Raw genomic sequence first — 56078 nt, 5'->3', positions numbered from 1 at the left:
CCAATCACCTGCCCGAAACGGCCAAAGCCCACCACAATCACCTGCGGCTTGTCGTCTTCCACCCACGGGGCTTCATCTTCATCGTCCGTCGGGTTCAGGCGCCGTGAAAGCAGCTTGTCCACCAGCTTCATCAATAGCGGCGTAGTCATCATCGACAGCGTGACCGTCACCAGCAAAAGCGCCATCTGGTCGTCTTTAAACAGCTTCTGGGAGGAGGCGGCGGAGAACAGCACAAACGCGAACTCGCCCCCCTGGCTTAACACGCTGGCAAACTGCATGCGTTCCGAACTGCGCAAGCCGTAAATGCGCGCCATGACGTACAGCACCAGCGTTTTCACCGCCACCAGGACGGCGACGCTCACCACCACCCACAGCAGATGGGTATAGAGCACGCCAAGGTTGAGCGCCATCCCCACCGAAATAAAGAACAGGCCTAACAGCAGCCCCTTGAAGGGATCGATGGCAATTTCCAGCTCGTGCCGATACTCGCTCTCCGCCAGCAGCACCCCGGCGATAAAGGTCCCGAGCGCCATCGACAGCCCCAGCGCATCCATAAACAGCGCCGATCCCAGCACCAGCAGCAGCGTCGCGGCGGTAAACACCTCGCGCACGCCCGACGCGGCAATAAAGCGAAATACCGGACGTAACAGGAAACGTCCGCCAATCAGCATGCCCGCGAAGGCCAACACCTTTATGGCGATTTTCGCCCAGTCGAAGCGATCGTCGCCGGAGCCCGCCAGCAGCGGCACCAGTGCCAGCGCCGGGATCACCGCTAAATCCTGGAACAGCAGCACCGAAAAGCCCAGCTGACCGGCCTCGTTGCGGTTCATCCCTTTATCGCGCATCAGCTGCAGGGCCATTGCCGTCGACGACATCGCCAGGCCTATCCCGCCAATCACCGCCGCCTGCCATGAAAAGTGGGTCAGCATTAACAGGCCGCCCAGGATCGCGGCGCTGAACAACACCTGGGCGGCGCCCACGCCAAAGATAGAGCGTCGGAGCTGCCACAATTTAGAGGGGTTCAGCTCCAGGCCGATGATGAACATCAGGAACACCACGCCCAGCTCGGAGAAATGGAGGATCTCATCCACGTCGCTGATGAATCCCAGTCCCCACGGGCCAATGGCGATGCCCGCCAGCAGATACCCCAGCACCGCCCCGATGCCAATGCGGGCAGCGAGCGGTACCGCGACGACGGCCGCAAATAAAAACAGCACCCCGGCGAGGAGCAAATTCGATCCTTCCATTAACGACCTCCTGCCGGAATCGGTGACGCCAGCCATTCACCATAGGCTCTGGCGTGGCTTGCCAGCTCTTTTGGATCCTGACGTCGGGCCCAGTAGACGATAATCGGGCTCATCCAGTGCATGCGGCACATCGCCGCCGTCAGCTCGAAAGGCCGCAGAATGTCGCTCATCGGATAACGGTTCAGCCCGTCGTGGCGGTAAGCGCTTTCGGGTTCACCGGTCGTAATCACGCTACGCCAGTACTTTCCCGCCAGCTGGTTGCCCCCCACCCCGCTGGAGAAGCCCCGGCTCAGCACGCGGTCCAGCCACTCCTTAAGCAGCGCCGGACAGCTGTAGGTATAAAGCGGATGCTGGAACACAATCACGTCATGCTGACGCAGCAGCTCCTGCTCGTGAGGAATATCAATAAAGAAATCAGGATAGTGCGCGTAGAGATCGTGCACCGTGACGTTACTGAGCTGTGTGGCCGGCTTAAGCAGCACCCGGTTTGCCACCGAGTCCTGAGATTCCGGATGGGCATACAGCAGCAGCACTTTTGCTGTCTGAGACATCATTCCCCTCCCGGTGTTGTTTCTGTTTTTGTGTATCGTCGCTGTTTTGGGCTACCATGGCGGCCCGGTGCGGAAAATGGCCCACACCTTACATTATCATAATGACAAATTAACATAGTCGGAACATACGGCGCTTCTATGATTGTTTTCTCCTCGTTACAAATTCGTCGCGGCGTGCGCGTCCTGCTGGATAACGCCACTGCTACCATCAACCCGGGCCAAAAAGTGGGTCTGGTCGGCAAAAACGGCTGCGGTAAGTCCACGCTGCTGGCGCTGCTGAAAAACGAGATTAGCGCGGATGGCGGTAACTTCACCTTCCCCGGGAACTGGCAGCTCGCCTGGGTGAACCAGGAGACGCCAGCCCTGAGCGAACCGGCACTCGACTATGTTATCGACGGCGACCGTGAGTACCGTAAGCTTGAGGCGGAACTCAACGCCGCTAACGAGCGCAACGACGGTCACGCCATCGCCACCGTTCACGGCAAGCTGGACGCCATCGACGCGTGGACCATTCGCTCCCGCGCCTCCAGCCTGCTGCACGGCCTGGGCTTCAGCAATGAACAGCTGGAACGCCCGGTCAGCGACTTCTCCGGCGGCTGGCGTATGCGCCTCAACCTGGCGCAGGCGCTGATCTGCCGCTCTGACCTGTTGCTGCTCGATGAACCGACTAACCACCTCGATCTCGATGCGGTTATTTGGCTGGAGAAGTGGCTCAAGAGCTATCAGGGCACTCTGATTCTGATCTCCCACGACCGGGACTTCCTTGACCCGGTGGTGGATAAAATCATTCATATCGAACAGCAAACGATGTTCGAGTACACCGGCAACTACAGCTCCTTTGAGCGCCAGCGCGCGACGCGCCTTGCCCAGCAGCAGTCGATGTACGAAAGCCAGCAGCAGCGCGTGGCGCACCTGCAGAGCTTTGTGGATCGCTTCAAGGCTAAGGCGTCAAAAGCCAAGCAGGCCCAGAGCCGCATCAAGATGCTGGAGCGCATGGAGATGATCGCCCCGGCGCACGTCGACAACCCGTTCCACTTCAGCTTCCGCGCGCCGGAAAGCCTGCCGAACCCGCTGCTGAAAATGGAGAAAGTCAGCGCGGGTTATAACGACCGCATCATTCTCGACTCCATCAAGCTCAACCTGGTGCCGGGTTCACGTATTGGCCTGCTGGGGCGCAACGGTGCCGGTAAATCGACGCTGATCAAGCTGCTCGCGGGCGAACTTAACCCGGTCAAGGGTGAAATCGGCCTGGCGAAGGGCATCAAGCTGGGCTACTTCGCCCAGCATCAGCTGGAATTTTTACGCGCGGATGAATCCCCGATTCAGCACCTCGCGCGCCTGGCGCCGCAGGAGATGGAGCAGAAGCTGCGCGACTATCTCGGCGGCTTCGGCTTCCAGGGCGATAAGGTCACTGAGAATACCGAGCGCTTCTCCGGCGGCGAAAAAGCCCGTCTGGTGCTGGCGCTGATCGTCTGGCAGCGCCCGAACCTGCTGCTGCTCGATGAACCGACCAACCACCTGGATCTCGATATGCGTCAGGCGCTGACCGAAGCGCTGATCGAGTTCGAAGGCGCGCTGGTGGTGGTGTCGCACGATCGTCACCTGATCCGCTCCACCACGGACGATCTCTACTTAGTGCACGACGGCAAAGTCGAACCGTTCGACGGCGATCTGGAAGACTACCAGCAGTGGCTGACGGACGTGCAGAAGCAGGAGAACCAGCCGGAGGAGTCTGCGAAAGAGAACGCCAACAGCGCGCAGGCGCGTAAGGACCAGAAGCGTCGCGAAGCGGAGCTGCGCACCCAGACGCAGCCGCTGCGTAAAGAGATTGCCCGTCTCGAAAAAGAGATGGAAAAGCTCAACGCCACGCTTGCCGCCGTTGAAGAGAAGCTCGGCGACAGCGGTCTGTATGACCAGAGCCGTAAAGCGGAACTTACGGACTGCCTGCAAACCCAGGCGAAGACCAAATCCAGTCTCGAAGAGTGCGAAATGGCGTGGCTGGATACGCAGGAACAGCTGGAAGCGATGCTGCAGGCCGACTAACACGCCGGGAGGGTTATGCGTTTCGATACCACGAGCGAGATTACGTTCCGCAAGCTCAGCATCTTCATGACGTTTATGGAGAAGGGGAATATCGCGCGCACCGCCGAAACGCTGGGCCTGAGCGGCGTCAGCGTGCACCGCGCGCTGCACACCCTGGAAGAGAACGTGCGCTGCCCGCTCTTTACCCACAAGGGGCGCAACCTGATTGCGCTTCCCTCTGCCTGGACGCTGCTGGAGTATTGCCAGGAGGTGATGCAGGTAATGGAGCGCGGGCTTGATGAAGCGCGCAAAATTGCCGGCATCGGCCAGGGCCGGCTGCGGGTGGGGACGCTCTACTCGCTCACCCTGGAAACCGTCCCGCGCCTGATTATGGGCATGAAGCTGCGCCGTCCGGATCTGGAAATGGACCTGACGATGGGATCTAACGAAACGTTACTCCACATGCTGGATGACGGGTCGCTGGATGCCATATTGATCTCCATCTCCGAAAGCGATATCGACCGCAACACCCTTGAGGTTCTTCCCCTTTTCCACGACGACATTTTCCTTGCCGCCCCGGCTTCCGCCACGCTGAACACCAGCGGGCCTGCGGATCTGCGGGACTACAAGGATCAGAAGTTTGTCTCGCTGGCGGAAGGGTTTGCCACCTACGCGGGCTTTCAGGAAGCGTTTCATATCGCCGGGTTCGAGCCGGAGATCGTTACGCGCGTGAACGACATTTTCTCTATGCTGAGCCTGGTGCAGGCGGGAGTCGGCTTTACGCTGATGCCGGGCAGGATGAAGAAGGTGTATGAGAATTCGGTGCAGCTATTGAAGCTGGCGGAGCCGTACCAGATGCAGCAGCTGATTGCGATTGTCTTCGCCCGCAACCGCGAGCAGGATCCGAGCCTGCGCGCGCTCGCCGCCGAAGGGCGGATGTATGCGCGCAGCTTGCAGGATAGTGCGTGATGCCTTGCCGGGTGGCGCTGCGCTTACCCGGCCTACAAAACTACAATTCGGGAGTAGGCCGGGTAAGGCGAAGCCGCCACCTGGCAAAAAACTCACGCACGAAGCCGACCCGCCAGATGCACCGCCACGTCAACGCCGCTGCGCTCCAGTGCAATCGTCTCGCCTTCCCACACCGCCTGTCGCGTTAAGCAGGTCAGCACGCCGCCGGGCGGCATCTCGATTGCCAGCCGGGCTTCACGTTCGTTGGCGGAAATCATCGCCTCCTGCCAGCGCACCGTGCGCGCCATATTCATCGCCAGATCGTCGGCTATTTTTTCCGGCTGCCACAGCACCCGTCCGGTGCTGCCGCTCAGATACGCGCAGTGCGGGCGTGAAAGCGCAACCGATTCAAACGCCGCCGCCAGCGTCTGCGCCGGTTCGGCCAGCAGCGCGCAGTGCGACGGTACGCTGACCGCCAGCCGTTTAGCCTTGCTCCCCCCTTTTGCCAGCGCGCGTGCCGCCGCCTGCGCCATCCCGTCGTCGCTTCCGGCAATCACGATCTGCGTTTCGGCATTCAGGTTGGCAATATACGTTCCCGTGCCGTCGATAAGCGTTTCCACCTGCGACAACGTCAGGCCCATAATCGCCGTCAAACCATAGCCGTGCGGGTACGCCTGCTCCATCAGATCGCCGCGCAGGGCCACCAGCTTCAGCGCGTCGGTAAAGTCCAGCGCGCCCGCGATGACCGCCGCAGGATAACCGCCGATTGAAAGCCCGCTCACAATGTCCGGCGTCACGCCGCGCCGTTCGAGCTCGCGCGCCCAGGCTACGCCAGAAATCAGCAGACACAGCTGAACCGCGCGGGTATGAGCGAGTGAGGCCGCACTATCGAGCGTATCGACTTCGCTGCCCAGCACCTCGCGTGCCTCCGCCAGCGTCGTTCCCGGCAGGTTTTGCAGCATGCCTTCATGCTGCGTGCCCTGCCCCGGAAAGGTAAACAGTATTTTCATCACTCCTCCCTGCGCCACGGATCGGCCACCAGGCGCGGTCCGCGGCTCGTTTTCAGCAGCGTTTTACCGTCGCGCAGCCACTCTGCCAGCGCGAAGCCGCCGTCGGGCGTATCCACCTGCGTATCCGCCCGGCACAAGGCGCGGTCGAGCTGCGTCTGCCATGCGGTAAATGCGTCAGGGGAAATCGGCCGCGGGGCGCGGATCAGCAGGTCGAGATCGCTGTCGGCGCGAATGACCGGAATGCCGGTCGCCAGCGCGTAGCCGGTGCTGCCGGTAATGCCCCACGTCCACGGCCAGGCCTGCTGAGAAAGCTGAAGCGCCACCTGAACCGGAGGCTGCGTGACAAACGGCGAACGCAGCAGGTCCGCCGTTACGCTCAGTGATTCGGGTGACACCACGCGCAGCACGTTTTCCGGCTTCACCCATCCGGCCGCACGCTGGTCGCGGCGCAGTCCGCGCACGCCAACGGGAATACGGCCTTCACTGTCAACATCACGCCGCACCACGACCGGCAGGCCGGTATGCCAGGCCGCCTCAACCCAGGAGTCGGTAATGCCTTCCAGCGCGTCGCGTGCGGTGAGCCAGATGAGGTCGTGCGGGCGTAATGCTGTGGTCATAATTACATTCCTGAAGTCAGCGAGATAAACAGCGGCAGCGACAGGATACACAGTACGGAGCTTAACAGCAGCACGGCCTCTGCATCCGGCGACTGCACGCCAAAGCGGTTACCGAACACCACGCCGAAGAAGCCCGCAGAGAGCGCAATCATCAGGATAGCGGTGATCGCCACGGAGCCGTGCAGACCGAAGATCAGCACGATACCCCAGGCAATCGCGGGCTGAATCAGCAGCTTGGCAATAGTTGACGTAATCACCATGGTGTTAATCTGCAGCTTGCGGGCAGAGAGGATCACCCCGGTCAGGAACAGCGCCGCCGCGGTCGCGGAGAGCCCCAGCGGTTTAATCGCCGCCAGCACCAGTTCCGGCATTTTGATACCGATGGCGGACAAAATCACACCCAGCAGCGGGCCCATCACGATCGGTTTTTTAATCGAACGCCACATCAGCACCGGCAGCATGGAGAGCGTTGAGCCGGAGCTATTCCCCTCAGCGCGCGCTTTTTCTCGTTCAAGAATCAGCAGGCAGAACGGGGTCATCAGCACCGAACCGCAGGCGATGGAAACGGCCACGGAGAGCGAGGTAGACGAGCTTTCCCCGAGCACGCTGCCCAGAATCGGCAGGCCGAGCGCCGCATAGTTTGGCAGGGCGACGGTCAGCGTCAGCACGGCCGCATCCTGCGGGGATTTCTTAAAGACGCTGGTCGCGAGGAAGTAGATGACCGCATAGGTGATCCACATCGCCAGGGTCAGCACCAGAATCAGCGGCGACTGGGCCACGATGCCGGTCCACGGCGTTTGCACGGTGGCGCTAAACAGCGCGGCGGGAAGGGCGAAATCCATCACGAAGATATTCAGCAGGGAAACGTTTTTGTTATCGACCATCTTTGCCTTGCCGGCCCAGAAACCCAGCAGCATGATGACGAAAATCGGTGCAAGAGCATGAACAATTACGTAAGTCATAAATCACCTGTAGTAAAAAAAGTTTTAGCACTGGTGCGATGTTTATTATTTTTCAGGATGCAGGCCCCCGCGCGGGCGCGGCGAACGCGCCCACGGGGTTATGCATCTGGCAGGTCTCTTTTTTACTTACCAGCTGGCTCGCATACGTTCGCGGACGAGCGCAGAGCTGCGGCGGTTGTCAGCACCCAGACGATTCTTCAGCGTGGTGTCCTGACGAGCGTCACTGATGGCCTGTTGCAGGGTCGCTTTCACCTGCGCCAGATCGTTATCGGATGGGGCATCCGGGTTGCTGATGTCCAGCAGGTTTGAAAGCAGCCCCAGGGTGGCGTAGTTGCTGATGTCGTAGGCCATGGGCGGAATGGTGGCCGCCAGTTTTTCCAGCGCGTCGACGGTACGCAGCGTAATGCGCGCCGCAGACTCTTTGCCCATCGCGTGGATCAGCACGCCCTTATCGTTGAAGGCAATCAGGCGGTTAGCCTGGTAGCCGTGCGCCAGAAACGCGCCGGACATCGCCTTGCCGACGATAAGCCCAATCACCGGGTGACCGGCCAGGCGTGCATTCGCATAGGCTGCTGCCGCCCCGGCCAGCGCCTGATGAATACCAAACGCCTCTTCGCGACGACCATAGGCCTGGCTAGGGACGTCGATCACCGCCACAATCGGGCGCTTCACGGACTTATTGGCATCCTCGGCCACGGTTTCGCTCACCACTTTCGCCAGGGTCCAGCCTTCCAGCAGACCGACTTCCCCTTTCGCCGCGCGCGGGAAGTGGTTGTTGGCATCCGGCACCACGGCAATAAAGCGCACCGCTTCGCCGTTCAGCTCACCGTCTGCCGCCTGCACGGACGGGCACAGTCCTTCCACGCGTTTGGCATTTGGGGCGAGGGTTTCCAGCCAGAGTTCGCCACGGCTTTTTGAATTACTCATCATTTCACCTCCCGGGCAAAAAGCGCGTTAATCTGTTCGGCATCGGCCTGCTTGCGGGTGTCGAAATTCGTCAGACGGGTCAGGTAATCGTCGTAGTTGTCGGTGCGGTGTTTCGCGGGGACGCCTTTGGCAATCGCGTCGTTCATCGCCGCTTTCACCGCGTTCACGCCGTCACCCACCAGGGCATCCACCAGCCCGCTTTGGTAGCGCACTTCGCCCCCGGTCATGCTCCAGATAAACGGACGGTCGCGAGAGTCGTACTCCTCAATGCCCGCCTCCTGCTCGATAACCTGCGGGCCGTTGAGGCCGAGACGCGCTTCGCGGGTGACAATCAGGTAGCTGCACAGCGCTGCCGCAATGGACATCCCGCCGAAGCAGCCCACGGTTCCCGCCACAATCCCGATGACCGGCGTATAGCGACGCAGGTCAACAATCGCCGCGTGGATGTCGGCAATCGCCGCCAGGCCGAGGTTCGCTTCCTGCAGGCGCACGCCGCCGGTTTCAAGACAAAGCACCGCCTGAGTCGGAATGCCGTTGCGGTTATCTTCCGCCGCCAGCTCCAGCGCCGCCGCCATTTTGGCACCGGACACCTCGCCCATGCTGCCGCCCTGGAACGCCCCTTCAATCGCCACGACGACGGCTGGCTTGCCGTTGAGGGTGCCTTTCGCCACCACCATGCCGTCGTCCGCCTGCGGCACAATGCCCTGCGGCCCAAGCCACGGCGAGATAATGCCTTCAAACGGATCCAGCAGTTCGCGGTAGCTGCCCTCGTCGAGCAGGGCCTGCGCGCGCTGGCGCGCTTTCAGTTCGATAAAGCTGCTGTCATCACGCATGGCTCACCCCCTCAAAAACCTGTTCGATACGAATGCGCGCCACGCCCGGCGTCGCGCCGAAGTCGTGGATGGTCAGTTTGCCTGCGGGCAGGCTGCTGACGGTTTGCAGGCGGTTGAACAGCGCCTCCCAGCGCCCCCGGCTGTTGTCAACGGAGGTGGTGATATCAATGGTTAACGTCTGGCCCGGTTCGGCGGTGAAGAGCACCTCCATATCCCCGGAGCCGACGACGCCTGCCAGCGCTCTGCCGCTTAACGCGCGGCTGGCTGGCACGGTCAATGTGATTTTTTCCATAACATCCTCTTAAAGCTTTGAATAAGGCGTTTCGATGCGATCGAGAAACAGCGTGGCGGCAAGCAGGTCGGCTGCGCCGCCCGGCGAAGCGTTAAGCGTGAGCATGTGGCGATCTAAGTTCGCCAGCGCCTGCTGGCCCGCAGCCGTTGCACAGCCTCCGGCATTCAGCACCGCACGGGCGCCGTCCTGCATGGCGTCAAGCCCCTCCATTCCTGCGCGCGACAGCACGCAGGTGTCGGTGAGCGAGGTCATGATCGCCATCAGCGCGTCGAGCCTGGCGTGCGCTTCGTTACTGCCGTTGAGACGGCTCAGGCGAAGCTGCGGCAGCGCGCGCTGCATAACGTGCGGAAACGCCTGCTGAGCCTCTTCGCGCGCGCCCGGCACGCGGTAACGGTGCGTGGCGCGCAGGCCTTTACTGAACACCTTCGGCGCCGCGTCGTCCGGCAGTCTCGCCAGCTGTGCGGCAGTGCGGGCGACGTCTTGCGCCCTGGCATTCCCGCCCAGCATCGCCACCGCGCTGACCAGCAGCCCCAGCGCCCAAATCGCACCGCGATGGGTGTTTACGCCGCCGGTTGCAGCCATCATCTGCTGCTCGCCTTCACGGCCAAGACGGCCAACGGTTTGCCGAAGCGCAATATCTGCCGGACGCTGCCAGCTTTGCTGCGCCAGCGCCTGAAACGTCGGGGTCAGGCTGTGCGCGGAGCGCTCCATTAGCGCAAGGGATAAATCGCTGTGCGCGCCGTTCCCCCGACTGTCCACCAGACCGGGTTTCGGGCTTAAACGTGCTTCGTCAATCAGACACTGCGTGGCGGTTCGCGCCAGCCATTCGGCACCGCCTTCAACCTGAATCTGGGGCAGAAGTTTCATTACCAGCTCCGGAATTTCGCAGGCGGGTTATACAGGCCGCCGGACCATTCAACGAGATCCGACACGCTGCCTGCCGCCAGCAGAGAGCGGGTGGCGTCGGTGCGGCGAATGCCCATATCTTCCGGATACATAACCTTGCCGCTCTGGCGCAGTTCCGCCACGCGTTTAGCGTCCACGCCCAGGCCGATATCGGTGATCCCCGCCACGGCGGCGACCATGGCGCGACGCTCTTCCAGGTCTTTCGCCCGGTAGAGATAGGCAATCCCCTCTTCCGTCAGCACGTGCGTCACGTCATCGCCGTAAATCATCACCGGCGCCAGCGGCATGCCGGAGGCTTTTGCCACGTCAACGGCATCAAGTTTTTCCACGAAGGTCGGCTTCACGCCCGCCTGGAAGGTTTCCACCATCTGCACGACGAGTTTTTTACCGCGCTGCATCGGATCGGGTTCGGTGATCATGTTCAGCCAGGCCGGTGTCGCGTGGCGACGACCGTGCGGGTCGTGACCCATGTTTGGCGCCCCGCCGAAGCCGGAGAGACGGCCGCGGGTCACCGTGGAAGAGTTGGCGTAACCATCAACCTGCAGAGTTGAGCCGATAAACATATCCACCGCGTACTGGCCGGCCAGCTGGCAGAACGCGCGGTTGGAGCGCATCGAGCCGTCGGCACCGGTAAAGAACACGTCAGGACGGGCGCGGATGTACTCCTCCATTCCCAGCTCGCCGCCGAAGCAGTGCACGCTTTCGACCCAGCCGCTTTCGATGGCGGGGATCAGGGTCGGATGCGGGTTGAGCGTCCAGTGCTTACAGATTTTGCCCTTAAGGCCAAGCTGCTCGCCGTAGGTAGGCAGCAGCAGCTCGATCGCCGCGGTGTTAAAGCCGATCCCGTGGTTCAGGGACTGCACCTGATGTTCCGCGTAGATGCCTTTAATGGCCATCATCGCCATCAGGATGTGCTCCTGCTTGATCAGGCGCGGGTCGCGGGTAAACAGCGGTTCGATAAAGAATGGCTTGTCGGCAACGACAACATAGTCAATCCAGGAGCCCGGGATATCGACGCGCGGCAGATCGCACTCGTCGTCCACCAGCTCGTTCACCTGCGCGATGACGATCCCGTCGTGGAAGGCAGCGGCTTCCACCAGCGCCGGGGTATCTTCAGTGCTCGCCCCGGTGTAGAGGTTGCCCTTGCGGTCTGCCTTAAAGCCGGCAATCAGCGCCACGTTGGGCGAGAGGTCGACGTAGAGTCGTGAGTAAAGTTCGATGTAGGTGTGAATGGCGCCGATTTCGAGCTGACCATCTTCCAGCAGCTGGGAGATTCGCAGGCTTTGGGTACCGGAGAAGGAGAAGTCCAGCTTGCGGGCGATGCCTTTCTCAAAGATATCCAGATGCTCGCTGCGCCCGACGCTCGGCATTATCATATGCAGGTCGTGGACAACTTGCGGGTTCACTTCTGCCAGCGAACGGGAAAGGAAATCCGCCTGCTTCTGGTTGTTACCTTCCAGAACGACCTTGTCGCCAGGCGCGATCAGTTTTTCCAGCATGGCGACCAGATCGCCGGTTGGCAGTACCTTGCCCTGCACCGGTACGGACGCCAGACGACGCGCTTTTTCGCTGCGTCGCGTGTTCCATTGCCGGGTGGGTGTTTGCCCAGATAACATTATTAACCTCCTGATTCAGCTAATCATTTTGATTTGCTTAACGTTGAGTAAAGTGTGCGCTCTGGTGAGAAAGGCATCAATTAAGCGTAGAGCGGAATCATTAGCTTGAGAGTAATAATCAAGGTAAAGATTTGTGATCGGGATCAGTTCATGTTTCGGAAAACCAGGCTAAACGGGGTACAATTCGGAAAGTATCGTTAATATCTGACAAGAATCAGCATCGCCCTTATGACCCAAATCATTCCATCAGGCTTCGACATTGCAGCCGAAGACAGCACCGAGTTCGTGCCCCTGCGCGGCGTGGCCAACTGCCATTTGCAGACCATGCTGCCGCGGCTGATCCGCCGCAAGGTTCAGTTCACGCCGCACTGGCAGCGGCTTGACCTGCCGGACGGTGATTTTCTGGATCTCGCCTGGAGCGAAGCACCGGAGCAGGCGCGCCACAAGCCGCGGCTGGTGGTCTTTCACGGTCTGGAAGGCAGCCTGCACAGCCCGTATGCGCACGGCTTAGTTGAAGCGGCAAAAGCGCGCGGCTGGCTCGGCGTGGTGATGCATTTTCGCGGCTGCAGCGGCGAGCCAAATCGTCAAAAACGTATCTATCACTCGGGTGAAACCGAAGACGGAACCTGGTTTTTGCACTGGCTGCGGGAAAATTACGGCACGGTGCCAACGGCGGCTGTGGGCTATTCGCTGGGCGGCAATATGCTGGCCTGTCTGCTGGCCAAAGAGGGCGAAAGCGTCCCGCTGGATGCCGCCGTCATTGTCTCCGCGCCGTTTATGCTGGAGCAGTGCAGCTACCACATGGATAAAGGCTTTTCCCGCGTCTATCAACGCTACCTGCTCAACCTGCTGAAGGCCAACGCGGCGCGTAAGCTGAAGGCCTACCCGGATACCCTGCCGGTCAGCCTGCGCCAGCTGAAAAAGGTGCGCCGTATTCGCGAGTTCGACGATCTGATCACCGCGAAAATCCACGGCTTCGCCGATGCGATTGACTATTATCGCCAGTGCAGCGCCATGCCGCTGCTCAGCAAAATCACCCAGCCGACGCTGATTATTCACGCTAAAGATGACCCGTTTATGGATCATCACTCAATTCCCGCTCAGGAATTCCTGCCCGACAACGTTCACTATCAGCTGACCGAGCACGGCGGCCACGTCGGGTTTATCGGCGGGACGTTGCGCCGCCCGAAAATGTGGCTTGAGACGCGTATTCCTGACTGGCTAACTCCTTATCTGGACGGTGCAAAATGATCATTCCCTGGCAGGATCTGGCTCCCGAAACGCTCGATAATCTGATTGAAAGCTTTGTATTACGCGAAGGCACCGATTATGGTGAACAGGAACGCTCGCTTGAGCAAAAGGTCAACGATGTTAAGCGCCAGCTGAAAAGCGGCGACGTGGTGCTGGTGTGGTCAGAACTGCATGAGACGGTGAATATCATGCCCCGCAACGCGTTTCACGGCTGATCTTCCACCTTTTCAGTCAGGGAGTTGCTATGTCTGCCAGACATCCGGTTATTGCCGTTACGGGGTCGAGCGGTGCGGGAACCACCACCACCAGCCTCGCCTTTCGCAAGATTTTCGCCCAGCTGAATCTCCGTGCGGCGGAGGTCGAAGGCGACAGCTTTCACCGCTACACGCGTCCGGAGATGGACATGGCCATCCGTAAGGCGCGCGATCTGGGTAAACACATCAGCTACTTCGGCCCGGAAGCCAATGACTTTGGCCTGCTGGAACAAACCTTCATCGAGTACGGGCAGAGCGGCAAAGGGCAGTCCCGCAAGTATCTGCATACCTATGATGAAGCCGTTCCCTGGAATCAGGTGCCGGGCACCTTTACCCCCTGGCAGCCGCTGCCGGAACCCACCGACGTGCTGTTTTATGAAGGGTTGCACGGCGGCGTGGTCACGCCTCAGCACGACGTGGCGCGCCACGTGGACCTGCTGGTTGGCGTGGTGCCTATCGTGAACCTGGAGTGGATCCAGAAGCTGACGCGCGACATGAGCGAGCGCGGCCATTCGCGTGAGGCGGTGATGGACTCGGTGGTGCGCTCCATGGAAGACTACATCAACTACCTCACGCCGCAGTTCTCCCGCACCCACATCAACTTCCAGCGCGTGCCGACGGTGGACACCTCCAACCCGTTCGCGGCCAAAAGCATCCCGTCGCTGGACGAGAGCTTTGTGGTGATCCATTTCCGCAATCTCGAAGGCATTGATTACCCCTGGCTGCTGGCGATGCTGCAGGGCTCATTTATTTCGCACATGAATACATTGGTGGTGCCGGGTGGAAAAATGGGGCTGGCGATGGAGCTCATCATGACGCCGCTGGTGGAGCGGTTGATGGAAGGGAAGCAGATCGCGTAAGCTGTTTTGCCCGGTGGCGCTGCGCTTACCGGGCCTACGATTAGGCTTTTGTAGGGCGGGTCAGCGAAGCGCCACCCGCCAAAAGATTAGGCCTCGATCACCTCATACGAATGGGTGATTTTTACCGCTTTCTCCAGCATTAACGCCACAGAGCAGTACTTCTCCGCAGACAGGTCAACCGCACGTGAAACCGCAGCGTCCTTCAGTTCTTTACCGGTAACCACAAAGTGCAGGTTAATGTGGGTAAACAGGCGCGGCGCCTCTTCGCGACGTTCTGACGTGAGTTTAACCTCACAATCCGTTACGTCATGACGGCCTTTTTGCAGAATCGACACCACGTCAATCGCGCTGCATCCCCCTGCCGCCATCAGCACCATTTCCATCGGGCTTGGCGCTTTGTCGCCTGAGTTACCGTCCATCAAAATCTGGTGTCCTGATGCGGACTCGCCCAGGAACGTTAAACCTTCAACCCATTTCACGCGCGCTTGCATATTCTTAAACTCCAACGTTGCATTTTTGGTGACAGATTACGCGTGCGTTACATTTCTCGCAATGGAAGGCGACCTGCATCATGCTGAAGCGAGACACCAGGAGACACGCGGCGAAAGCTATGCTAAAACACTCTGGATGCTACAGTAATACATTGACGTTACACATGTATGCGGAGGACATCAAACTTTACTGGCTGCGAAACGTTACGGTAGCCGACTTCCCAGGGTATGGGTAAGAATTCGATTGCAACCCCAGAGTCCGGATGCATCTGATGACTCTGGTGACAGCTTATAACAGAGGATAACAGCGCATGGTGCTTGGCAAACCGCAAACAGACCCGACTCTCGAATGGTTCTTGTCTCATTGCCACATTCATAAGTACCCATCAAAGAGCACGCTGATTCACCAGGGTGAAAAAGCGGAAACGTTGTATTACATCGTTAAAGGCTCGGTGGCAGTGCTGATCAAAGATGAAGAAGGGAAAGAGATGATCCTTTCTTATCTGAACCAGGGCGATTTCATCGGTGAACTGGGCCTGTTTGAAGAGGGCCAGGAACGTAGCGCCTGGGTTCGCGCAAAGACAGCATGTGAAGTGGCTGAAATTTCTTACAAGAAGTTCCGTCAGCTGATCCAGGTAAACCCGGACATCCTGATGCGTCTTTCTTCCCAGATGGCGCGCCGCCTGCAGGTCACCTCAGAGAAAGTGGGTAACCTCGCCTTCCTGGACGTGACGGGTCGTATCGCACAAACCCTGTTGAACCTGGCGAAACAGCCAGACGCCATGACCCACCCGGACGGCATGCAAATTAAAATTACCCGTCAGGAAATTGGTCAGATCGTCGGTTGCTCCCGTGAGACAGTGGGCCGTATCCTGAAAATGCTGGAAGATCAAAACCTGATCTCCGCCCACGGTAAAACCATCGTCGTCTACGGAACGCGTTAATTCCGCTTAAGCGGCGTGCCATCGCAAGGTGTCACGCCGTTTTTGTCTCTACTCCCCATGTGGCGCAGGCTGATCTATCACCCGGAAGTTAACTACGCACTGCGGCAAACGCTGGTGTTGTGTCTTCCCGTGGCCATAGGCCTGCTGCTCGGACATCTTCAGCAAGGCCTGCTGTTTTCCCTCGTGCCCGCCTGCTGCAACGTTGCCGGCCTGGATACGCCGCATAAGCGCTTTTTCAAACGCCTGATTATCGGCGGCGGCCTGTTTGCGGGCTGTAGCCTTGCGGTGCAGCTTCTGCTTGCCCGGGATATCCCGCTGCCGCTGATCCTGACCGTGCTGGCGATGACGCTGGGCGTCACGGCGGAAATCAGTTCGCTGCACGCCCGCCTGCTTCCCGCGTCGCTGATTGCGGCCATCTTCACGTTAAGCCTCGCCGGAAATATGCCGGTGTGGGAGCCGCTGCTGATCTACGCGCTCGGTACGCTGTGGTACGGGGTGTTTAACTGGTTCTGGTTCTGGCTTTGGCGGGAGCAGCCGCTGCGCGAATCCCTGAGCCTGCTCTATGTGCAGCTGGCGGAGTACTGCGAAGCCAAATATACCCTGCTCACCCAGCATACCGACCCGGAAAAATCCTTACCGCCGCTGCTGACGCGCCAGCAGAAGGTGGTGGACCTGATAAGCCAGTGCTACCAGCAGCTGCATATGCTCGCCGCCAACAGAAACCACGAGTACAAACGGCTGCTGCGCACCTTCCAGGTGGGGCTGGATCTGCAGGAGCATATTTCGGTGAGCCTGCACCACCCGCAGGAGGTGCAAAAGCTGGTCGAGCGCAGCCACGCCGAAGCGGTGATCCGCTGGAACGCGCAGACCGTCTCGGCACGCCTGCGGGTGCTGGCGGACGATATTCTCTACCACCGCTACCCCACGCGCTTTAACATGGAAAAACAGCTCGGCGCGCTGGAAAAAATTGCCCGTCAGCACCCGGATAACCCGGTCGGACAGTTTGCCGCCTGGCACTTCAGCCGTATCGCCCGCGTGCTGCGCACCCAGCGCCCGCTATATCCCCGCGACCTGATGGCGGATAAGCAGAAACGGCTGCCGCTATTGCCCGCGCTCAAAAGCTACTTGTCCCTGAAGTCGTCCGCCCTGCGTAACGCCGCGCGGATTAGCGTCATGCTGAGCATCGCCAGCCTGATGGGCATGGCGCTGCATCTGCCGAAACCCTACTGGATCTTAATGACCGTCCTGTTTGTCACCCAGAACGGCTACGGCGCCACGCGGGTGCGTATTCTGCACCGGGCAGGCGGCACGATGGCGGGGCTGATCGTTGCGGGCGTGACGCTGCACTTCCACGTTCCCGAGGGCTATACGCTGGCGGGGATGCTGGCGGTCACCCTGGTAAGCTACCTGATAATCCGCAAAAACTACGGCTGGGCAATGGTGGGCTTTACGGTGACGGCGGTATACACCCTGCAGCTGCTCACGCTCAACGGCGAACAGTTTATCGTTGCCAGGCTGATCGACACCCTGATCGGCTGCCTGATCGCCTTCGGCGGTATGGTCTGGCTCTGGCCGCAGTGGCAAAGCGGGCTGCTACGCCAGAACGCCCACGACGCGCTGGAGGCCGACCAGGAGGCTATCAGGCTGATCCTCAGCGACAATCCTCAACCGACGCCGCTGGCCTGGCAGCGGATGAAGGTCAATCAGGCGCACAACGCGCTGTTTAACTCCCTCAACCAGGCGATGCAGGAGCCGGGCTTTAACGCGCACTATCTGGCGGACATGAAGCTTTGGGTCACGCACAGCCAGTTTATCGTCGAGCACATTAACGCCATGACCACGCTGGCGCGCGAGCACACGATGCTGACGCCGGATCTGGCGCAGCGCTATTTGCAGTCGTGCGAAATTGCGTTGCAGCGGTGTCAGCAGCGTCTGGAGTATGACGCGCCGGGCGAGTCGGGGGATTCGAACATTCTGGAAGCGCCGGAAACGCTGACCCACGGGCCGATGAGTACCCTGGAGCAGCATTTGCAGCGCGTGCTGGGGCATCTGAACACCATGCACACCATTTCGTCGGTGGCATGGCGTCAGCGCCCGCATCATGGGGTTTGGTTAACGCGCGTGTTAAAGCGAACGCCGTACTAGTTTTGCTGGACGATCTTCCCGACTGCCGCCGCAAAACGGGCTAACCCGTCTTCGATGTCATTGTCTTCCACCACCAGCGACGGCGCAAAGCGCATCACGTCCGGCCCGGCGTTGAGCACCATCACCCCTTCGCGCGCGGCGGCGTGCAGGAAGTCGCGCGCGCGGCCCTTGAACTGCGGCTTCAGCTCGGCGCCAATCAGCAGCCCCATCCCACGGATCTCGCTGAACACGTCGAACTGCTCATCAATCTTTTGCAGGTGTTTCACAAACAGCTCGCGCTTCGCGCTAACGCCGTTCAACACCTCTGGCGTGTTGATAATGTCGAATGCGGCACCCGCCACGGCGCTCGCCAGCGGGTTACCGCCGTAGGTTGAGCCGTGAGAACCGACGTGGAACGCGGAGGCGATCTCCTGAGTCGTCAGGACCGCGCTCACCGGGAAACCGCCGCCGAGGGCTTTGGCGCTGGTCAGAATATCCGGCGTCACGCCGTAGTGCATATAGGCAAACAGGTCCCCGGTACGCCCCATTCCGCACTGCACCTCATCAAACACCAGCAGCGCCTGATGCTCGTCGCACAGCGCGCGCAGCCCCTGCAGAAATTCCGGAGTGGCCGCGGTCACGCCGCCTTCCCCCTGAATAGGTTCCACCACCACCGCGCAGGTGTGATCGTCCATCACCGCTTTCACCGCGTGCAGATCGTTAAACGGCACGTGGACGATGTCGGCCGGTTTCGGGCCAAAGCCGTCGGAATACTTCGGCTGACCGCCGACGGAGACGGTAAAGAAGGAACGTCCGTGGAAGGCGTTATGGAAGGCGATGATTTTGGTTTTATAGGGGCTGTGGCGCGTGGTCGCGTAGTAGCGCGCCAGCTTAAAGGCGGTTTCGTTGGCTTCGGTGCCGGAGTTCATAAACAGCACGCGCTCGGCGAAGGTCGCGTCAATGATCTTGCGGCCGAGACGCAGCGCCGGCTCGTTGGTGAACACGTTGCTGGTGTGCCACAGGGTTTCGCCCTGGGTTTTCAGCGCCTCAACCAGCGCGGGATGGCAATGCCCCAGCGCCGTGACCGCAATACCGCCCGCGAAATCCACATACTCTTTACCCTGCTGATCCCAGACGCGGCTGCCTTTTCCCTTCACCGGGATAAACTCAGCCGGTGCATAAATCGGCAGGATCACTTCATCGAATGTCGCGCGGGTAATTGCTGGTTGTTCAGTTGCCATGTCATGCCCATCCATTTTATGTCACAGTGCTTGTGAAAATATAATCACAAAATATGCATAAAAAATCACAACAAGGCAACAGATATTCAGCGGTGGAGGAAATTAGCCAGCAGCGCGTGCCCCTGCTCGCTGAGGATGCTTTCCGGGTGGAACTGCACGCCTTCGAGGTCCCACTCGCGGTGGCGAATCCCCATGATCTCCTGCGTATCGCTCCAGGCCGTCACCTCAAAGCAGTCCGGCAGCGTCGGCGGGTCAATCACCAGGGAGTGGTAGCGCGTCACGGTTAACGGATTTTTTAGCCCCGTGAACACCCCGGTACCGGTATGCGTGACCGGCGAAGTTTTTCCGTGCATCACTTTCGCGGCACGCACGATGGTGGCGCCAAACGCCTGGGCGATGGCCTGGTGGCCCAGGCAAACGCCCAGAATGGGCAGCTCGCCGGCATAGTGGCGGATAACCTCCAGAGACACGCCCGATTCTGACGGCGTGCAGGGGCCGGGTGAAATGACGATTTTCTGCGGCGCCAGCGTCGCAATCTCGGCGAGATCGATTTCGTCGTTGCGACGAACAACCACCTCCGCACCCAGTTCGCAAAAATACTGGTAAAGGTTCCAGGTGAAGGAATCGTAGTTATCAATCAGCAGAATCATGGCGGCCCCCGAAAAAAATGCCGCCCTATTCTACTCAGATTCCCGGGCTTCGCTCACTACTTTGGCAAAGATCGCGTTTAGCGCGGTTAAATCCCCCGTTGCGCCGCTGCGGTTAGCGGACACCCACTGCTCGGGATCGATATCGCGCCAGTCCAGCGCGTAGCCCGCATGAATGGCCAACTGCTCAAAGAAGACGCGCTGGGCAATGCCGTTGCCGCGCACAAACGGGTGCAGCATATTGATTTCGCAGTAATAGTGGCTAACTCTGTCTACGAATGCCCCTTTCTCCAGCCCCGCAAGATATTTCTCGCTCTCAAGCGCCGCCATCAGCTCGTTACCCATCTTTTCGATGTACTCAAAATGGCAGAAGGGAATGTCATCCTTAAAAATATCGTCGGTACGGAGCTCGCCTGCCTGCTTCATCTCGCTGTGATACAGATGGCGGTGAATGAGGCACAGATGGGGTAGCCCGGGCGCGGAAGGCCCCAGCGCCAGCGTTTCAATATGGGGCTCTGCGGGACCATGACCTTTTTCAAGGAGACTACTGGCCTGTAAATTGACGTTACGCTGCTGCTCCCAGAGACGGGATTTTTGCTTGTCGGTGAGTTTTTTCACTTAACGCCTCCCTGAATAGTCCGTTTGCCACAAGTATAAGCAGCAAAACGCGCTTTCGCAGGGAGGGCGATATAACGCGGGCGGGAGAGCCCGCGTTCAGAAGAATTACGGCAGAACTTTTGCGGAGAGGATAACCACCGGTTTTGACGGCACATTCTGATACGGACCGACGTCGTGAGTAGGCACCTGGGAAATCTTGTCGGCCACGTCCATCCCTTTCACGATTTTACCGAAGACCGCATAGCCGAAGTCGCGCTGGCCGTGGTCGAGGAAGGCGTTATCCGCCACGTTGAGGAAGAACTGGCTAGTGGCGCTGTCTTTGTCTGCGGTACGGGCCATGGAGATGGTGCCGCGCTTGTTCAGCAGGCCGTTGTCCGCTTCGTTTTTAATCGGCGGGTTAGGCTGCTTTTGCTGCATCTGCTCGTTAAAACCGCCGCCCTGCACCATAAAGCCCGGGATCACGCGGTGGAAGGTGGTGCCGTTGTAGAAGCCGCTGTTAACATAGTCGAGGAAGTTTTTCACAGAGACGGGAGCTTTCTGGCTATTCAGTTCCAGCTCAATATTCCCGGCAGAGGTAGTCAGCAGAACGTGAGGGTCCCCTTTGGCTGCCAGCGCAGCAGGGGAAACGGCAGAAAGAGCAAACACAGCTGCGACAGCCGCCAGCGTTGATTTGAGCATGAGAATTCCTTAACAAAGCGCAGTGTAAAAAGCGAATGGCTTGATTCTAAAGAGCAGTATGAACGGAGACCAGCCTTTTACCTAATTTTACGAAATTGAAACAGTTGTAACCACGCAAACGATTGGTTAGAGCGCCTTTTTATGTGATCACCGTCACATAAAAAACTGCAATCGTTCGTAAATTTTCCTGAAAAGGTGGGAATGGATCACTTTCAAGACTAGAATTTGCACGCTCTCAGCGCCCTCCGGCGCTTTTCTTTTTTCAACAGGCCAGACATGACTAACAGCAATCGCATCAAGCTCACATGGATCAGCTTCTTCTCCTACGCCCTGACCGGCGCGTTGGTGATCGTCACCGGGATGGTGATGGGAAATATCGCAGACTACTTCCAGCTGCCCGTTTCCAGCATGAGTAACACCTTTACCTTCCTCAACGCGGGGATCCTGATCTCTATCTTCCTGAACGCCTGGCTGATGGAAATCGTGCCGTTGAAAACCCAGCTGCGTTTTGGCTTTGTGCTGATGGTCGCCGCCGTAGCGGGCCTGATGCTGAGCCACAGCATCGCCCTGTTCTCCGCCGCGATGTTCGTGCTCGGCCTGGTCAGCGGGATCACCATGTCGATCGGTACGTTCCTGATTACCCACATGTATGAAGGCCGCCAGCGCGGCGCGCGCCTACTGTTTACCGACTCCTTCTTCAGCATGGCCGGGATGATTTTCCCGATGGTTGCCGCCGTTCTGCTGGCGCGCAGCATCGAGTGGTACTGGGTCTATGCCTGCATTGGTCTGGTCTACGTGGCGATCTTTATCCTGACCTTCGGCTGTGAATTCCCGGTGCTGGGCAAAAAAGCGCAAACCACCGCAGAGCCGGTTGCGAAAGAGAAATGGGGCATCGGCGTGCTGTTCCTCTCCATCGCCGCCCTGTGCTACATCCTGGGCCAGCTGGGCTTTATCTCCTGGGTACCGGAATACGCCAAAGGTCTGGGCATGAGCCTGAACGACGCGGGCAAGCTGGTAAGCGATTTCTGGATGTCTTACATGTTCGGCATGTGGGCGTTTAGCTTCATCCTGCGCTTCTTCGACCTGCAGCGCATACTGACCGTGCTGGCGGGTCTGGCAACCGTGCTGATGTATCTGTTCATCAACGGTTCCCCGGACAATATGCCGTGGTTCATTATGACCCTGGGCTTCTTCTCCAGCGCGATTTACACCTCGATCATTACCCTCGGTTCCCTGCAGACCAAAGTGGCCTCGCCGAAGCTGGTGAACTTCGTTCTGACCTGCGGCACCATCGGCACCATGCTCACCTTCGTGGTGACGGGCCCGATCGTGGCCCACAGCGGCCCGCTGGCGGCGCTGCACACCGCTAACGGCCTGTATGCCGTGGTGTTCATCATGTGCTTCGTTCTGGGCTTCGTGACCCGCCACCGCCAGCACAACGCGGCAGCAGCGTCTCACTAACCCCTACGCCCCTTTGCGCTCGGCAGAGGGGCTGTTTCTGGCAAAGCTGACCTCTTCCCCCCCGACGTCCGTCTGGATCCACGTCTGCGCCAGCTGCGTCGTGGCAATCACCCTGCCCTGACGAATCGACCAGCGCACCGGCACCTGACAGCGCACCGCTTCAAACCCGCTTTCCGCAGGCAGAATAATCAGGTTCGCCGGATTACCCGTTTCAATACCGTAATCGCTCAGGCCGAAGGTGCGCGCGCTGTTGTGGGTGATGAGATTCAGGCCGCTGTCGATTTGCGGATAGCCCATCATCTGACACACGTGTAGCCCCATGTGCAGCACCTGCAGCATGTTGCCGGTGCCGAGCGGGTACCACGGGTCGAAGACGTCGTCATGGCCAAAACAGACGTTAATGCCCGCGTCCTGCAGCTCTTTCACCCGGGTGACGCCGCGGCGCTTCGGATAGTCGTCAAAGCGCCCCTGCAGGTGGATATTGACCAGCGGGTTAGCGACGAAGTTTATCCCCGACATCTTCAGCAGACGGAAGAGTCGCGAGGTATACGCGCCGTTGTAGGAGTGCATGGCGGTAGTATGGCTGGCCGTCACGCGCGGGCCGATGCCTGCCTCGTACGCCAGCGTGGCCACCGTCTCGACAAACCGCGACTGCTCGTCGTCGATTTCATCGCAATGAATATCCAGCGGACGGTCATACTTCTTCGCCAGCTCGAAGGCGATGTGCAGCGACTGCACGCCGTACTCGCGGGTGAACTCGAAGTGTGGGATCGCCCCCACCACGTCGGCCCCCAGCTTTAATGCCTCTTCCAGCAGCGCTGCGCCGTTCGGGTAAGAGAGGATCCCCTCCTGCGGGAACGCGACGATTTGCAGCGTCACCCACGGAGCCACCTCCTGCTTCACCTCCAGCATCGCCTTCAGGGCAGTGAGCGTCGGGTCGGAGACATCCACGTGGGTGCGAACAAACTGGATGCCGTTGGCAATTTGCCACTTCAGCGTTTTCCAGGCGCGCGCTTTCACATCCTCATGACTGAGCAGCGCCTTGCGTTCCGCCCAGCGCTCAATGCCTTCAAACAGCGTGCCGGACTGGTTCCAGTTCGGCTCGCCCGCCGTCTGGGTGGTATCAAGATGGATATGCGGCTCGATGAACGGCGGGAGAGCAAGCCCACCGCGCGCGTTCAGTACTTCATAACTTTCGGCGTGGGTGTCGTCCATCGGGGTGATGTCACCAAACCGCCCGTTTTCAATGGCGAGCTGCCACAGTCCTTCCCGACCCGGTAAACGCACATTCTGAACAAGCCATAACGGTGATGTAGACATACCCTTCTCCTGAAAAACGCCGCTGATAATCCGGCGTATCGATTTTGCAAAACCGCCCATGATTTGTACACAAATTCAACAGAATCGAAAAGCCTGCGATTTCCACCACTTATAAAAATCCTGACAAATCAGTCCCATACCACCTAAGGAGTAGGCGAAGACGTATTTGATTTGCATCAATAAGCGCCCCGGCTGAATCGTTAAGGTAGGCAATAATAGAAAAGAAATCGAGGCAATAATGAGCAAAGTCAGACTCGCTATCATCGGTAACGGCATGGTCGGCCACCGCTTTATTGAGGATCTCCTCGATAAGGCCGGTGCCGGGCAGTTCGATATCACCGTGTTCTGTGAAGAACCCCGCAAGGCGTACGATCGCGTGCACCTCTCTTCCTACTTCTCCCATCATACCGCCGAAGAGCTCTCTCTGGTGCGCGAAGGTTTCTACGAGAAGCACGGCGTAAACGTGCTGGTGGGCGAACGCGCTATCACCATCAACCGCCAGGAAAAAGTGATCCACTCCAGCGCCGGGCGTACGGTTTTTTACGACAAGCTGATCATAGCGACGGGCTCGTATCCGTGGATCCCACCGATCAAAGGCTCTGATACGCAGGATTGCTTCGTCTACCGTACCATTGAGGACCTTAACGCCATCGAATCCTGCGCCCGCCGCAGCAAGCGCGGCGCGGTGGTCGGCGGCGGTCTGTTGGGTCTGGAAGCGGCAGGCGCGCTGAAAAACCTTGGCGTTGAAACCCACGTCATCGAATTTGCCCCGATGCTGATGGCCGAACAGCTGGACCACATGGGTGGCGACCAGCTGCGTCGTAAAATCGAAAGCATGGGCGTGAAGGTTCACACCAGCAAGAACACCAAAGAGATCGTGCAGGAAGGCACCGAGGCGCGCAAAACCATGCGCTTTGCCGACGGCAGCGAGCTGGAAGTGGACTTCATCGTCTTCTCCACCGGGATTCGTCCGCGCGACAAGCTGGCGACCCAGTGCGGTTTAGCCGTGGCGCAGCGCGGCGGGATCATGATTAACGACACCTGCCAGACCTCCGACCCGGATATCTACGCCATCGGCGAATGCGCCAGCTGGAACAACCGCGTGTACGGTCTGGTGGCGCCGGGCTATAAAATGGCGCAGGTCGCCGTGGACCATATCCTCGGCAGCGAAAACGCCTTCACCGGCGCAGACATGAGCGCCAAGCTGAAGCTGCTGGGCGTGGACGTGGGCGGCATTGGCGATGCGCATGGCCGCACCCCGAATTCCCGCAGCTACGTTTATCTCGACGAAAGCAAAGAGGTCTATAAACGCCTTATCGTCAGCGAGGACAATAAAACCCTGCTCGGCGCGGTGCTGGTGGGGGACACCAGCGACTTCGGCAACCTGCTCCAGCTGGTGCTGAACGCCATCGAGCTGCCGGAAAACCCGGACGCGCTGATCCTCCCGGCGCACGCCTCCAGCGGCAAACCGTCCATCGGCGTGGATAAACTGCCGGACAGCGCCCAGATTTGCTCCTGCTTCGACGTCACCAAAGGCATGCTCATCTCCGCCATCAATAAAGGCTGCCACACCGTGGCGGCGCTGAAGGCGGAAACCAAAGCCGGTACCGGCTGCGGCGGCTGTATTCCGCTAGTGACCCAGGTGCTGAACGCCGAGCTGGCGAAACAGGGCATCGAAGTGAACAACAACCTGTGCGAGCACTTTGCTTACTCTCGTCAGGAGCTGTACCACCTGATCCGCGTGGAAGGCATCAAGTCCTTTGACGAGCTGCTGGCGAAGCACGGCCAGGGCTACGGCTGTGAAGTGTGCAAACCGACCGTCGGCTCCCTGCTGGCCTCCTGCTGGAATGAGTACGTGCTCAAGCCCGAGCATACGCCGCTGCAGGACACCAACGACAATTTCCTCGCGAACATTCAGAAAGACGGCACTTACTCCGTGATTCCACGCTCGGCCGGGGGCGAAATCACGCCGGAAGGGCTGGTAGCCGTGGGCCGCATCGCGCGCGAATTCAACCTGTACACCAAAATCACCGGTTCCCAGCGCATCGGCCTGTTTGGCGCGCAAAAAAACGACCTGCCGGAAATCTGGCGCCAGCTGATTGAAGCAGGATTCGAAACCGGCCACGCGTACGCCAAGGCGCTGCGGATGGCAAAAACCTGCGTGGGCAGCACCTGGTGCCGCTACGGCGTCGGCGACAGCGTGGGCTTCGGCGTGGAGCTGGAAAACCGCTACAAAGGCATCCGTACCCCGCACAAAATGAAGTTCGGCGTCTCGGGCTGTACCCGTGAATGTGCCGAAGCGCAGGGTAAAGACGTGGGGATTATCGCCACCGAGAAAGGCTGGAACCTGTACGTCTGCGGTAACGGCGGGATGAAGCCGCGCCATGCGGACCTGCTGGCGGCCGACCTCGATCGCGACACGCTGATTCAGTATCTCGACCGCTTCATGATGTTCTACATCCGCACCGCCGATAAGCTGACCCGTACCGCCTCCTGGCTCGATAACCTGGAAGGCGGCATCGACTACCTCAAAGCGGTGATCGTCGACGACAAGCTGGGCCTGAACGAGCATCTGGAAGCAGAAATGGCCCGCCTGCGCGAAGCGGTGATCTGCGAGTGGACGGAAACCGTCAACACCCCGGCGGCGCAGACGCGCTTCAAACACTTTATCAACAGCACCCAGCGCGACCCGAACGTGCAGGTTGTGCCGGAGCGTGAACAGCATCGTCCGGCGACGCCGTATGAACGTATTCCGGTGACGCTGGTGGAGGAAAACGCATGAGCCAGTGGATAAACATCTGCGAGATTAACGACATTCTGCCCGCCACCGGCGTGTGTGCGCTGCTGGGTAACGAGCAGGTCGCGATTTTCCGCCCTCGTCACGATGAACAGGTTTTTGCCATCAGCAATATCGACCCGTTCTTCGAGGCCAGCGTGCTTTCCCGCGGCCTGATTGCCGAGCATCAGGGTGAACTGTGGGTCGCCAGCCCGTTGAAAAAGCAGCGTTTCCGCTTGAGCGACGGGTATTGCATGGAAGATGAGAGCCGCTCGGTGAAGCACTACGACGCTCGCGTGAAGGACGGCATGGTGCAGCTGAAAGGCTAACCTCCGCCCTTTTAGGGATAGCGGCAGGAAATTCGTATGTTCTGTACGATCCCTGCTGTTATCCTGACGTCAATTTTCCCCGCCATGAATGCTGTGAGGTAACGTCGTGGACCACCTGCCGATTTTCTGTCAATTACGCAACCGCGATTGCCTGCTCGTGGGCGGCGGCGATGTCGCTGAACGCAAAGCGCGCCTGCTGCTGGACGCGGGGGCCCGACTGACCGTCAACGCCCTCGACTTTGCCCCACAGTTTGAGGTCTGGGCTCAGCAAGGGATGCTCACGCTGGTTCAGAGAGAGTTTGACGAATCCCTGCTGGATGCCTGCTGGCTGACCATTGCCGCGACGGATGACGATGCGGTGAACCAGCGCGTGAGCGATGCCTGCGAAGCGCGCCGCATCTTCTGCAACGTGGTGGATGCGCCGAAAGAGGCCAGCTTTATCATGCCGTCGATTATCGACCGTTCGCCGCTGATGATTGCAGTATCGTCCGGCGGTCGCTCGCCGGTTCTCGCCCGGCTGCTGCGGGAAAAACTGGAAGCCCTGTTGCCCCAGCATCTCGGTCAGATCGCCCATTACGCCGGGCAGCTCCGTTCACGCGTGAAGCAAACCTTCGCGACCGTGGGAGAACGCCGCCGCTTCTGGGAAAAATTCTTCGTGAACGACAGGCTGGCGCAGTCGCTGGCGAACCAGGACACCAAAGCCGTTGAAGAGACCACTGAGCAGCTGCTGAGCGAACCGCTGGACCATCGCGGTGAAGTGGTGCTGGTCGGCGCAGGTCCCGGCGATGCGGGTTTGCTGACGCTGAAAGGGCTACAGCAGATCCAGCAGGCGGATATCGTGGTTTACGATCGTCTGGTCTCCGATGACATTATGAACCTGGTACGTCGCGACGCCGACCGCGTGTTCGTTGGAAAACGAGCGGGCTACCACTGCGTGCCGCAGGAGGAGATTAACCAGATCCTGCTGCGCGAGGCGCAGAAAGGCAAGCGCGTGGTGCGCCTCAAGGGTGGCGATCCGTTTATCTTTGGTCGCGGCGGCGAGGAGCTGGAAACCCTGTGCAGCGCAGGTATTCCGTTCTCCGTGGTGCCGGGCATTACGGCGGCGTCCGGTTGCTCAGCCTACTCTGGCATTCCGCTGACCCACCGGGATTACGCCCAGAGCGTTCGTCTGGTAACGGGTCACCTCAAAACCGGCTGCGAGCTGGACTGGCATAACCTGGCCGCCGAAAAGCAGACGCTGGTGTTCTATATGGGGCTGAATCAGGCCGCTACCATTCAGGCGAAGCTGCTGGAGCACGGCATGGAGGCAGATATGCCCGTCGCGCTGATTGAAAACGGTACCGCCATTACGCAGCGCGTGGTGGATGGCGTGCTGACGCAGTTAGGCGAACTGGCGCAGCAGGTAGAAAGCCCGGCGCTGATCGTGGTAGGTCGCGTGGTTGAACTGCGCGAGAAGCTGAACTGGTTCTCCAGCCACTAACACATATTCCCCCTTCTTTGAGTAGTCCTTAAGCGGACTACTCCCCTATAACAGCTACCGATAACATACCGCCCCGAAGTGGAACTTTTCCCTTTATTCCCTTGAGTTACATCCAATTTTCGTTTTTAAGACAAGGAATGCGTATGTTCAAACTGGCAAAAGCCGCCGTTCTGGTTGGCCTGTTATCCACTCTGACGGCCTGCACCGGTCACGTACAGAACACCAAAAATAACTGCAGCTACGATTACCTGCTGCACCCGGCGATCTCCATTTCGAAGATCATCGGCGGTTGCGGCCCGGCGGCGCAGCAGTAAGCGTTTTTCAGGCGTAAAAAAACCGGGGTTTCCCGGTTTTTTTGTTTGTGCGGTGCGGTTTATTGTCGGGTGGCGCTGACGCTTACCCGACCTACACGGTCCCGTAGGCCGGGTAAGGCGGAGCCGCCACCCGGCAAGCTGACTCAAGGTTTCGCGACAAACCCAATCGCTTCGTATACCGCTTTCAGGGTTTCGGACGCGCGCGCGCTGGCTTTTTCCGCGCCGTCTCTCATCACCTTCTGCAGGAAAGCTTCGTCGTTACGGTAGCGGTGATAACGCTCCTGCAGCTCGGTCAGCATGCCGGAAACGGCGTCTGCCACTTCACCTTTCAGGTGGCCGTACATCTTGCCTTCGAAGTGCTGTTCCAGCTCAGGAATGCTCTGGCCGGTCACGCCGGAGAGGATATCCAGCAGGTTGGAGACGCCCGCTTTGTTCTGCACGTCGTAGCGCACAACCGGTGGCTCGTCGGAGTCGGTGACCGCGCGCTTGAGCTTTTTAACCACCGATTTCGGATCTTCCAGCAGGCCGATAACGTTGTTGCGGTTATCGTCAGACTTGGACATCTTCTTGGTCGGCTCCAGCAGCGACATCACGCGTGCGCCCGATTTCGGAATAAACGGCTCAGGCACTTTAAACACCTCGCCGTAAAGCGCGTTAAAGCGCTGGGCGATATCGCGGCTCAGCTCCAGATGCTGTTTCTGGTCTTCGCCGACAGGAACCTGGTTGGTCTGGTACAGCAGAATGTCTGCCGCCATCAGCACCGGATAGTCAAACAGACCGGCGTTGATGTTTTCAGAGTAGCGCGCGGATTTATCTTTGAACTGGGTCATGCGGCTCAGCTCGCCGAAATAGGTGTAGCAGTTCAGCGCCCAGCCCAGCTGCGCGTGCTCCGGCACGTGAGACTGAACGAAGATGGTGCTCTTCTCGGGATCGATGCCGCAGGCCAGGTACAGCGCCAGCGTGTCGAGAGTGGCTTTGCGCAGCTTCTCAGGATCCTGACGCGCGGTAATCGCGTGGAGATCGACGATGCAGTAAATGCAATGGTAGTCATCCTGCATGCTGACCCACTGACGTAACGCACCCATGTAGTTACCAATGGTCAATTCACCTGAAGGCTGTGCGCCACTAAAAACGATGGGCTTAGTCATGATTCAATTCCTGATGTTCACTGTGCGAAAGCCCGAGTGCGGGCAACAAATCTCTGAAGTGGTCGAAGACCACGTCCGGCTCACTAAGGGTGATGGACTCACCATAGTTATAGCCATAGGTTAACCCCACGGAAGGACATCCTGCCGCGCGGGCAGCCAGAATATCATTGCGGGAATCGCCGACAAAGAGCAGCTCCGCAGGCGTTAAGGATAATTTTCCTGCCACCAGCAGCAGCGGTTCCGGATGCGGCTTTTTGTTCTGCACGTCATCGCCGCCCACGATTACGGAAAAATACTTCGCGATATCGAGCGCTTCCAGCAGAGGCGCAACGAACGGCGTGGGCTTGTTGGTCACCAGACCCAGCGGGATGCCTTTGGCGTGCAGCGCGCTCAGCGTTTCCTGAACGTCCGGGAACAGGAAACTGCCCTCCTCGACGGTCTCTTCATAGAAACGATCGAACAGCTTGCGCAGAATACGCAGCTGCTCATCCTGCGGGATGTCGGCGTGATCGACGCTCGGTTTACCCTGCGCGGAGCGCTGGGACGCGCGCTCCTGACGTGCCCACGTTAACGCGCGCTCCATCAGAACGTCGGCGCCGTTGCCAATCCACGTTACCACGCGCTCTTCACCCGCAACGGGAAGTTCAAGCGCGTACAGCGCCTGGTCGACGGCGCTCGTTAAGCCCGGCGCGCTGTCGACCAGCGTGCCGTCGAGGTCGAACGCCACACCCCGAATTGCCTGCAATTTATCCATGACTTACCTTCGCCAGCTCGCGGCGCATTTCATCAATGACTTTTTTGTAATCCGGTTGGTCGAAAATGGCTGAACCGGCAACGAACATATCCGCGCCTGCCGCCGCAATTTCACCAATGTTATTCACTTTCACACCGCCGTCCACTTCCAGACGAATATCGTAGCCAGACTCATCAATACGACGGCGCACTTCACGCAGCTTGTCCAGCGTGTGGGGAATGAACGACTGTCCACCAAAGCCTGGGTTAACGGACATCAGCAGGATCACGTCCAGCTTGTCCATAACATGGTCGAGATAGCTCAGCGGCGTGGCCGGGTTAAACACCAGACCCGCCTTACAGCCGTTCTCTTTGATCAGCTGCAGCGTGCGGTCCACGTGTTCGGAGGCTTCCGGATGGAAAGTGATGATGCTGGCACCCGCCGCGGCGAAGTCAGGCACGATGCGATCAACCGGCTTGACCATCAGATGCACGTCGATCGGGGCGGTAATGCCGTAGTTACGCAGCGCCTTGAGCACCATCGGACCGATGGTCAGGTTAGGAACGTAGTGGTTATCCATCACGTCGAAATGGACGACATCTGCGCCAGCCGCCAGTGCGTTAGCCGTGTCTTCACCCAGGCGGGCAAAATCGGCCGACAGAATTGAGGGAGCAATCAAAAACTGTTTCATCCGCTTCTCCTTGAAATGTGTTTACCGGCGGGCAAAACGGCTCAGGGGCGATAAAGAGCCAGGAGTTCGTCCACCTTTTTACGTGTGCCGCCGTTGCTGCTGATGCTACGCCGCACTTTGACCTGAAAATGCTTCGCGGCTTTGTACCATTCGCGCGTATCAGGCGTGTCGTGATTCGAAATTAACACCGGAATTCTTTTGCTGACCAGCTTTTCCGCCATCTCCGCCAGACGTGCCTGTTCGGCAGGGCTGAAGCTGTTGGTGTGATAAGCGGTGAAATTCGCCGTCGCCGACAAGGGGGCGTAAGGCGGGTCGCAGTAAACCACCGAGTTTACGCCTGCCAGTTCCATACACTCTTCGTAGGAGAGGCAATGAAACTCTGCGCGCTGTGCTTTTTCGGCAAAGTGATACAGCTCGTCCTGTGGGAAATACGGGCGCTTATAGCGGCCAAAAGGCACGTTAAATTCCCCACGCAGATTATACCGGCACAGGCCGTTGTAACCATGCCGGTTGAGATAGAGGAACAGCAGCGCGCGGCGGAACGGATCCTGACTCTGGTTAAACTCCGTGCGGAACTGGTAGTAAACGTCCGGGTTATTGGTCTCGGGCGTGAACAGTTCGCGCGCCTCGGCGACATACTCGTCGGTACGCAGCTTAACGATGTTATAGAGGCTGATAAGGTCGCTGTTGATATCCGCCAGGATATAACGAGAAAAATCGGTGTTGAGGAACACCGATCCTGCACCCACGAAAGGTTCGATAAGACACTCGCCCTCAGGCAGGTGCTTTTTAATATCATCGAGCAGGGGGTATTTCCCCCCTGCCCATTTCAGAAAAGCGCGATTTTTTTTCATGCTGACTAACTGATTACACCTTCTCCGGCTGTGGAGAAAGCTCCGACAGCATCCTGCGCTTTAAACATTACTTCAGATCGGCCTGAACCTGATGAATCGGTTTCGCCCACGGGTTTTTCGCCTGAACGTCAGCTGGCAGCGCCGCGACGGCACGTTTTGCTTCATCTTTAGACGAATAAACACCGCTTACCAGCACATACCACGGTTGACCGTTACGGGTCGTCTGATAAACAACGTAGTTTTTCAGATTTGATTTCTTCGCCCAGCTGTTGAGGTTGTCATAGTTAGACGAACTGCTCAGCTGCAGCGTGTAGTTGCTGGATGGCGCAGATTTCAGCGAGCCGACGTTACCGGCCGTTTTACCTTCTGCACTGCTGGAGGCGGTTGCGGTTGCCGTCGCAGCAGGCGCCGCGGTAGCAGCCGGTGCTGTAGTGGTCGCCGTTGCTTTCGGCGCAGTCTGCGTGACGGGCGCTTTAGCAGGTTCGCTCACCGCAGCCGTTTCAGTGTGTTTCGGCTGCGCCGGAACGGATTTCACTTCAGGCGCTTTTACCACTGCCTGAGGTTTGGCTTCACGCTTAGGCTCAATCACCGCCTGCTTACGTTCAGGACGCGTTGCAGTTTGCGTCTGACGCGGTTTGGTTTCCGTTGCAGTCGTAGCCGTTTGTGGCTGAGCGTTACCGCCGCGAATCGGGGCAACGGTTGCCGGTTCAGTTGGCAGCGTGGAGTTCACCGCAACGTTATCAACCTGCTGCTGGTTCTGCGGCTGCGTCAGCGCATTGTTCAGGTCTCCCTGAACTTCTACGCGCTGCTGGCCTTCAGGCGAGGCGGGTGCCTGACCCTGCGCAGGGGTTGAAGAAACAGGCGGCAGAGAAACATCCTGCGGCGCTGTGGTGTTACCCGCGGTCTGCTCTGCGGAAGTCGCACCCGGTGCTGGCTGTGCGCCATTCGCCTGATTGGAAGCATCGTTACCTGACAGGTTGATGCTCTTCTCAGCGGAAGCGGATTGCTCGGTTGAATTCGTTGACGGTGCTTTCAGCGCGGAGCCAATGCCGACAATCAGCAGCACAAGCACCAGAACGCCCAGGCCCATCATAATATACTGGCGGGAAGCCGGTTTTGGCGCAGCGGCTTTTTTACGTTTACGCGGGCGACGCTCTACAGGCTGTTCGTCCATTGAATCTTCTTCGGACTCATAATCCTCTTCTGCACGCTCTTCGTGCGCGTTGCGGCTGCGCGAAGGACGACGATCGTCTGCATCCAGATCAACATCGTCAAAGTTGATCTGCGGCTCGTTATCACGTTCTGAAGATTGACGAGAACGACCAGTGCGACGATCGCTGGGATCGGGTTTCAGCTCGTCTTCTGGTTTGAATTCATCCATTTAACACCCCACTCAAAGGCTTATGCTAACGACTTTGCATTTCACCTGAAGCTAAACGACCACCTGCGACAGTGGCCTGACCTTTCTAGTTGTTACGCCTGCTGACAATCAGCGATAGCGCCAAGAACGACATCGTGCGGCACTCCGCCGCGCACTTCACTCTTCCCTATTGCAAGCGGGAGTACAAGACGCATCTCACCTGCCAATACTTTTTTATCGCGCATCATGTGGGGTAAATACGCTTGCGCCGACATCTCCTGCGGCCCGGTCACCGGCAAACCTGCACGCTCAAGCAGCGCAATGATACGTGCCGTCTCTTCCGGGCTAAACTGGCCCAGACGTTCAGAGGTGCGGGCAGCCATCACCATACCGGCCGCGACGGCTTCGCCGTGCAGCCAGTTACCGTAGCCCATTTCAGCTTCAATGGCGTGACCAAACGTATGCCCAAGATTCAGTAAAGCACGTAAGCCCGTTTCACGCTCGTCTGCGGCGACAACTTCTGCTTTCAGCTCACAGCAACGACGAATGCAGTATGCCAGTTTAGCCTCGTCCAGGCGCAACAGCGCATCCATATTCTCTTCAAGCCAGCTAAAGAACTCGCCATCCAGAATAATGCCGTATTTGATCACTTCCGCCAGACCGGAAGCCATCTCGCGCTTCGGCAGGGTTTTCAGACAGTCGAGATCCACCACCACCGATGCGGGCTGGTAGAACGCGCCAATCATGTTTTTGCCGAGCGGATGGTTGACTGCCGTTTTGCCACCGACAGAGGAGTCGACCTGGGACAACAACGTGGTCGGGATTTGAATAAAACGAACGCCACGCTGATAGCTTGCGGCCGCAAAGCCGGTCAGATCGCCCACAACACCGCCGCCCAGGGCAAGCAGTGTTGTATCGCGACCATGCGGTTTTTGCAGCAATGCGGTAAAGACGGTATCCAGTACCGTCAGGCTTTTATACTGCTCGCCATCGGGGAGAATCACACTGTCGACTTTTACGCCCGCCTGCTCAAGCAGGTGGCGTACGCGGTCGAGATAAAGCGGAGCCAGCGTCTCGTTGGTGACCAGCATCGCCCGATCACCCGCTTTCAGTGGTAAAAAGGAAGCTGGGTCGTTAAACAAACCAGCCGCGATGGTGATAGGGTAACTACGTTCCCCGAGAGTAACTGTAATCCTCTCCATGACGCGACATCCACCTTTAATGCTTTTACCCGCAGGCGATTGTATATAAAGTCAGAATCAGTTGCTTTCCAGCATATGAATAATCTGGTTTGCAACCACTTTAGCGCTCTGGTCGTCAGTACGAATGGTCACATCAGCAATCTCTTCATACAGCGGATTGCGTTCATCGGCCAACGCTTCCAGAACTTCGCGTGGTGGCGTTTCAACCTGCAGCAGCGGGCGCTTTTTATCGCGCTGCGTACGTGCCAGCTGTTTCTCGATGGTCGTCTCAAGATAGACCACTACGCCACGGGCGGAGAGACGGTTGCGGGTTTCGCGAGATTTCACAGAGCCGCCGCCTGTTGCCAGAACGATGCCCTGTTTTTCCGTGAGTTCGTTGATCACTTTTTCTTCTCGGTCACGGAAACCTTCTTCGCCTTCTACGTCGAAAACCCAGCCCACATCAGCTCCGGTTCGTTTCTCAATCTCTTGATCAGAATCGTAAAATTCCATATTGAGTTGTTGAGCTAACTGACGCCCAATAGTGCTTTTGCCGGCACCCATAGGCCCAACCAGAAAGATATTGCGTTTCTCTGCCATTTTATCGGTACTACTAAGACTATTCGTTAATGGTAATCCCCGCTTCGCAGACACCCAGCGTAGCAGGACATGAACTGAAACCTCATATGCAATAGAGCGAGAGTCAGACTAAAAATTATCTCAATACTCCGGCTTGTTTGGCAACTGATTAAATCACCGCGCCGGACGCATAAGGTAATAAGACGTCAGTCCAACTCAAATCGGTACTCCTTGTATGCTAATTCATGCCCCACGTCAAACATCTGCAACAAACTGAATGCAAAATCATTGCGGGGATCGTCACCCGTCAGCGAATACCCACCAGGCGTGGCGTGATAAATACCACTAACTCGCGCCGTTCGTTGTCCCTCCCGTCGTGGCGAAAAAGCTGCCCAAGCCAGGGGATTTTTCCCAGTCCCGGCACGCTGTCGCTGCCGGTTTTGTTCTTCTGCGAAAAAATTCCGCCTAACGCCAGCGTTTCTCCACTTTTTACCTCCACCTGGGTTTCTATCTCCTGCTTGTCGATCGCCAGCGTTTCGCCGTCAGCCTGCTGCAGAACCTGTCCCGGCATATTTTCGCTGATGTGTAACTTCAGACGCACGCGGCCACCGGGCAAGACAACAGGCGTGACCTCCATCCCCAATACCGCCTCTTTAAACTCAACGGAGGTTGCCCCGCTCTCACCGCTTGACACCTGATACGGGATTTCACTCCCCTGCTTAATGCTGGCCGGCTGCATATGCGAGGCCAGCAGCCGCGGGCTGGCGATGATATCGACCTGCTGTTTTTGCTCCAGCGCAGAGAGCTCCAGATCCAGCAGCCGTCCATTGATCCGCCCGATATTAAAACCTACGTGGCTGGTGGCATTCGCCACGGAAAGATCGCTGCCGAGCGTCGTGAGCTGTCCAACCTTGCCCGCGTCGGTAGCGTCAGCGAGACTCCACTTCACTCCCAGCTCGCGCAGGCTTTTTTCATTAATGGTCACAATATGCGCCGCCAGCTCGACCTGTTCGACCGGAATATCCATCTGAACGGCCCAGCGCTGCAGCGTATCCACTACCGTCTGGTTATCCCGAATCAGCAGCCGGTTGGTGCGTTTATCGACAGATAAGCTCCCCTTTGGGCTCAGGAGCTTTTCCGCGGCTTTTTGCAACTCTCCGGCGTCGGCATAAGAAAAAGGGATACCCTGTGACACCAGCGGCGCATCGAGCTGTCGGCGCGACCGCTCCTGTTCTGCGCGTTCCTGCTGTTCACGCTGCCAGGCTGCGGTGTGCACGTAAAAAATCCCACCCTCTTCCCGTAAAACGAGGCCTGCGCTGGTCACCACCGTCTGTAGCGCCTGACGCCAGGGAACGCGCGTCAGGTTAAGCGAAATCGTGCCGCCGACATCAGGCGATACCACCAGATTACGGTTCTCCTGTGCAACCAGGCTTTGCAGCACCTGGACGACGGGAACGTCATCCACCACCAGCGTGACCGGTTTTGGCGCGGCGGCCCACAGCGGATGGCTGAACGCCAGTAGCCACAGCATTATCCGTAGATTCATTCTTTTTCGTTCCTTCTCGTTGCCACGTCCATATTCCTGGTTCACATGTATCACCCACGTCAACAACCAGTTCCGCTTCATTGATGTCTGTTATCGTCCAGCCCGCCGGGAAGCGCTCATGCGTTTTCAGCCGGTGCCAGCGCTTTTGTCCATCCTGTAAAATGCCGGTAGCCTGCTGTCCTGCCACCATGCCGCGATAGCGCCACTGGGCCAGCTCGCGGATGGCACAAGGATCGTCCGGCGGGCGAAAAGGGTCGCGCATGCCGGTCAATAGCAGCGCTGAACAAACCAGCAGATATCGCGCGCTATTTCGCATGTTCCAGCTCCAGGCGCAGGCGCAACGCTTTATCTTGTGGCGCAATCGCGAAGGCGGCGATCTGCACATCCCGCTGCGCCAGCCGGGAAAAAAGCGCCGGGAGTGCTTCCCACTCCAGATCCAGCATCAGTTCCCCTCCGTTCTGCTGCGGCTTCCAGTGAACCAGCGTCGCGTCAGCGCCCTGAAAATCGAGCGGGGAAAAGGGCATGAGCACCCGTGCTTCTGCCGTTTCTGAACGAAACGGCAGCTTTCTGACGGCTGGCCATAACGCTTCGTTAGCCCTGACGCTCTCCATCAGCAGGCGCTGTCGCTCAGCGCATAACCTGTCTACCGGCCTGAGCAAGGCGCCCCACGCGGCCAGCCCTGCCAGAAAGCTCCCCAGACACCACAACAGCACCCGCCCCCAGGGGCGGCTTTCGCACCAGCGTTCTAACAGTTCATCCACGCGCTACTCCTCGCTTTTAAGATGAAGAGTGAACATCCAGCGTCCCTGGCCGTCCTGCCGAAGCTCACCCGCCGTCCCCAGGGTAAAACCCGCTATTTGGCCAAGCGCATCGCGCAGGGCAGTCAGGGCCGGCAGGGTGATGGCATACCCGGTCAATATCAGCGCAGGCGGCTGATAGCGCAGCTCTGTCAGCCAGACCTGAGAAGGTATGGCGGCGGAGAGGGAGGCCAGCACGGGCTGCCACGCGCGTTGATAACGCGCCTGGGCAGGCATCGGCGCTGGTGCGGCGAGTTGCTGCCGGGAGAGGAGCGCATGCTGCACGGACTGCGCTGCCGTCAGATCCGCCTGCAGCGCCTGGAGCCTCACGAGATGGTGCATCCGCAGACCGAAAATAGCCGCGAGCGTCAACAGCACGGTGCCGACCCAGAGTGCGCCCCAGAAACGCAGGCACCGCGCGCGCCGCTGCTGTCGCCAGGGCAGAAAGTTCATGATGCGCATCCGGGCACCTCGCTCATGGCCAACGCCAGCGCAACGGTATAATCCGCCCCGCATTCCGGCAGCGGAGCGTGGCAGCGTGGCAGAATGCCCCACGGCTCACGTTGGCCATCAAACAGCGCAACGTCATCCGCCCGCAGAGCCAGCCGTGCTGCGAGGTCAGCCACATTTTCTACTTCGGTAGTCAAGCGGCGCCCCCACTGGTGGCGCATCGCCCACAGCCACTGGCGATCGTCCCGCCAGGCGACGCACTGCGCCGGTGCCAGCGCGGGCAGAAGATTCGCCAGCGCGCCGGCATCCGGCGTAATGGTCACCAGCCGCAAACGCAGCGTTTTCGCTAGCGCCAGAAGGGTGTCGACCTCGTTGTTTTGTGCCGCCGTTACGTGAACGCTATTGCTGAACGTATCCTGCGCGTAATCGAAGCAGAGCGTATCGGCAGACATCTCCAGGTCGCGCGCGAGCGCGGCACCAAGCCATGAGAGCTGTTCGCTGTCGCGCAGCGCAACGGCCGGGCGGGGAAGCGACCGTTGCAGAGTCCGTGCCGCCGGGAACGAGAGAAACACCCGGTGATTGTGCGGCAGCGTTTTCCGCCAGTCGCGTAACGCATCAACCAGCCGTTCTGGCTGACAAATTTTGCCGTCACGAATGACGCCTTCGGCCAGAGGGATCGTCCACCAGCGGCGCAAGCACCAGCCGGACTTCTCCCGGGTCAACGCGACGATCCGCACCCTATCCTGTTGAATATGAACGCCCGTTTGCCATGTTTTGAAAGCCATGCTTCACGATCTCCTTATCGCCCGTCTCCTTGACGGCTATATCAATGAATCAGGCTTGCCTTTATACTACTGCGCGATTGTTTAGAAACTGCCCAAGTAAAACCAAATGGGAAATCTCCGGTGAAGTTCGTAAAGTATTTATTCATCCTTGCAGTCTGTTGCATTCTGCTGGGAGCAGGCTCGATTTACGGTTTGTACAAATATATTGAGCCACAGCTGCCTGATGTCGCCACGCTTCGCGATGTGCGCCTCCAGATCCCGATGCAGGTCTATAGCGCCGATGGCGAGCTGATGGCGCAGTATGGCGAGAAGCGTCGTATCCCGCTGACCTTAAACCAAATTCCACCCGTGATGGTGAAAGCCTTTATCGCCACGGAGGACAGCCGTTTTTACGAGCACCACGGTGTCGATCCGGTGGGGATTTTCCGTGCCGCAAGCATTGCGCTGTTCTCGGGCCACGCCTCCCAGGGGGCGAGTACCATTACGCAGCAGCTGGCGCGTAACTTCTTCCTTAGCCCTGAAAAGACGCTGATACGTAAGATCAAAGAGGTGTTTCTTGCGATCCGCATTGAGCAGCTGCTGAGCAAAGACGAAATCCTTGAGCTGTATCTCAACAAAATCTACCTGGGCTACCGCGCGTACGGCGTGGGGGCTGCCGCACAGGTCTACTTCGGTAAGCCTGTTGAACAACTCACCCTAAGCGAAATGGCGACCATCGCCGGCTTACCGAAAGCGCCGTCCACGTTTAACCCGCTCTACTCGCTCGATCGCGCCACCGCGCGTCGTAACGTCGTTCTGTCACGTATGCTGAGCGAAGGCTATATCAGCCAGAGCGAGTACGACCAGGCGCGTAGTGACGTCATTGACGCTAACTACCACGCCCCTGAAATCGCCTTTGCGTCTCCTTACCTGACCGAGATGGTTCGTCAGGAGATGGTGAATCGCTATGGCGACAAGGCCTATGAAGATGGCTATCGCGTGTACACCACCGTCACCCGCAAAGTCCAGCAGGCGGCGCAGGAAGCGGTGCGGAACAATGTGATGGACTACGATATGCGTCACGGCTATCGCGGCCCGTCAAACGTGCTGTGGAAAGTGGGTGAAAGCGCGTGGGACAGCAAAAAAATCATCAATAAGCTGAAGGCGCTGCCCACCTATGGGCCGCTCCTTCCAGCCGTGGTGACGCAGGCCGATCCTCAGGAAGCCGTGGCGACGCTCGCGGACGGTACCTCCGTCTCCCTGCGTATGGACGGTGTCCGCTGGGCGCGTCCGTACCGTTCGGATACCCTGCAGGGCGCCACGCCGCGTAAAGTGACCGATGCCGTACAGGCCGGGCAGCAAATTTGGGTGCGCAAGGTGGGGGAATCCTGGTGGCTGGCGCAGGTGCCGGACGTCAACTCGGCCCTCGTCTCTATCAACCCACAAAACGGCGCAATCCTGGCCCTGGTCGGCGGGTTTGATTTCAACCAGAGCAAATTTAACCGCGCCACCCAGGCGCTGCGTCAGGTTGGTTCCAATATCAAACCGTTCCTCTACACGGCCGCGATGGATAAGGGCTTGACCCTCGCCAGCATCCTTAACGACGTGCCAATCTCACGCTGGGATGCCGGTGCCGGTTCCGACTGGCAGCCGAAGAACTCCCCTGCGGAGTATGCCGGTCCTATTCGTCTCCGTCAGGGCCTGGGACAGTCGAAAAACGTGGTGATGGTGCGCGCCATGCGCGCAATGGGCGTCGACTATGCCGCAGAGTATCTGCAGCGCTTCGGTTTCCCGGCGCAGAACATCGTTCGCACCGAGTCGCTGGCGTTAGGCTCCGCTTCCTTTACGCCGCTTCAGGTTGCACGTGGCTACTCGGTAATGGCCAACGGCGGCTTCCTGATTGACCCGTACTTCATCAGCAAGATCGAAAACGATCAGGGCGGCGTGCTGTTCGAGGCGAAGCCGAAGATTGCCTGTCCTGACTGCGATATTCCGGTAATTTACGGCAATACGCCGAAATCCGACGTGCTTGAAAACAAGGACATGGAAGACCCAGCCGTATCTCAGGAGCAGCCAAACATCGTCGTGCCGCAGCCGCAGCTGGAGCAGGCTAACCCGTCGCTGGTCGCGCAGACCGGCGCGCCGGAGTATGCCCCGCATGTGATCAACACGCCGCTGTCGTTCCTGATCAAAAGCGCGCTGAACACCAACATCTTCGGTGAACCGGGCTGGCAGGGTACCGGCTGGCGTGCAGGGCGTGATTTACAGCGCCATGATATCGGCGGTAAAACGGGGACCACCAACAGTTCGAAAGATGCGTGGTTCTCCGGTTACGGGCCGGGCGTGGTGACATCGGTCTGGATCGGCTTCGACGATCACCGCCGCGACCTGGGCCGTACGACGGCCTCCGGTGCGATTAAAGATCAGATTTCCGGCTACGAAGGCGGCGCGAAGAGCGCACAGCCGGCCTGGGACGCCTATATGAAATCCGTTCTTCAAGGCGTGCCGGAGCAGCCGCTGACGCCACCGCCGGGCGTGGTGACGGTCAATATCGACCGCAGCACGGGCCAGCTTGCCAACGGCGGTAACAGTCGCGAAGAGTATTTCATCGAGGGCACCCAGCCAACCACGCAGGCGGTGCATGAGGTGGGTACAGAGATTATCGATAACGGCGAGACGCACGAGCTGTTCTAAGCATAAAAATGCCCGGTAAGAACCGGGCACAGAATCGCAGGCCGGGTCAGGCGAAGCCGCCACCCGGCTTTTTTATGGCCTACAGTCGCCCCTGCCCCTTCAGCCACTCCCGTACCAGGAACAGCGCGCTCACGTTGCGAGCCTCATTAAAGTCAGGGTCTTCCAGCAGATCCATCAGGTGCGCCAGCGGCCAGCGAACCTGCGGCAGCGGCTCCGGCTCATCCCCTTCCAGCGATTCAGGATAGAGATCTTCCGCCACCACGATATTCATTTTGCTGGAAAAATAGGACGGCGCCATGCTCAGCTTTTTCAGGAATGAAAGCGCATTCGCGCCAAAGCCCACCTCTTCTTTCAGCTCGCGGTTGGCCGCTTCAAAGACGGTTTCACCCGGGTCGATAAGCCCTTTCGAGAAACCGAGCTCGTAAGACTCGGTTCCCACAGCGTATTCGCGGATCAAAATCAGGTGATCGTCGATAATGGGAACAATCATCACCGCTTCACGCGAAGAGGGGCGCATACGTTCATAAACGCGACGCACACCGTTGCTGAACTCCAGGTCCACACTTTCGACATTAAACAGGCGCGATTTGGCGACAGTTTCAACATTCAGAATGGTGGGTTTTTGTAATGGTTTGCTCATCGTGATGGGTCTTAGCAGTGAGAACTGGCGTTATTGTGCGATACGCCGCACGGTTTCGGCAATGTCAATCGCTCTTTATTTACATTTATGCAACGTAACTGGGATCAATCCTCAATTCAAAACAAATGTCAAGAGGTTGAAATGTTTCCAGGAATTTGCTGATATCGCGCCATAACAGGCTTTGCTATCATCACCGGTCACTGGGATGCGCTTCAGAATGCTCAAGTTCGACTCCATACTTGCCGATAGCCAACCTCAGATTCTCGTTCAATGGAAAGGTGCTGCAGACTACACCTGTAAGATAAGTAAGATGGGGAAAGCATGAGCACCATTTTGATTGTTCTCGCTGCTATGCTGGCCAGCGCATTGGTTGGAGGGTGGTTGTACAGGCGCCGCGCACAGCGCCGCTATCGTCTGCCCTTTTTAAATGCATTCGCGGGAGCAAGCACGCGTAAACTCACGCAAGACGAGCGCGATGCGGTTGAAAACTATCTCGAAATTCTGAACCGTTCTCAGTTAACGCCTGGGCCAACGGGAGCCACCGCTGCGCCCGTCGCGCTAAAGCTGAATGCGCAAAGCGATACCGTGCTCTGCGTCACGCGCTCCATCACGCGCTACGGCATCACCACTGATGACCCCAATAAATGGCGCTATTACCTTGATTCTGTCGAAGTGCATCTGCCCCCGTCCTGGGAGCAGTACATTAATGACGAAAACAGCGTTGAGCTGATTCACACCGACTCGTTACCTCTGGTTATCTCGCTTAACGGCCACACGCTGAATGAATACCTTCAGGAAGCCCCGCGCTTTGCCCTGGAGCGGGCGAGCTCGAAGCAGGCTTCCATTCGTGGCGAAGAGACAGAGCAGATCGAACTGCTGAACATTCGCCAGGAGACGCATGAAGAGTATGCCCTGAGCCGCCCGGACGGCATCCGTGAAGCTGTTCTGATCGTCGCTGCCTTCCTGCTCTTTTTTTTCTGCCTGCTGACGCCGGATGTGTTTGTTCCCTGGCTGGCGGGAGGCGCTGTGCTGCTGCTGGCGGGCGGGCTTTGGGGCCTCTTTGCCCCACCCGCTAAAACCTCGCTGCGCGAAATCCACTGCCTGCGCGGTACGCCAAAGCGCTGGGGCCTGTTCGGTGAGAACGATCAGGAACATCTCAACAATATCTCGCTCGGCATTATCGACCTGATCTACCCGCGCCACTGGCAGCCGTGGATCGCGCAGGACTTAGGGCAGAAAACCGATATTGATATCTACCTTGACCGCCACGTTGTGCGTCAGGGGCGCTTCTTGTCCCTGCATGATGAAGTAAAAAATTTCCCGCTTCAGCACTGGCTGCGCAGCGCGGTCATTGCCGGGGGCGCGGCGCTGGTCCTGGTCATGCTGCTGCTTTTCGTGCCGCTGGATATGCCCATCAAATTCACCCTGTCGTGGATTAAAGGGGCGCAAACCATTGAAGCCACCAGCGTCAACAAGCTGGATCAAGCCGGTGTGCGCGTGGGAGACACGCTGCGCCTGAAGGGTACCGGGATGTGTAATATTCACGCGCCGGGGGCGTGGAACACGCGCCAGAGCTCACCGTTCATGCCGTTCGATTGCTCGCAAATTGTCTGGAACGACGCGCCGCCGCTGCCGCTGCCGGAATCCGAAGTGGTGAATAAAGCCACGGCCCTCACCCAGACGGTGAACCGCCAGCTGCACCCGAAACCGGACGATGATTCGCGCGTCAGTCCGGCTCTGCGCTCGGCCATTCAGAAATCCGGCATGGTTCTGCTGGATGACTTTGGCGACATCGTCCTGAAAACGCAGGATTTATGTTCCTCACAGGATGAGTGTATACGTCTTAAAAACGCCCTGGTAAACCTCGGCAACAGCAAAGACTGGGACTCGCTGGTAAAACGCGCCGAAGCGGGACGGCTGGACGGCGTCAACGTGCTGCTGCGTCCGGTGAGTGCTGAATCGCTGGATAACCTGGTCGCTACCTCAACCTCGCCGTTCATGATGCGAGAGACCACCCGTGCGGCTCAGGCGCTGAACAGCCCGGCACCGGGCGGGTTTGTGATTGTCAGCGACGAGGGCAGCGACCTGGTCGATCAGCCTTACCCGCAGGTTGCGCTGTATGACTACCCGGCGCAGGAGCAGTGGAGCCAATTCCAGCGCCTGGCGCAGATGCTGATGCAAACGCCGTTCAGCGCAGAAGGGATTGTCACAAGCATCTACACCGATGCCAACGGCACGCGCCATATCGGCCTGCACCGGATGCCGGACAGCGCGGGTTTGTGGCGTTACATCGGCACCTCTCTGCTAATGACCGCCATGCTGATCGCCATTTTCTGGAACGGCTTTATGGCCCTGCGCCGCTACCAGCGCTCGCGTACGCGGCTTGCCGACATCCAGCAATATTATGAAAACTGCCTCAATCCTAAGCTGATCCCCTCGTCTGAGAGCCTGATCTGATAACGTCGTTGCGCGACAAGATGTGCTACCCTGTCGCGCACGTTTCTTCTGGCTGGAGTTCCCCTATGCATCTTGATATCGCCTGGCAGGAGGTTGATACCGTTCTGCTGGATATGGACGGCACGCTGCTCGATCTCGCCTTTGATAACTATTTCTGGCAAACGCTGGTTCCTGAAACCTATGGCGAGCAGCAGGGGATCTCCCCGGCAGAAGCGCAGGCATTCATTCGTTCGCAATATAGCGCGGTCCATCATACGCTAAACTGGTACTGTCTTGACTACTGGAGCGAGCGCCTCGGTCTGGATATTTGTGCCATGACCACCGCCCAGGGCCCACGCGCCGTTCTGCGTGAGGATACCGTGCCCTTCCTGGATGCGCTGAAAGCCAGCGGCAAGCGCCGTATTTTGCTGACCAACGCGCATCCGCATAACCTGGCGGTGAAGCTGGAGCACACGGGTCTGGCGTCGCACCTTGATTTATTACTTTCCACCCACACATTTGGTTATCCGAAAGAGGATCAGCGTTTGTGGCATGCGGTGAAAGAAGAGACGGGTTTGCAGCCGGAACGCACGCTGTTCATTGATGACAGCGAACCCATTCTGGATTCCGCGGCAAAATTTGGCATTCGCTACTGTCTGGGCGTCACCAATCCTGACTCTGGCCTGGCTGAAAAAAGCTATCTGCGCCACCCGGGACTGAACGACTATCGCCAGATGATCCCCTCGCTGACCGTGAAGGAGACGCCATGAAAGAAAAACCCTCAGACGGGGTAAGACTGGATAAATGGCTGTGGGCAGCCCGTTTTTATAAAACGCGCGCCCTTGCCCGCGAGATGGTTGATGGCGGTAAAGTGCATTACAACGGCCAGCGCAGCAAGCCGAGCAAGCTGGTTGAGTTGAATGCCACCTTAACGCTGCGTCAGGGTAACGATGAACGTACGGTGGTGATTAAAGCCATTACCGAACAGCGGCGGCCCGCAACGGAAGCCGTACTGCTTTATGAAGAGACGGCAGAGAGCATTGAAAAGCGCGAGAAGACCGCGCTGGCGCGCAAAATGAATGCGCTGACCATGCCCCACCCGGACCGGCGTCCGGACAAAAAAGAGCGCCGCGATCTGATGAAATTTAAACACGGTGAGACCGAGTAACCTCACCCGCACGAGAGATGAAAATGGCCCAACACGACCAATTACACCGCTATCTGTTTGAACAATTCGCCGTGCGCGGCGAGCTGGTCACCGTATCCGAAACCTGGAAACAGATTCTGGAAAACCACAACTACCCGCAGCCGGTGAAGACCCTGTTGGGCGAACTGCTGGTTGCCACCAGCCTGCTGACCGCAACGCTGAAATTTGCCGGTGATATCACCGTGCAGCTGCAGGGTGACGGCCCGATGACGCTGGCGGTGATCAACGGCAATAACCAGCAGCAGATGCGCGGCGTGGCGCGCGTTCAGGGCGACGTGCCTGAAAACGCTGACCTCAAAACGCTGGTAGGGAATGGCTACCTGGTGATCACCATCTCCCCTGAGGAAGGTGAACGCTATCAGGGCGTGGTGGGTCTGGAAGGCGATACCCTCGCTGCCTGCCTGGAAGATTACTTTATGCGTTCTGAACAGCTGCCGACGCGTCTGTTCATCCGCACCGGTGAAGTGGACGGCCAGCCTGCCGCGGGCGGTATGCTGCTGCAGGTTCTGCCTGCTCAGGATGCGCAGACCAACGACTTTGAGCACCTGGCGACGCTGACCGAAACCATCAAAGCGGAAGAACTGTTCACCCTGTCGGCGACCGACGTGCTGTGGCGTCTGTACCACGAAGAAGAAGTGACCGTCTACGACCCGCAGTCCGTGGAATTTAAGTGCACCTGCTCCCGCGAGCGCTGCGCAGGCGCGCTGAAAACCCTGCCGGATGAAGAGATCGACAGCATCATGGCGGAAGACGGCGAAATTGATATGCACTGTGACTACTGCGGTACGCACTATGTGTTCAATTCAATGAATATCGCTGAGATCCGCAACAACGCCTCCCCGGCGGATCCGCAGGTTCACTAAGCCTCTTTCCCCTCACCCTAACCCTCTCCCCAAAGGGGAGAGGGAACAGTGAACACCCTCTCCCCTTTGGGGAGAGGGCTGGGGTGAGGGGTAAAAAACTTCCCTTAAGCTGAATCGTTTTCCCAATGTAACTCTTACGTAATTTTCTTACGTGTATGCGATTACATTCACATTCTTTCCGATAAAATCACCAGCATTTAACCTTTTCGGAACATTTTCCCCAACCAAAAAGCGATTCCTGCGATAATCCGCCTGCGCCGCGACTGGAGTCGCAGCGTTATCCGTTAGTAAGGGTTTTGTCCAGATGCATGAATCTATGAGCCCCGTCGCGGTAAACAACCTCAGAAAAACCCTACAATTTCAGGCAGTACATATTGGCTAAGGAGCAGTGATATGCGTGTTACTGGTTTAACCCCGCAAGATCTCAAGGCTTATGGTATTCACGACGTCCAGGAAATCGTCTACAACCCCGACTACGATACGCTGTATCAGGAAGAGCTCAATCCAGCACTGGAAGGATACGAGCGTGGTGTGTTGACGAATCTTGGTGCTATCGCCGTCGATACCGGTATTTTTACCGGTCGTTCGCCGAAAGATAAGTATATCGTCCGAGACGACACCACCCGCGATACGCTGTGGTGGGCTGATAAGGGCAAAGGGAAGAACGACAACAAACCGCTCTCCCCGGAAACCTGGCAGCACCTGAAAGGGCTCGTCACCCATCAACTTTCCGGCAAGCGTCTGTTCATTGTCGACGCTTTCTGCGGCGCTAACGCCGACACCCGTCTCTCCGTACGTTTCATTACCGAAGTGGCCTGGCAGGCGCATTTCGTTAAGAACATGTTTATTCGTCCAACCGACGAAGAGCTGCAGGATTTCACCCCGGATTTCATCGTGATGAACGGCGCGAAGTGCACGAATCCACAGTGGAAAGAGCAGGGTCTGAACTCCGAAAACTTTGTTGCCTTCAACCTGACCGAGCGTATCCAGCTGATCGGCGGTACCTGGTACGGCGGCGAAATGAAGAAAGGGATGTTCTCGGTGATGAACTACCTGCTGCCGCTGCGCGGCATCGCCTCCATGCACTGCTCGGCGAACGTCGGCGAGAAAGGCGACGTGGCGGTGTTCTTCGGCCTGTCCGGCACCGGGAAAACCACCCTGTCGACCGATCCAAAACGTCGTCTGATTGGCGATGACGAACACGGCTGGGACGATGACGGCGTGTTTAACTTTGAAGGCGGCTGCTACGCGAAGACCATTCGCCTGTCTGAAGAGGCCGAGCCGGATATCTTCCACGCGATCCGTCGCGATGCGCTGCTGGAAAACGTCACCGTGCGTGCCGACGGCTCTATCGACTTCGATGATGCCTCGAAAACCGAAAATACCCGCGTCTCATACCCGATCTACCACATCGACAACATCGTGAAGCCGGTGTCAAAAGCGGGCCATGCCACGAAGGTGATTTTCCTGACGGCGGATGCGTTCGGCGTGCTGCCTCCGGTGTCTCGCCTGACGGCCAGCCAGACGCAGTACCACTTCCTCTCTGGCTTTACGGCCAAACTGGCGGGTACCGAGCGCGGCGTGACCGAGCCAACCCCAACCTTCTCCGCCTGCTTCGGCGCGGCCTTCCTGTCGCTGCACCCGACGCAGTACGCTGAAGTGCTGGTGAAACGCATGCAGGCATCCGGCGCACAGGCCTACCTGGTGAACACCGGCTGGAACGGTACCGGCAAACGTATCTCAATCAAAGATACCCGCGCGATTATCGACGCTATTCTGGATGGTTCTCTGGACGACGCCGAAACCTTCACGCTGCCGATGTTTGACCTGGCGATCCCAACGTCGCTGCCGGGTGTGGATACGCATATCCTCGACCCGCGCAACACGTACGGTTCGCCGGAGCAGTGGCGCGAGAAGGCGGAATCACTGGCGAAGCTGTTTATTGAAAACTTTGAGAAGTATACCGATACCCCGGCGGGTGCTGCGCTGGTGAGCGCGGGTCCAAAACTGTAGTCCATGTCGGGTGGCGGCCTCGCCTTACCCGACCTACGAAAAAGGGTGGCGAATGCCACCCTTTTTTTAACTCTCTTTCACCTGCCCTCGCGTGACCGGCACCGGCAGCCAGGCGCGTATGCTCAACCCACCCCGCTCGCTGGTGCCAATCTCCAGCAGTCCGTTATGGTTATCCACAATACGCTGAACAATCGCCAGGCCTAAGCCCGTGCCGCTGGTGCTGCGCGCGCTGTCGCCGCGTACAAACGGCTGGAACAGATGCTTACGCTGCTCGGGCTTGATGCCCGGACCGTCGTCTTCCACCTGGAACCAGGCGCGGTTGAGTTCGGACCCGCTGCTGACCTTAATCCAGCCGTTGCCGTAGCGCGCCGCGTTAACCACCATATTGGCGATCGCGCGCTTAATGGAGAGCGGGTGCATGCGTACCTGAATCTCGCCCGCCTGAAGGTCGGTATCAATCTCGCGCTCGTAGCCGCTTTCCGCCGCCACCACTTCGCCCAGCACCGCGTTGAGATCCGCCATCTCCATCGGCATCTCCTGCCCGGTGCGCAGGTAGTCGATGAACTGCTCAATGATGGCGTTGCACTCTTCGATATCCTTGTTGATGGACTCGGCAAGATAACCGTCCTGCTCGCCCATCATCTCCGTCGCCAGGCGGATGCGCGTCAGCGGCGTGCGCAGGTCGTGACTGACGCCCGCCATCAGCAGCTTACGGTCATCTGCCAGCTGCTTCACCCCTGCCGCCATATGGTTAAACGCGCGCGTCACCGAGCGGACTTCCGAGGCGCCATACTCGCGCAGCGGAGGCGGAATAATCCCTTTACCGACCTGCAGCGCAGCGTGCTCCAGGTCGACCAGCGGTCGGTTCTGTATGCGGATAAACAGCCACACGCCGCCTATCGCCAGCAGCATGATCGCCAGGGTATAGCGGAACAGCGGCGAGAAATCGCCCTGATGGATTTCCGTCAGCGGGACGCGCACCCAGATGTTGGGTGACAGCCAGGTTTTCAGCCAGACGACGGGCGAGCTTTTATTGACCTCAACGCGCACTTCCGTCGGACCACCCAGCTGCTGCGCCATCTGCTGGCTGAGGAATTCGTAATGCTGCGCCCAGCGCAGGCCCGCGTCCTCCGCCGCTTCGTTCGAGTAGAGCGAAATGCCCAGCTCACGGTAGATTTCACGGCGAAACGCCGGGGGAACGACGAGCTGCGTGCCGTCCTCCAGCTGCAGTTTGTCGGTCATCAGCATACGGACTTCGTAGGCCAGGACCTTATTAAACTGCTGGAGGCTCGGCAGGATCGCAAAGTTCAGCACCACCAGGTAGGTCGTCACCAGGCTGACGAACAGCAGGGTGACGATCAGTAACAGAGTGCGGGCAAACGAGCTACGCGGCGAGAAGCGCATTCGCCTCATGCTTTAGAGCCGTCCGGGACGAACACGTAGCCCAGACCCCATACGGTCTGAATATAGCGAGGATGAGCAGGATCTTCTTCCACCATGCGGCGCAGGCGGGAGATCTGCACGTCGATAGAGCGTTCCATTGCGGAGTATTCACGACCGCGCGCCAGGTTCATCAGCTTGTCGCGGGAAAGCGGTTCACGCGGGTGGCTGACCAGCGCTTTCAGTACCGCAAACTCGCCGCTGGTAAGCGGCATAGGCTCGTCTTCACGGAACATCTCGCGCGTGCCGAGGTTCAGCTTGAACTTGCCGAACGCAATGACGGCTTCTTCCTGCGACGGCGCGCCCGGCAGTTCGTTCGCCTGACGGCGCAGCACGGCGCGAATACGCGCCAGCAGCTCGCGCGGGTTAAACGGTTTTGGAATGTAGTCGTCCGCGCCGATTTCGAGGCCCACGATACGGTCAACTTCCTCGCCCTTCGCCGTCACCATGATGATCGGCATCGGGTTGCTCTGGCTGCGCAGACGGCGGCAGATAGAAAGCCCGTCTTCGCCCGGCAGCATCAGGTCGAGCACCATCAGGTGGAAAGATTCACGGGTCAGCAGACGGTCCATCTGCTCAGCGTTCGCGACGCTACGAACCTGGAAGCCCTGCTCGGTCAGATAACGCTCCAGCAGCGCACGCAGGCGCATGTCGTCATCCACGACCAGAATTTTGTAGTTCTCTTGCATTGTGTGTACTCCCAAAGGTTCGGATAGTCTTTGTAACAGCGTATTCTAAAAAAGTGCACGTATTCGACCAGTTAATTCTGGTATAAATTCTAGTCGAAATTGTTACAAAGCATATTTAACAGCAGCTTATCTGCTCATTTCATCACATAAATCATTATTAATCCTGTCTGTTACACTGTGAGGTACGTATTGTGCGCAAGACAGAAAACCGGCAGCAAAGGCCTTACCATGAAAACGCCCCTGATCACCCGCGAAGGGTATGAGAAGCTCAAAAAAGAGATGGATTACCTCTGGCGCGAAGAGCGCCCGGAAGTGACCAAAAAAGTGACCTGGGCGGCAAGCCTGGGCGATCGCAGCGAAAACGCTGACTATCAGTACAACAAAAAGCGGCTACGCGAGATTGACCGCCGGGTTCGCTATCTGACGAAGTGCCTGGAGAACCTCAAAATCGTCGATTACTCCCCGCAGCAGGAGGGCAAAGTGTTCTTCGGCGCGTGGGTGGAGATTGAAAACGACGACGGTGACACCCTGCGTTTTCGCATCGTCGGCTACGATGAAATTTTTGGTCGTAAGGATTACATCTCCATCGACTCCCCGATGGCCCGCGCGCTGCTGAAAAAGGAGGTGGGCGATCTGGCCGTCGTGCAGACGCCCTCCGGTGAAGCCAGCTGGTACGTTAATGAGATCGTCTACGTAAAATAGTCCGAGAGCGCCCTCCCCGGCTGGCATTTTGCCGTGTCAGCCCGTATAACTATCCCCTGATTTTTTCGACTCAACAGATGATAAAGCCATGATGAAAGATTCGCTCTGCCGCATTATTGCGGGTGATATTCAGGCCAGAGCCGAACAGGTAGAAGCTGCCGTTCGCCTGCTTGATGAAGGGAACACCGTGCCGTTCATTGCACGCTATCGTAAGGAAGTCACCGGCGGTCTGGACGACACGCAGTTGCGTAACCTGGAGACCCGTCTGGGCTATCTGCGCGAGCTGGAAGAACGTCGTCAGGCGATCCTCAAGTCCATCGGCGAACAGGGCAAGCTGACCGGCGAGCTTGAAAACGCCATTAACGGCACCCTGAGCAAAACCGAACTCGAAGACCTCTATCTGCCGTACAAGCCGAAGCGCCGCACGCGCGGGCAGATTGCGATCGAAGCGGGCCTTGAGCCGCTGGCCGACCTGCTGTGGAACGAGCCGTCCCACGATCCGGACACCGAAGCGGCGAAATTCATCGACGCCGACAAAGGCGTCGCGGACACCAAAGCTGCCCTCGACGGCGCACGCTACATTCTGATGGAGCGCTTCGCCGAAGACGCCGCCCTGCTGGCTAAGGTGCGTGATTACCTGTGGAAAAACGCGCACATCGTCTCTACCGTCGTGGCGGGTAAAGAGGAAGAAGGCGCGAAATTCCGCGACTATTTCGATCACCACGAACCGATTTCTACCACGCCTTCACACCGCGCGCTGGCGATGTTCCGCGGCCGCAACGAAGGCGTGCTGCAGCTCTCCCTGAACGCCGACCCGCAGTTTGACGAGCCGCCGAAAGAGAGCCACTGCGAGCAGATCATCATCGACCACCTCGGCCTGCGCCTGAACAACGCCCCGGCAGACGGCTGGCGTAAAGGCGTGGTGAGCTGGACCTGGCGCATCAAGGTGCTGATGCACCTCGAAACCGAGCTGATGGGCACCGTGCGCGAGCGCGCCGAAGATGAGGCCATCAACGTCTTCGCCCGTAACCTGCACGACCTTCTGATGGCCGCCCCTGCCGGCCTGCGCGCGACCATGGGTCTCGATCCGGGTCTGCGTACCGGCGTGAAGGTGGCAGTGGTTGACGGCACCGGCAAGCTGGTCGCCACCGACACCATCTACCCGCACACCGGCCAGGCAGCGAAAGCGGCCGTTGTGGTGGCGGCGCTGTGCGAAAAATACAACGTCGAGCTGGTCGCCATCGGCAACGGCACAGCGTCCCGCGAAACCGAGCGTTTCTACCTCGACGTGCAGAAGCAGTTCCCGAAAGTGACGGCACAGAAGGTCATCGTCAGCGAAGCGGGGGCCTCGGTCTATTCCGCGTCCGAACTGGCGGCGCAGGAGTTCCCGGATCTGGACGTTTCCCTGCGCGGCGCGGTTTCTATCGCTCGCCGTCTGCAGGATCCGCTGGCGGAGCTGGTGAAGATCGACCCGAAATCCATCGGCGTGGGCCAGTACCAGCACGACGTGAGCCAGACTCAGCTGGCGCGCAAGCTGGATGCGGTGGTAGAAGACTGCGTAAACGCCGTCGGCGTGGACCTGAACACCGCCTCCGTTCCCCTGCTGACCCGCGTGGCGGGCTTAACCCGCATGATGGCGCAGAACATCGTCGCCTGGCGCGACGAGAACGGTCAGTTCCAGAACCGTCAGCAGCTGCTGAAGGTGAGCCGTCTGGGGCCAAAAGCCTTTGAGCAGTGCGCGGGCTTCCTGCGCATCAACCACGGCGATAACCCGCTGGATGCCTCAACCGTTCACCCGGAAGCGTACCCGGTGGTGGAACGCATCCTGGCCGCTACCCAGCAGGCGCTTAAAGATCTCATGGGCGACAGCAGCGCCCTGCGCAACCTGAAGGCCGTGGACTTTACCGACGACAAATTTGGTGTACCTACCGTCACCGATATCATCAAAGAGCTGGAAAAGCCGGGCCGCGATCCGCGTCCTGAGTTTAAAACGGCGACCTTTGCTGACGGCGTGGAAACCATGAACGACCTGCTGCCAGGCATGGTGCTGGAAGGGGCGGTGACCAACGTCACCAACTTTGGCGCGTTTGTGGATATCGGCGTGCATCAGGACGGTCTGGTCCATATCTCATCCCTGGCCGACAAGTTCGTTGAAGATCCGCACACCGTGGTCAAAGCGGGCGACATCGTGAAGGTGAAAGTGCTGGAAGTGGATCTGCAGCGTAAGCGTATCGCCCTGACCATGCGTCTGGACGAGCAGCCGGGCGAAACCAACGCGCGCCGTGGCGGCAATGGCGGCGGCCGCGAGCAGCAACGCCCGGCAGCCAAAGCGGCAAAACCACGCGGACGTGAGGCACAGCCTGCGGGCAACAGCGCGATGATGGATGCGCTGGCGGCCGCGATGGGCAAGAAGCGCTAAGCTAAACGCCCGGTGGCGCTGCGCTTACCGGGCCTACGGTTTTGTAGGCCGGGCAAACGCAGTGCCGCCCGGCACGCAGGCCGCAAAGAATTAAACCAAATAGAGTGCATCCATATTTAAACTACTAATTATCACTTCATTAACAAATACCCTTCTTCTCTTTATCCCCGCATTTCAGCAAATATTGAGCAAGGTCAAACGGCCCGCAAATTAATACCGTAAACAACATTCCGTCACAGTTTTAATATTGCTGATAAAAACTATTCTCATTATCATCCCATAGTAGATAATTTAACCTTTCGTGGAATCAGGCGTTATGCAATTCACTCCAGACAGTGCATGGAAGATTACCGGTTTTACCCGCGAAATTAGCCCGGCCTATCGGCAAAAGCTGCTGTCGCTGGGCATGCTGCCCGGCTCGTCATTTCAGGTCGTGCGCGTGGCGCCGTTAGGTGACCCGGTTCACATCGAAACCCGACGCGTGAATCTGGTCCTGCGTAAGAAAGACCTCGCGTTAATAGAAGTCGAAGCCTTATCCCGATAACAAGCCAGCGGTTTCAGTGAGTCTAAAAAAATGAAAAAGTTAACTATTGGCTTAATTGGCAATCCTAATTCCGGCAAGACAACCCTTTTTAACCAGCTGACCGGGGCGCGCCAGCGCGTGGGCAACTGGGCGGGCGTGACGGTTGAGCGTAAAGAAGGCCTGTTCACGACGACGGACCATCAGGTCACCCTGGTTGATCTTCCCGGCACCTACTCCTTAACCACCATTTCGTCGCAAACCTCGCTCGATGAGCAAATTGCCTGCCACTACATTCTGAGCGGTGACGCGGACCTGCTGATCAACGTGGTCGACGCCTCCAACCTCGAGCGCAACCTCTACCTGACGCTGCAGCTGCTGGAGCTGGGTATTCCCTGCATCGTGGCGCTCAACATGCTCGACATTGCGGAGAAACAAAAGCTGCGCATCGACGTCGATGCGCTCTCCGCGCGCCTGGGCTGCCCGGTGGTCCCGCTGGTTTCAACGCGCGCTCGCGGTATTGATGCCCTGAAGCTGGCGATCGATCGCCACGCGGGCAATCGCGACGTTGAGCTGGTGCATTACGCGCAGCCGCTGCTGCGTGAAGCCGATCTGCTGGCGCAGGAGATGGACAAAAGCATGCCTGCGAAACAGCGCCTGTGGCTGGGCCTGCAGATGCTGGAAGGGGATATCTACAGCCGCGCCTACGCCGGGCATGCGGCAGATAAGCTGGACGCGACGATGGCTCGTCTTAGCGACGAGCTGGACGACCCGGCGCTGCACATCGCCGATGCGCGTTACCAGGCCATCGCCTCGATTTGCGACGTGGTCAGCAACGCCCTGACGGCAGAACCCAGCCGCTTTACGGCGGCGGTGGACAAGGTTGTGCTTAACCGCTTCCTCGGTTTGCCCATCTTCCTGCTGGTGATGTACGTGATGTTCCTGCTGGCCATTAACATCGGCGGCGCGCTGCAGCCGATTTTCGACGCCGGTTCCGTCGCGATCTTCGTACACGGGATCCAGTGGGTGGGCTACACCCTGCACTTCCCGGAATGGTTAACCGTCTTTCTCGCACAGGGGATTGGCGGCGGTATCAACACCGTTCTGCCGCTGGTGCCGCAGATCGGCATGATGTATCTGTTCCTCTCGTTCCTGGAAGATTCCGGCTACATGGCCCGCGCCGCGTTCGTGATGGATCGTCTGATGCAGGCGCTGGGTCTGCCGGGCAAATCCTTCGTCCCGCTGATTGTCGGCTTCGGCTGCAACGTGCCGTCGGTGATGGGCGCTCGCACGCTTGATGCTCCGCGTGAGCGTCTGATGACCATTATGATGGCGCCGTTTATGTCCTGCGGTGCCCGTCTGGCAATCTTTGCGGTCTTTGCCGCCGCGTTCTTTGGGCAGCAGGGCGCGCTGGCGGTCTTCTCGCTGTACGTGCTGGGCATCGTGATGGCTATCCTCACGGGTCTGATGCTGAAGCACACCATTATGCGTGGGGAAGCGTCACCGTTCGTGATGGAGCTGCCGGTGTATCACGTTCCGCATCTGAAAAGCCTGGTCATCCAGACCTGGCAGCGTCTGAAAGGCTTTGTCCTGCGCGCCGGTAAGGTGATTGTCATCGTCAGCGTTTTTCTGA

At 58.5% G+C, this 56078-nt stretch carries 53 protein-coding genes (2 of these 53 only partly in view); 22 read left to right on the top strand and 31 right to left on the bottom strand.

Going from position 1 to position 56078, the window contains the following annotated elements; all coding sequences use genetic code 11:
• Window positions 1-1247: the 5' portion of a glutathione-regulated potassium-efflux system protein KefB gene (gene kefB, locus ACMWKK_RS14350; RefSeq protein ID WP_112779988.1), read on the bottom strand. Its footprint begins 559 nt before the window's first position; only the first 1247 of its 1806 coding nucleotides appear in the window; the start codon lies at window positions 1245-1247; its stop codon lies off the left edge, out of view.
• Window positions 1247-1801 (bottom strand): glutathione-regulated potassium-efflux system ancillary protein KefG, encoded by a 555-nt coding sequence (gene kefG / locus ACMWKK_RS14345; RefSeq protein ID WP_045330513.1) that lies wholly within the window; start codon window positions 1799-1801, stop codon window positions 1247-1249. The genes kefB and kefG overlap by 1 nt, the downstream gene beginning before the upstream one ends.
• Window positions 1802-1936: 135 nt before the next feature.
• Between kefG and ACMWKK_RS14340 the strand changes: the two genes are divergently transcribed.
• Together ACMWKK_RS14340 and ACMWKK_RS14335 are read left to right on the top strand one after the other, a co-directional pair.
• Window positions 1937-3841, top strand: coding sequence for an ABC transporter ATP-binding protein (locus tag ACMWKK_RS14340; protein ID WP_112779987.1), 1905 nt, complete (start codon window positions 1937-1939; stop codon window positions 3839-3841).
• 15 nt (window positions 3842-3856) lie between these two features.
• Entirely contained in the window at window positions 3857-4789 is a 933-nt protein-coding gene (locus tag ACMWKK_RS14335) for a LysR substrate-binding domain-containing protein (RefSeq protein ID WP_112779986.1), read from the top strand.
• Between the two features lie 92 nt (window positions 4790-4881).
• Here ACMWKK_RS14335 and mdcH read toward each other — a convergent pair whose 3' ends face one another.
• The 8 genes from mdcH to mdcA form a co-directional block, all read right to left on the bottom strand.
• Window positions 4882-5778 (bottom strand): malonate decarboxylase subunit epsilon, encoded by an 897-nt coding sequence (gene mdcH / locus ACMWKK_RS14330; protein WP_406542821.1) that lies wholly within the window; start codon window positions 5776-5778, stop codon window positions 4882-4884.
• Complete coding sequence (locus tag ACMWKK_RS14325) at window positions 5778-6395, bottom strand: malonate decarboxylase holo-ACP synthase (RefSeq protein ID WP_112779984.1); 618 nt, start codon at window positions 6393-6395, stop codon at window positions 5778-5780. The genes mdcH and ACMWKK_RS14325 overlap by 1 nt, the downstream gene beginning before the upstream one ends.
• Window positions 6396-6397: 2 nt before the next feature.
• Window positions 6398-7357 carry an AEC family transporter gene (locus ACMWKK_RS14320; protein WP_045330508.1) on the bottom strand — a complete coding sequence of 320 codons (960 nt, stop codon included), beginning with the start codon at window positions 7355-7357 and terminating at the stop codon, window positions 6398-6400.
• Between the two features lie 126 nt (window positions 7358-7483).
• Window positions 7484-8284: a biotin-independent malonate decarboxylase subunit gamma gene (gene mdcE, locus ACMWKK_RS14315; protein ID WP_112779994.1), complete on the bottom strand. Its 801-nt coding sequence runs from the start codon at window positions 8282-8284 to the stop codon at window positions 7484-7486.
• The gene (locus ACMWKK_RS14310) at window positions 8284-9117 is read right to left on the bottom strand and encodes a biotin-independent malonate decarboxylase subunit beta (RefSeq protein WP_112779983.1); all 834 of its coding nucleotides are present in this window, start codon (window positions 9115-9117) and stop codon (window positions 8284-8286) included. Before ACMWKK_RS14310 ends, mdcE begins: the two co-directional genes overlap by 1 nt.
• On the bottom strand, window positions 9110-9409 hold the full coding sequence (mdcC, locus tag ACMWKK_RS14305; RefSeq protein WP_014885504.1) for a malonate decarboxylase acyl carrier protein: 300 nt from the start codon (window positions 9407-9409) through the stop codon (window positions 9110-9112). Before mdcC ends, ACMWKK_RS14310 begins: the two co-directional genes overlap by 8 nt.
• Window positions 9410-9418: 9 nt before the next feature.
• Window positions 9419-10276 carry a triphosphoribosyl-dephospho-CoA synthase gene (locus tag ACMWKK_RS14300; RefSeq protein ID WP_112779982.1) on the bottom strand — a complete coding sequence of 286 codons (858 nt, stop codon included), beginning with the start codon at window positions 10274-10276 and terminating at the stop codon, window positions 9419-9421.
• Entirely contained in the window at window positions 10276-11931 is a 1656-nt protein-coding gene (gene mdcA, locus ACMWKK_RS14295) for a malonate decarboxylase subunit alpha (protein WP_112779981.1), read from the bottom strand. The genes ACMWKK_RS14300 and mdcA overlap by 1 nt, the downstream gene beginning before the upstream one ends.
• A 228-nt stretch (window positions 11932-12159) precedes the next feature.
• Between mdcA and ACMWKK_RS14290 the strand changes: the two genes are divergently transcribed.
• The 3 genes from ACMWKK_RS14290 to ACMWKK_RS14280 are packed head-to-tail and all read left to right on the top strand — an operon-like array spanning window position 12160 to window position 14296.
• Window positions 12160-13182: a hydrolase gene (locus ACMWKK_RS14290; RefSeq protein ID WP_045330497.1), complete on the top strand. Its 1023-nt coding sequence runs from the start codon at window positions 12160-12162 to the stop codon at window positions 13180-13182.
• Window positions 13179-13397: a YheU family protein gene (locus ACMWKK_RS14285; protein ID WP_008503016.1), complete on the top strand. Its 219-nt coding sequence runs from the start codon at window positions 13179-13181 to the stop codon at window positions 13395-13397. The genes ACMWKK_RS14290 and ACMWKK_RS14285 overlap by 4 nt, the downstream gene beginning before the upstream one ends.
• A 29-nt stretch (window positions 13398-13426) precedes the next feature.
• Window positions 13427-14296 carry a phosphoribulokinase gene (locus ACMWKK_RS14280; protein ID WP_032644550.1) on the top strand — a complete coding sequence of 290 codons (870 nt, stop codon included), beginning with the start codon at window positions 13427-13429 and terminating at the stop codon, window positions 14294-14296.
• Window positions 14297-14382: 86 nt separating this feature from the next.
• On the opposite strand, the gene ACMWKK_RS14275 is transcribed toward ACMWKK_RS14280, so the two are convergent.
• Window positions 14383-14787 carry an OsmC family protein gene (locus ACMWKK_RS14275; protein ID WP_008503018.1) on the bottom strand — a complete coding sequence of 135 codons (405 nt, stop codon included), beginning with the start codon at window positions 14785-14787 and terminating at the stop codon, window positions 14383-14385.
• A 311-nt stretch (window positions 14788-15098) separates the two neighbouring features.
• On the opposite strand from ACMWKK_RS14275, the gene crp reads away from it, so the two are divergent.
• Together crp and ACMWKK_RS14265 are read left to right on the top strand one after the other, a co-directional pair.
• A complete protein-coding gene (gene crp / locus ACMWKK_RS14270; RefSeq protein ID WP_000242758.1) occupies window positions 15099-15731 on the top strand; it encodes a cAMP-activated global transcriptional regulator CRP in 633 nt (210 codons plus the stop codon).
• Between the two features lie 57 nt (window positions 15732-15788).
• A complete protein-coding gene (locus ACMWKK_RS14265) occupies window positions 15789-17876 on the top strand; it encodes a YccS/YhfK family putative transporter (RefSeq protein WP_048994658.1) in 2088 nt (695 codons plus the stop codon).
• Here ACMWKK_RS14265 and argD read toward each other — a convergent pair.
• The 4 genes from argD to ppiA form a co-directional block, all read right to left on the bottom strand.
• Window positions 17873-19096: a bifunctional acetylornithine/succinyldiaminopimelate transaminase gene (gene argD / locus ACMWKK_RS14260; protein ID WP_181663639.1), complete on the bottom strand. Its 1224-nt coding sequence runs from the start codon at window positions 19094-19096 to the stop codon at window positions 17873-17875. The genes ACMWKK_RS14265 and argD overlap by 4 nt on opposite strands.
• An 86-nt stretch (window positions 19097-19182) precedes the next feature.
• Complete coding sequence (gene pabA / locus ACMWKK_RS14255) at window positions 19183-19746, bottom strand: aminodeoxychorismate synthase component 2 (protein ID WP_112779979.1); 564 nt, start codon at window positions 19744-19746, stop codon at window positions 19183-19185.
• 30 nt (window positions 19747-19776) lie between these two features.
• The gene (locus tag ACMWKK_RS14250) at window positions 19777-20361 is read right to left on the bottom strand and encodes a putative adenosine monophosphate-protein transferase Fic (RefSeq protein ID WP_112779978.1); all 585 of its coding nucleotides are present in this window, start codon (window positions 20359-20361) and stop codon (window positions 19777-19779) included.
• 105 nt (window positions 20362-20466) lie between these two features.
• Window positions 20467-21039: a peptidylprolyl isomerase A gene (gene ppiA, locus ACMWKK_RS14245; RefSeq protein WP_045330487.1), complete on the bottom strand. Its 573-nt coding sequence runs from the start codon at window positions 21037-21039 to the stop codon at window positions 20467-20469.
• Window positions 21040-21315: 276 nt separating this feature from the next.
• Here ppiA and tsgA point away from each other — a divergent pair, with 276 nt between their 5' ends.
• Window positions 21316-22500 (top strand): MFS transporter TsgA, encoded by a 1185-nt coding sequence (tsgA, locus tag ACMWKK_RS14240; protein ID WP_032644557.1) that lies wholly within the window; start codon window positions 21316-21318, stop codon window positions 22498-22500.
• Between the two features lie 3 nt (window positions 22501-22503).
• Here the strand turns inward: tsgA and ACMWKK_RS14235 are convergent, their stop codons facing one another.
• Window positions 22504-23820 (bottom strand): cytosine deaminase, encoded by a 1317-nt coding sequence (locus tag ACMWKK_RS14235; protein ID WP_112779993.1) that lies wholly within the window; start codon window positions 23818-23820, stop codon window positions 22504-22506.
• A gap of 238 nt (window positions 23821-24058) precedes the next feature.
• Here ACMWKK_RS14235 and nirB point away from each other — a divergent pair, with 238 nt between their 5' ends.
• The 4 genes from nirB to ACMWKK_RS14215 all read left to right on the top strand — a co-directional run bounded on the left by nirB (window position 24059) and on the right by ACMWKK_RS14215 (window position 28719).
• Window positions 24059-26602, top strand: a complete 2544-nt coding sequence (gene nirB / locus ACMWKK_RS14230; protein ID WP_406542820.1) for a nitrite reductase large subunit NirB — start codon at window positions 24059-24061, stop codon at window positions 26600-26602.
• Window positions 26599-26925: a nitrite reductase small subunit NirD gene (gene nirD, locus ACMWKK_RS14225; RefSeq protein WP_112779976.1), complete on the top strand. Its 327-nt coding sequence runs from the start codon at window positions 26599-26601 to the stop codon at window positions 26923-26925. Before nirB ends, nirD begins: the two co-directional genes overlap by 4 nt.
• A gap of 106 nt (window positions 26926-27031) precedes the next feature.
• Window positions 27032-28405: a siroheme synthase CysG gene (cysG, locus tag ACMWKK_RS14220; protein ID WP_112779975.1), complete on the top strand. Its 1374-nt coding sequence runs from the start codon at window positions 27032-27034 to the stop codon at window positions 28403-28405.
• Between the two features lie 143 nt (window positions 28406-28548).
• Window positions 28549-28719, top strand: coding sequence for a YhfL family protein (locus ACMWKK_RS14215; RefSeq protein ID WP_008503029.1), 171 nt, complete (start codon window positions 28549-28551; stop codon window positions 28717-28719).
• A 143-nt stretch (window positions 28720-28862) separates the two neighbouring features.
• On the opposite strand, the gene trpS is transcribed toward ACMWKK_RS14215, so the two are convergent.
• The 12 genes from trpS to pilM form a co-directional block, all read right to left on the bottom strand.
• Entirely contained in the window at window positions 28863-29867 is a 1005-nt protein-coding gene (gene trpS, locus ACMWKK_RS14210) for a tryptophan--tRNA ligase (protein ID WP_045330479.1), read from the bottom strand.
• A complete protein-coding gene (gene gph / locus ACMWKK_RS14205) occupies window positions 29860-30621 on the bottom strand; it encodes a phosphoglycolate phosphatase (RefSeq protein WP_112779974.1) in 762 nt (253 codons plus the stop codon). The genes trpS and gph overlap by 8 nt, the downstream gene beginning before the upstream one ends.
• Window positions 30614-31291, bottom strand: coding sequence for a ribulose-phosphate 3-epimerase (rpe, locus tag ACMWKK_RS14200; RefSeq protein ID WP_032644564.1), 678 nt, complete (start codon window positions 31289-31291; stop codon window positions 30614-30616). The genes gph and rpe overlap by 8 nt, the downstream gene beginning before the upstream one ends.
• A gap of 41 nt (window positions 31292-31332) precedes the next feature.
• Window positions 31333-32145: an adenine-specific DNA-methyltransferase gene (gene dam, locus ACMWKK_RS14195; protein ID WP_112779973.1), complete on the bottom strand. Its 813-nt coding sequence runs from the start codon at window positions 32143-32145 to the stop codon at window positions 31333-31335.
• 67 nt (window positions 32146-32212) lie between these two features.
• Complete coding sequence (gene damX / locus ACMWKK_RS14190) at window positions 32213-33526, bottom strand: cell division protein DamX (RefSeq protein WP_112779972.1); 1314 nt, start codon at window positions 33524-33526, stop codon at window positions 32213-32215.
• Between the two features lie 92 nt (window positions 33527-33618).
• On the bottom strand, window positions 33619-34707 hold the full coding sequence (gene aroB, locus ACMWKK_RS14185) for a 3-dehydroquinate synthase (protein ID WP_112779971.1): 1089 nt from the start codon (window positions 34705-34707) through the stop codon (window positions 33619-33621).
• A gap of 57 nt (window positions 34708-34764) precedes the next feature.
• Entirely contained in the window at window positions 34765-35286 is a 522-nt protein-coding gene (aroK, locus tag ACMWKK_RS14180; protein WP_003861630.1) for a shikimate kinase AroK, read from the bottom strand.
• Window positions 35287-35572: 286 nt separating this feature from the next.
• Window positions 35573-36796 (bottom strand): DNA uptake porin HofQ, encoded by a 1224-nt coding sequence (hofQ, locus tag ACMWKK_RS14175; RefSeq protein ID WP_236653061.1) that lies wholly within the window; start codon window positions 36794-36796, stop codon window positions 35573-35575.
• Complete coding sequence (locus ACMWKK_RS14170; protein ID WP_112779969.1) at window positions 36723-37127, bottom strand: HofP DNA utilization family protein; 405 nt, start codon at window positions 37125-37127, stop codon at window positions 36723-36725. The genes hofQ and ACMWKK_RS14170 overlap by 74 nt, the downstream gene beginning before the upstream one ends.
• Window positions 37117-37572: a HofO gene (locus ACMWKK_RS14165; RefSeq protein WP_112779968.1), complete on the bottom strand. Its 456-nt coding sequence runs from the start codon at window positions 37570-37572 to the stop codon at window positions 37117-37119. The genes ACMWKK_RS14170 and ACMWKK_RS14165 overlap by 11 nt, the downstream gene beginning before the upstream one ends.
• A gap of 3 nt (window positions 37573-37575) precedes the next feature.
• Window positions 37576-38070: a PilN domain-containing protein gene (locus ACMWKK_RS14160; RefSeq protein ID WP_112779967.1), complete on the bottom strand. Its 495-nt coding sequence runs from the start codon at window positions 38068-38070 to the stop codon at window positions 37576-37578.
• Window positions 38058-38843, bottom strand: coding sequence for a pilus assembly protein PilM (gene pilM, locus ACMWKK_RS14155; RefSeq protein ID WP_112779966.1), 786 nt, complete (start codon window positions 38841-38843; stop codon window positions 38058-38060). The genes ACMWKK_RS14160 and pilM overlap by 13 nt, the downstream gene beginning before the upstream one ends.
• Before the next feature lie 120 nt (window positions 38844-38963).
• Between pilM and mrcA the strand changes: the two genes are divergently transcribed.
• Entirely contained in the window at window positions 38964-41516 is a 2553-nt protein-coding gene (mrcA, locus tag ACMWKK_RS14150) for a peptidoglycan glycosyltransferase/peptidoglycan DD-transpeptidase MrcA (RefSeq protein WP_112779965.1), read from the top strand.
• A 79-nt stretch (window positions 41517-41595) separates the two neighbouring features.
• On the opposite strand, the gene nudE is transcribed toward mrcA, so the two are convergent.
• A complete protein-coding gene (gene nudE / locus ACMWKK_RS14145) occupies window positions 41596-42156 on the bottom strand; it encodes an ADP compounds hydrolase NudE (RefSeq protein WP_045330462.1) in 561 nt (186 codons plus the stop codon).
• A gap of 321 nt (window positions 42157-42477) precedes the next feature.
• Between nudE and ACMWKK_RS14140 the strand changes: the two genes are divergently transcribed.
• The 5 genes from ACMWKK_RS14140 to pckA all read left to right on the top strand — a co-directional run bounded on the left by ACMWKK_RS14140 (window position 42478) and on the right by pckA (window position 48675).
• Window positions 42478-44613 carry an intracellular growth attenuator family protein gene (locus ACMWKK_RS14140; protein ID WP_112779964.1) on the top strand — a complete coding sequence of 712 codons (2136 nt, stop codon included), beginning with the start codon at window positions 42478-42480 and terminating at the stop codon, window positions 44611-44613.
• 65 nt (window positions 44614-44678) lie between these two features.
• Window positions 44679-45362, top strand: coding sequence for a GMP/IMP nucleotidase (gene yrfG, locus ACMWKK_RS14135; protein WP_112779963.1), 684 nt, complete (start codon window positions 44679-44681; stop codon window positions 45360-45362).
• Entirely contained in the window at window positions 45359-45760 is a 402-nt protein-coding gene (gene hslR, locus ACMWKK_RS14130) for a ribosome-associated heat shock protein Hsp15 (protein ID WP_023333710.1), read from the top strand. Before yrfG ends, hslR begins: the two co-directional genes overlap by 4 nt.
• 17 nt (window positions 45761-45777) lie before the next feature.
• The gene (gene hslO / locus ACMWKK_RS14125; protein ID WP_201746487.1) at window positions 45778-46662 is read left to right on the top strand and encodes an Hsp33 family molecular chaperone HslO; all 885 of its coding nucleotides are present in this window, start codon (window positions 45778-45780) and stop codon (window positions 46660-46662) included.
• A gap of 393 nt (window positions 46663-47055) precedes the next feature.
• Window positions 47056-48675, top strand: coding sequence for a phosphoenolpyruvate carboxykinase (ATP) (gene pckA / locus ACMWKK_RS14120; protein ID WP_025758106.1), 1620 nt, complete (start codon window positions 47056-47058; stop codon window positions 48673-48675).
• A gap of 66 nt (window positions 48676-48741) precedes the next feature.
• Here the strand turns inward: pckA and envZ are convergent, their stop codons facing one another.
• Both envZ and ompR read right to left on the bottom strand, forming a co-directional pair.
• A complete protein-coding gene (gene envZ / locus ACMWKK_RS14115) occupies window positions 48742-50088 on the bottom strand; it encodes a two-component system sensor histidine kinase EnvZ (protein ID WP_406542819.1) in 1347 nt (448 codons plus the stop codon).
• Window positions 50085-50804, bottom strand: a complete 720-nt coding sequence (gene ompR / locus ACMWKK_RS14110; protein ID WP_001157751.1) for a two-component system response regulator OmpR — start codon at window positions 50802-50804, stop codon at window positions 50085-50087. The genes envZ and ompR overlap by 4 nt, the downstream gene beginning before the upstream one ends.
• Window positions 50805-51032: 228 nt before the next feature.
• Here ompR and greB point away from each other — a divergent pair, with 228 nt between their 5' ends.
• From greB to feoB, 4 genes are all read left to right on the top strand, one after another.
• Window positions 51033-51506, top strand: coding sequence for a transcription elongation factor GreB (gene greB, locus ACMWKK_RS14105; RefSeq protein ID WP_112779962.1), 474 nt, complete (start codon window positions 51033-51035; stop codon window positions 51504-51506).
• An 88-nt stretch (window positions 51507-51594) separates the two neighbouring features.
• Window positions 51595-53925, top strand: coding sequence for a Tex family protein (locus ACMWKK_RS14100; protein WP_112779961.1), 2331 nt, complete (start codon window positions 51595-51597; stop codon window positions 53923-53925).
• 316 nt (window positions 53926-54241) lie between these two features.
• Window positions 54242-54469, top strand: a complete 228-nt coding sequence (gene feoA / locus ACMWKK_RS14095) for a ferrous iron transporter A (RefSeq protein WP_008503050.1) — start codon at window positions 54242-54244, stop codon at window positions 54467-54469.
• Window positions 54470-54499: 30 nt separating this feature from the next.
• On the top strand, window positions 54500-56078 hold the 5' portion of the coding sequence (gene feoB, locus ACMWKK_RS14090; RefSeq protein ID WP_112779960.1) for a Fe(2+) transporter permease subunit FeoB. Its footprint extends 740 nt past the window's final position; 1579 of the gene's 2319 nt are visible here — the first part of the coding sequence; it begins with the start codon at window positions 54500-54502; its stop codon lies off the right edge, out of view.

This window comes from Enterobacter sp. 01-M-03-SI-ECC (assembly GCF_047530215.1).
Classification (GTDB): Bacteria; Pseudomonadota; Gammaproteobacteria; order Enterobacterales; family Enterobacteriaceae; genus Enterobacter; species Enterobacter chengduensis.
Note: the sequence above shows the minus strand (reverse complement) of the source record. Positions and strands in the feature narration are given on the sequence as shown.

Excerpts from the sequence above, each read along its gene's own strand:
- mdcH (WP_406542821.1), bottom strand. The coding sequence starts at position 5,778 with ATGAAAATACTGTTTACCTTTCCGGGGCAGGGCACGCAGCATGAAGGC.
- argD (WP_181663639.1), bottom strand. The coding sequence starts at position 19,096 with ATGGCAACTGAACAACCAGCAATTACCCGCGCGACATTCGATGAAGTG.
- pilM (WP_112779966.1), bottom strand. The coding sequence starts at position 38,843 with ATGGCTTTCAAAACATGGCAAACGGGCGTTCATATTCAACAGGATAGG.
- ppiA (WP_045330487.1), bottom strand. The coding sequence starts at position 21,039 with ATGCTCAAATCAACGCTGGCGGCTGTCGCAGCTGTGTTTGCTCTTTCT.
- aroK (WP_003861630.1), bottom strand. The coding sequence starts at position 35,286 with ATGGCAGAGAAACGCAATATCTTTCTGGTTGGGCCTATGGGTGCCGGC.
- ACMWKK_RS14310 (WP_112779983.1), bottom strand. The coding sequence starts at position 9,117 with ATGCGTGATGACAGCAGCTTTATCGAACTGAAAGCGCGCCAGCGCGCG.
- ACMWKK_RS14100 (WP_112779961.1), top strand. The coding sequence starts at position 51,595 with ATGATGAAAGATTCGCTCTGCCGCATTATTGCGGGTGATATTCAGGCC.
- ACMWKK_RS14300 (WP_112779982.1), bottom strand. The coding sequence starts at position 10,276 with ATGAAACTTCTGCCCCAGATTCAGGTTGAAGGCGGTGCCGAATGGCTG.
- nirB (WP_406542820.1), top strand. The coding sequence starts at position 24,059 with ATGAGCAAAGTCAGACTCGCTATCATCGGTAACGGCATGGTCGGCCAC.
- dam (WP_112779973.1), bottom strand. The coding sequence starts at position 32,145 with ATGAAAAAAAATCGCGCTTTTCTGAAATGGGCAGGGGGGAAATACCCC.
- ACMWKK_RS14325 (WP_112779984.1), bottom strand. The coding sequence starts at position 6,395 with ATGACCACAGCATTACGCCCGCACGACCTCATCTGGCTCACCGCACGC.
- pckA (WP_025758106.1), top strand. The coding sequence starts at position 47,056 with ATGCGTGTTACTGGTTTAACCCCGCAAGATCTCAAGGCTTATGGTATT.
- kefG (WP_045330513.1), bottom strand. The coding sequence starts at position 1,801 with ATGATGTCTCAGACAGCAAAAGTGCTGCTGCTGTATGCCCATCCGGAA.
- rpe (WP_032644564.1), bottom strand. The coding sequence starts at position 31,291 with ATGAAACAGTTTTTGATTGCTCCCTCAATTCTGTCGGCCGATTTTGCC.
- envZ (WP_406542819.1), bottom strand. The coding sequence starts at position 50,088 with ATGAGGCGAATGCGCTTCTCGCCGCGTAGCTCGTTTGCCCGCACTCTG.
- ACMWKK_RS14235 (WP_112779993.1), bottom strand. The coding sequence starts at position 23,820 with ATGTCTACATCACCGTTATGGCTTGTTCAGAATGTGCGTTTACCGGGT.
- tsgA (WP_032644557.1), top strand. The coding sequence starts at position 21,316 with ATGACTAACAGCAATCGCATCAAGCTCACATGGATCAGCTTCTTCTCC.
- aroB (WP_112779971.1), bottom strand. The coding sequence starts at position 34,707 with ATGGAGAGGATTACAGTTACTCTCGGGGAACGTAGTTACCCTATCACC.
- ACMWKK_RS14160 (WP_112779967.1), bottom strand. The coding sequence starts at position 38,070 with ATGCGCATCATGAACTTTCTGCCCTGGCGACAGCAGCGGCGCGCGCGG.
- ACMWKK_RS14340 (WP_112779987.1), top strand. The coding sequence starts at position 1,937 with ATGATTGTTTTCTCCTCGTTACAAATTCGTCGCGGCGTGCGCGTCCTG.
- ACMWKK_RS14335 (WP_112779986.1), top strand. The coding sequence starts at position 3,857 with ATGCGTTTCGATACCACGAGCGAGATTACGTTCCGCAAGCTCAGCATC.
- ACMWKK_RS14280 (WP_032644550.1), top strand. The coding sequence starts at position 13,427 with ATGTCTGCCAGACATCCGGTTATTGCCGTTACGGGGTCGAGCGGTGCG.
- ACMWKK_RS14275 (WP_008503018.1), bottom strand. The coding sequence starts at position 14,787 with ATGCAAGCGCGCGTGAAATGGGTTGAAGGTTTAACGTTCCTGGGCGAG.
- hslO (WP_201746487.1), top strand. The coding sequence starts at position 45,778 with ATGAAAATGGCCCAACACGACCAATTACACCGCTATCTGTTTGAACAA.
- nirD (WP_112779976.1), top strand. The coding sequence starts at position 26,599 with ATGAGCCAGTGGATAAACATCTGCGAGATTAACGACATTCTGCCCGCC.
- ACMWKK_RS14290 (WP_045330497.1), top strand. The coding sequence starts at position 12,160 with ATGACCCAAATCATTCCATCAGGCTTCGACATTGCAGCCGAAGACAGC.
- ACMWKK_RS14215 (WP_008503029.1), top strand. The coding sequence starts at position 28,549 with ATGTTCAAACTGGCAAAAGCCGCCGTTCTGGTTGGCCTGTTATCCACT.
- hslR (WP_023333710.1), top strand. The coding sequence starts at position 45,359 with ATGAAAGAAAAACCCTCAGACGGGGTAAGACTGGATAAATGGCTGTGG.
- ompR (WP_001157751.1), bottom strand. The coding sequence starts at position 50,804 with ATGCAAGAGAACTACAAAATTCTGGTCGTGGATGACGACATGCGCCTG.
- ACMWKK_RS14320 (WP_045330508.1), bottom strand. The coding sequence starts at position 7,357 with ATGACTTACGTAATTGTTCATGCTCTTGCACCGATTTTCGTCATCATG.
- crp (WP_000242758.1), top strand. The coding sequence starts at position 15,099 with ATGGTGCTTGGCAAACCGCAAACAGACCCGACTCTCGAATGGTTCTTG.
- mdcA (WP_112779981.1), bottom strand. The coding sequence starts at position 11,931 with ATGTTATCTGGGCAAACACCCACCCGGCAATGGAACACGCGACGCAGC.
- yrfG (WP_112779963.1), top strand. The coding sequence starts at position 44,679 with ATGCATCTTGATATCGCCTGGCAGGAGGTTGATACCGTTCTGCTGGAT.
- mdcE (WP_112779994.1), bottom strand. The coding sequence starts at position 8,284 with ATGAGTAATTCAAAAAGCCGTGGCGAACTCTGGCTGGAAACCCTCGCC.
- ACMWKK_RS14140 (WP_112779964.1), top strand. The coding sequence starts at position 42,478 with ATGAGCACCATTTTGATTGTTCTCGCTGCTATGCTGGCCAGCGCATTG.
- feoA (WP_008503050.1), top strand. The coding sequence starts at position 54,242 with ATGCAATTCACTCCAGACAGTGCATGGAAGATTACCGGTTTTACCCGC.
- pabA (WP_112779979.1), bottom strand. The coding sequence starts at position 19,746 with ATGATTCTGCTGATTGATAACTACGATTCCTTCACCTGGAACCTTTAC.
- damX (WP_112779972.1), bottom strand. The coding sequence starts at position 33,526 with ATGGATGAATTCAAACCAGAAGACGAGCTGAAACCCGATCCCAGCGAT.
- ACMWKK_RS14265 (WP_048994658.1), top strand. The coding sequence starts at position 15,789 with ATGTGGCGCAGGCTGATCTATCACCCGGAAGTTAACTACGCACTGCGG.
- gph (WP_112779974.1), bottom strand. The coding sequence starts at position 30,621 with ATGGATAAATTGCAGGCAATTCGGGGTGTGGCGTTCGACCTCGACGGC.
- trpS (WP_045330479.1), bottom strand. The coding sequence starts at position 29,867 with ATGACTAAGCCCATCGTTTTTAGTGGCGCACAGCCTTCAGGTGAATTG.
- ACMWKK_RS14285 (WP_008503016.1), top strand. The coding sequence starts at position 13,179 with ATGATCATTCCCTGGCAGGATCTGGCTCCCGAAACGCTCGATAATCTG.
- greB (WP_112779962.1), top strand. The coding sequence starts at position 51,033 with ATGAAAACGCCCCTGATCACCCGCGAAGGGTATGAGAAGCTCAAAAAA.
- nudE (WP_045330462.1), bottom strand. The coding sequence starts at position 42,156 with ATGAGCAAACCATTACAAAAACCCACCATTCTGAATGTTGAAACTGTC.
- ACMWKK_RS14170 (WP_112779969.1), bottom strand. The coding sequence starts at position 37,127 with ATGCGAAATAGCGCGCGATATCTGCTGGTTTGTTCAGCGCTGCTATTG.
- mdcC (WP_014885504.1), bottom strand. The coding sequence starts at position 9,409 with ATGGAAAAAATCACATTGACCGTGCCAGCCAGCCGCGCGTTAAGCGGC.
- hofQ (WP_236653061.1), bottom strand. The coding sequence starts at position 36,796 with ATGCTGTGGCTACTGGCGTTCAGCCATCCGCTGTGGGCCGCCGCGCCA.